Origin of the sequence: Paraburkholderia lycopersici, from assembly GCF_900096975.1 — a bacterium.
GTDB lineage: Bacteria > Pseudomonadota > Gammaproteobacteria > Burkholderiales > Burkholderiaceae > Paraburkholderia > Paraburkholderia lycopersici.
Window position 1 is genome coordinate 169175 of record NZ_FMYQ01000006.1, and the last position, 57257, is coordinate 226431.

Here is a 57257-nt window from a genome sequence, read left to right on the forward strand (position 1 = left end):
CCTGCTTCACGCGCTCGGGGTTCGCATCGGGCTTGTCGATCTTGTTGATCGCCACGACGAGCGGCACGCCCGCCGCCTTCGCGTGCGAGATCGCTTCCTTCGTCTGCGGCATCACGCCGTCGTCGGCCGCGACCACCAGAATGACGATGTCCGTTGCCTTCGCACCGCGCGCACGCATGGCCGTGAAGGCCTCGTGGCCCGGCGTGTCGAGGAACGTGATGACGCCGCGCGGCGTTTCGACGTGGTAGGCGCCGATGTGCTGCGTAATGCCGCCCGCTTCGCCCGCTGCCACCTTGGCGCGGCGGATGTAGTCGAGCAGCGAAGTCTTGCCGTGGTCGACGTGACCCATGACGGTGACGACCGGCGGACGCGGCAGTTGCTCAGCGTCCGTGGCCGTGGCCTGGCCTTCGACCAGCAGCGCCTCCGGATCGTCGAGCTTCGCGGCAACCGCACGGTGGCCGAGTTCCTCGACGATGATCATCGCCGTTTCCTGGTCGAGCATCTGGTTGATGGTGACCATCTGGCCCATCTTCATCATCACCTTGATGACTTCCGAGGCCTTCACGGACATCTTGTGCGCGAGGTCGGCCACGGTGATGGTTTCCGGCACGTGCACTTCACGCACGATCGGTTCGGTCGGCGCCTGGAACGTCGAGGCGTCCTGGTGACGGCCGCGACCCTTCGGGCCGCCCCGCCAGCCGCGGTCCACGCCGCCCGACGAGTCGCCGCGCGTCTTGATGCCGCGACGCTTGGCTGCGTCGTCCTGCCAGCCGCCCTTGCCTGCGCCCGGCTTCTTGTTGCGGTCGCCCGCGCCCGCACCCGGCGCGCTCGTCGACGGCGCTGCGGCCGTGGCGGGCTTCTTCGCCGCGGCGCCGGCACCGGCCGCCGGACGCGCTGCTGCACCTTCCGGACGCGCCGGCTTGTGCAGCGTGCCCTTGGCTTCTGCGGGCTTGGGCGGCTCGACGGGCTTGGGCGGCTCGGGCGCCTTCACCTGTGCCTTGCGCGGCGTGTTCATCATTTCGCGAATCGCGCGCGCTTCGGCCTCGGCGGCCGCGCGGCGGCGAGCGATCTCTTCCTGTTCCTTCTGCGCCTTTTCGGCGGCTTCGCGCGCAGCGGCTTCGGCCTTCTGGGCCGCTTCGCGCTGCGCGGCGCGCTCGGCGGCGGCGCGCTGTTCGTCTTGCTGGTCCTGCTCTTGCTTCACTTCTTTCGCTTCCGCCTCGGCGTTGCGCTGCGCCGCCACAGCCTGGGCGGCGAGCTCGCGAGCAGCGGCCTCGGCCGCTGCCTTCTTCTTTTCTGCTTCTTCCTCGGCGCGGCGACGCTCGGCCTCGGCGGCCTCTTCGCGTGCGCGGCGCTCGGACTCCTCGCGCGCCAGAAGCTCCTGACGCTCCTTGAGTTCCTGGGCCTGAAGCTCGAGCAGCTCGGCCTCGCGGCGCGCTTCTTCCTCGCGACGCTGCAGCTCCGCTTCTTCGGCGGCAGCGGCTGCGTCGGTCGCATGATTCGATGCCTCCGCCTGGTCGGCGGACTCGTCGCGGCGGACGAACGTGCGCTTCTTGCGCACCTCGACCTGAATGGTGCGAGCCTTACCCGTCGCGTCGGACTGCTTGATCTCCGACGTATGCCGGCGCGTCAGCGTGATCTTGCGCTTGTCCGCGTCGGTCGAGCCGTGCGACTTGCGCAAGTGGTCGAGCAGACGCGCCTTGTCGGTTTCCGACAAGGCATCGTCCTCGCTCGCTTTCTGGACGCCCGCCGCCTGCAGCTGCTCCAGCAGCACGCCTGCAGGCATTTTCAGTTCCGCGGCAAATTGGGCTACGTTGTTACTCGCCATTCATTCCTCTTAATGCAAGGACCGATTCCTTGCGGTTGACATCGGTTCATGCGGCCCTGCGTGCCCCGCTCACAGGCGGGGCGGCCGCGATCAGATCAGTGGGTCATGGTCGCTTCCTGCTCGTCGCGCCCTGGTGCCGTTTCCCGTTGCCGGGTTACTGGAACCAGTGCTCACGTGCCTTCATGATCAACGCCTTGGCGGCGTCCTCTTCCATTCCCGTCATTTCGACCAGCTCGTCCACGGCCAGCTCGGCGAGCTCGTCGCGGGTGTGAACTTCGTGCTGCGCGAGTTTCGCAAGCAGATCCGGGTCCATGCCGTCCAGACTCTTCAGGTCCAGCGCGGCGCTTTCCACCTTCTCCTCGTTCGCGATGGCCTGCGTGAGCAGCGCGTCGCGTGCGCGGTTGCGCAGCTCGTGCACGGTGTCCTCGTCGAACGCCTCGATTTCCAGCATTTCGTTGAGCGGCACGTAGGCGATCTCTTCGAGGCTCGTGAAGCCTTCGTCGATCAGGATGTCGGCGACTTCTTCGTCCACGTCGAGGCGCGCCATGAACAGGTCGCGCAGCACCGTGCGCTCCTGATTCTGCTTCTGCGCGGATTCGTCCGGCGTCATGATGTTGATCTGCCAGCCGGTCAGCTCGCTGGCAAGACGCACGTTCTGGCCGCTACGGCCGATCGCGACCGCGAGTTCGCTTTCGTCGACCACGACGTCCATCGAGTGCTTTTCCTCGTCGACGACGATCGACTGCACGGCAGCCGGCGCGAGCGCGCCGATCACGAACTGGGCGGGATCTTCCGACCATAGCACGATGTCGACGTTTTCGCCACCGAGCTCGTTGCGCACGGCCTGCACGCGCGAACCGCGGATGCCGACGCAGGTGCCGATCGGGTCGATCCGCTTGTCGTATGCCACCACGCCGATCTTGGCGCGCACGCCCGGATCGCGCGCCGCCGCCTTGATCTCGAGAAGGCCCTGCTCGATTTCGGGCACTTCCATTTCGAAGAGTTTCATCAGGAACTCGGGCGCCGTGCGCGAGAGTTCGATCTGCGGACCGCGCGCGGTGCGGTCGACCTTGGCAATCCAGGCGCGCACGCGGTCGCCCACGCGCAGGTTTTCCTTCGGAATCAGCTGGTCGCGGCGCAGCAACGCTTCGACGCGGCCCGATTCGACGATGAAGTTGCCCTTGTCCATGCGCTTGACCGTGCCGGTCATGATGCTTTCGCCGCGCTCGAGGAAGTCGTTGAGGATCTGCTCGCGCTCGGCGTCGCGCACCTTCTGCAGGATCACCTGCTTGGCGGCCTGCGCGCCGATGCGGCCGAATTCCACCGAAGGCACCGACTGCTCGATGAAGCCGTCGATCTGCGCTTCCGGATCCTGCTCGCGTGCCTCGAACAGCAGGATTTCCTGGTCCGGTTCCTGCAGGCCCGCCTCGTCCGGCACGACGCGCCAGCGGCGGAACGTTTCGTGCTCGCCGCTTTCGCGGTCGATATGCACGCGGATATCCGCATCCTCGTCGAAGAGTTTCTTGGAGGCCGACGCAAGCGCCGCTTCAAGGGCGGCGAACACCACGTCCTTGTCGACATTCTTCTCGCGTGCCAGCGCATCCACCAGCATCAACACTTCGCGACTCATTGTTTGCGGCTCCTAAAGTCAACTTTGGGGATAAGGCGTGCTTTGTCGATGTCCGCGAGCGTGAAATCGAGCATCGCAGGACCCGCCTTCCCTTCGAATTCCAGACCGATGGTCTCGCCCTCGGGAGCATGCACGATGCCCCGGTACGATTTCCGTCCGTCCAATGGCTTTTTCAGCGTGATTACCGCTTCGCAGCCTGCGAAGCGTTCGAAGTCCGCCAGTTTTTTCAGCGGACGGTCGAGACCCGGCGACGAAACTTCGAGTCGCTCGTAGTCGATGTTCTCGACCGTCAGAACGTGCTGCAGCTGACGCGTGACCTTCTCGCAGTCCTCGATCGCGATACCCGCGGGCTGATCGATATAGATGGTCAGCATGCCGCGCCCGGTGCGCTCGAGGTCGACCAGCTCGTAACCGAGCCCGGTAACCGTGGTTTCAATCAGTTCCGTCAGTTGCACAATGCCCACTCCAGATGTTCGCGCAGCGGGCCGGCAACTTCCTTCGCTCGAATACGTGCTTCGCTCGGGATTCGCGGGCCGCGCGCCAGGTGAGCGCGCGCGCTTCTCACCTACCTGCCCCACGATGACGAACGACCCGGCGCCCCCCAAAATCGACAATGCCGAGCGCGAAGCGTCGGCATTGGTCGGCATCATTCGGGGCAAACCAAAAAAAAATGGGCGAAACGCCCATCTTCTCACTTAGCCAGGTGGTCGCACCTGGGGCGCAAATAATAGCCGCACGCCCAGCGACTTTGTGATTCTAGCCTTTTTTGAACATTAACGCAAATCACCGGTCAAGGCCGGGCGGCCTTTTGCCGTTAATTACGGGCTCCTGACGCATGGGCTTGCCGAGGCTATTTTCGACCGTTTCGCATGTTAATCAGCGTGCATCCGGGACTGCGGAAACAGCGGAGAGCGCACAAGCCCGCGGCTGTAAAACTGACGACGCCCGCCGAAGGAAGCGACAGGGCGTCGAGCCTCGCATATCAATGACCGCGAGTGCGGTTGCGTGGCGCGCCACGTTGGCCGCCACGGCTGTTGCCGCCCGCTCGGTTGCCATTGGCGTTGGCATTGCCGCCATTGCCGGGACCGCCCCGGCGATTGCCGTTGGCGTTGGCGTTGCCGCCCGCGCGCTTGCCCGCACCGGGAGCCCGGTTGCCGTCGACCTCGCGGCCGCCGGCGCGGTTGCTGCCGCGGCCGCCGAAACCGGAGCCCGCGCCGAAATTGCCGTGGCCGACACCCGCGCCGCCGCCAAAGCCGCCCGCCGCGCCGCGCCGCGCCTGGCGCGGCTGGTTCATCGCGCCATGGGAGCTCAGCACGGGTTCGCGGTTGATGAAGCCCATTGACGTCTGCATCGGATCGGGCTGACGGCGATCCTGCTCCTTGCCGCGGCCACCGCCCTTCTCCTCGGTCGGCGCCTTCAGACCCACCGCGGCCATCAGGCTGCGGACCTGGTTGTCCTCGAGTTCTTCCCAACGGCCGCGCTTGAGCCCCTTGGGCAGCGCGATCGGACCGTGGCGCGTGCGAATGAGGCGGCTCACCATCAGGCCGACCGCTTCGAACATGCGGCGCACTTCGCGGTTGCGACCCTCGGCCAGCGCGACGTGATACCAGTGATTCGTGCCCTCGCCGCCGCCGTCGCGCAGGCGCAGGAAGTTCGCCGGGCCGTCCTCGAGCTCGACGCCCTTGAGCAGCTTCTGACGATTCGCCTCGCTGAGCTCGCCCACCACGCGCACCGCATATTCGCGCTCAACGCTGTAGCGAGGGTGCATGAAGCGGTTCGCCAAATCGCCCGAGGTCGTGAGCATCAGGAGACCTTCGGTGTTGAAGTCCAGACGGCCGACGGCCAGCCACTTCGCCGTTTTCATGGGCGGCAGGCGGTCGAACACCGAGGGGCGGCCTTCCGGGTCAGCATGGCTGACGATTTCGCCTGCGGGCTTGTGATAGATCAACACGCGCGGCGGCTTGTTCGGCAGCTTGCGCTTGATCGGTTTGCCGTTGATGCGAACCTGGTCCGTCGGCAGGATGCGCTGACCAATGTGAGCGGGCTCTCCGTTCACCGAAACGCGCCCGGCGATGATCAACTCTTCCATGTCGCGGCGCGAGCCCATGCCCGCGTCCGCCAGCACCTTGTGCAGCTTCGGCGCGTCGTCGTCCGGGCTCAGCACGCGCTTGGGCTGCTGGGTACGGCCGCGGCGCAGCATCGGCGCGCGCACGCCGGAGCCGGCGCCGTTGTCGGCGTCGAAGGCCGGCGAAGTGACGTAGAGGAACAAATCGTCCTGAGCAGCGGAGTCGCCGCCCGCTGCCGGCTGCCCTTCGGGGCGGCTCTGAGCCTTCTGGCGCTTGCCCGCGCCCTGCTGGCGCTCGCCGCGCTTCTCACCGCGCCTCTCACCTTGCCGCTCGCCCGGACCGGCTCCGGCCGCGTTCTGGCGCCGGCCCGCCTTATTCGCGCCCGAATCCTTGCGCGGCGCACGCCCCTGCGGAGCAGCTTCGCCATCCGGCGGCGTTTCCGTGGCGGCGACGACGGTCACCGCCGAAGCATCGGCGCCTTCGACGGCCTTCGCCTTCGCGCCGGCGCGGCGGCGCGCGATCAGGCTGCGCGGTCCCCGGCGCAGGCCGCGGCGCGGCCGCTCTTCGCCCTCGCCGCCGTGAGCTGGCGCGCCCGGGGCATTGCCTTCGACCTGCGCGGCGCGCGTGTCGTCGTCGCGCGCGGAAGTCGCGCGGCGCGCGGATTCGGACGCGTCGGTCGAATCGGTGTCGTGGATATCAGTCAAAACAACCTCAAAATGTCAGGTTGCGCGCCCGCTTGCGGGGCGCGTCAAAAAGGCTTGTTACTTCAGACGCCGCGTCGAGCGGCTTCGTTGTCCGTCGTCGAGACGGCGTCGTCCTGCGCCGCGTCGCGGCGCTCTTCATGTTCTTCGCCCGCCGTATCGGCATCATGCGCGGCTTCCTGCGCGTGAGCGTTCGGGGCAACCCCGTGTTCCGCGAGGCTTGCTTCATCATGTTGCATGGCATCGCCCGCGGAGCCGGCTGCGGCTGCAACGTTTGCGCCTGCCGCCTCTTGCGTTTCGCTCGCGGGCTGAGCAGACGTAACTTCTTCCCCCACCAATGCCGGCGCATCTTCCGCGCCTGCCACCACGGCTGCATTGGCTGCATTGGCCGCGTCGGGCTCGCCGTCCGCGACGTACTGCGCCGCTCCGCTATCGGGAAACTCGATCGCGTGCTGGGCAAGCAGTTGCTCGCCCAGCTGGCTCGACGGATCGTCGAGCGGCGGCAATTCGTCGAGCGACTTCAGGCCGAGATCGTCGAGGAACTCGCGCGTCGTCGCGTAAAGCGCCGGGCGACCCGGCACGTCGCGGTGACCGATCACTTCGATCCAGTTGCGGTCTTCGAGCTGCTTGACGACCTGCGTGTTGACCGTGACGCCGCGAATTTCCTCGATGTCGCCGCGCGTGACCGGCTGCCGGTACGCGATGATCGCGAGCGTTTCGAGGACCGCTCGCGAATAACGCGGCGGCTTTTCAGGGTGCAACCGGTCCAGGTAGGTCCGCATCGCCGGCTTGCTCTGAAAGCGCCAGCCCGACGCGAGCCCCACCAGCTCGACGCCGCGCCCGGACCATTCGTGCCGCAGGTCTTCGAGCAGGGTGCGGACCGTGTCCGCCGAAATGTCGTCGGCAAACAGTTTGCGCAGTTCGCCGATCTTGAGCGGCTCCTGCGTGCAGATCAATGCAGTCTCGAGGACGATTTTCGCCTCTTGGGTATTCATGCAGCCAGGTCAGACCCTAAGTAAGGTAAATCAGGTTCAAGGAACCGGATCAGACAGACGAAAGACGATATGGAACTGGAGACGCGCTCGCCCGATTCTGATCGGTCATATTGATGGGAGCACGCACCGGGGGGCCGCTATACGACACACAAGCAGGCAAAGAGCCAGACCCAGCCGGACGGAGCAGCGAAATTCCCGTAAGGAATCGCTAGACTGAGCGCCATATTACGCAAAAACGCCGGGTGCGTAAAGACGCCTTCCGGCATGCGCGGACGCATTTCTCCCGGGCTGCGCCGCTGCTTTGCGTGCGCCGGCGATGCACCGGCAGCGCACCCTCAACGCACCCTCAACGCGCGCCCACTGCCTCCAGGTAGCGCGCGAGGCGCTCGACACCCGCGTCGAGCCGCGCCGGATCGCACGCATAACACCAGCGAACGAAGCCTTCCCCTTGCGGTCCGAACGCGCTGCCTGGCGCGAGCCCGAGACCCACGTCGCGTACCAGCGCCTTGCATAGTTCGAGGCTCTTCTGCGCGCCCGCCAACCGGAAAAACAGATACATCGCGCCGCGCGGCACCTTCACGTCGACGCCAGGCAGCTTCGCGAGCGCCGCCGCGAGATGGTCGCGCGAAGCACGCAGATCGGCGACGAGCGCACGCGTGAACGGCTCGCCGTGCTCGACGGCGGCAATCCCGGCCTGCTGCACGAACGACGGTGCACATGAGGTGTTGTACTCGATGAGCTTGCCGAGGTCGTCGGCCAAGGTGCGCGGCACGACCATCCAGCCGAGCCGCCAGCCGGTCATCAGCCATGCCTTCGAGAACGAATTGACGCAGATGAGCCGCTCTTCGCGCGAGGCGATGTCGAGAAACGACGGCGCGGCGCGTTCGCCGGCGTCGCCGTAGTAAAGCCGCTCGTACACTTCGTCGGCGACGATCCAGATGCCGAGACGCCGGCAGTGCTCGAGCACCGCGCGCTGCTCGTCGCGCGTCATTACCCAGCCGGTCGGATTGTTCGGCGAGTTGATCGTCAGAAGCCGCGTGCCGGGCGTAAGCGCCGCCAGCAGCCGGTCGAGATCGAGCGTCCAGCCGCGCTCGCCGTAACCGAGCGATACCGTTTCGACCGTCGCGCCGAGAATCTTCGGGATCTCGACGAGGTTCGGCCAAAGCGGCGTCACCGCCACCACGCGATCGCCTGCGCCCACCACGAGTTGCGCCGCCAGCATCAGCGCGTTCACGCCGGCGCTCGTCACCGCGATGTTTTCGACCGGCGTTGCGCCGTGCAGCTGGCTCACGTAGCGCGCGAGCGATTCACGCAGCGGCGCGATGCCGAGGTTGTGCGTGTAGAACGTATCGCCGCGCCCGAGCGCCTCGGCGGCCGCCTCGCGGATGAACGGCGGCGTCGCGCGGTCGGACTCGCCGAACCAGAACGGCAGCACGTCGGGAACGCCAAACCCGGCGTTCGCCACTTCGCGGATCTGCGAAGAGCGCAACGCGCGCACCGCTTCGCGCGGCAAGGAGACGGAGGACGACGGATCGAGATCGCTGCTCATCTGCATTTCCGGTAACACAGAATGTGGGAAAGCGTGAAGTGTAGCGCGCGGCCCGGCGCAATGCCGGCCAGGCCCGCAATCCGCACACCGACGCCTTCAGCGCGGCGCATCGGGCCCGCCGTCGAGTTGACGGATCAGCGACCACACGGCCTCGGCGGCCGGCGAGAGCGAGCGGTCGCGCCGCCGCACGAGTTCGACCGTGCGTTCCGCACGCGGCACGAGCGGGCGCGCGAGCAACGCGGCGCCCGCCGGCACGGGCAACGCGAGCCAGGGCAGCACGCTGATGCCCACACCCGCCTCGACGAGCCCGAAGACCGTGGCCGGATGGCCCAGCTCCTGCACCACGCGGGCACGCACGCCCTGTTCGCTCATCACGGCGTCGATGAGCGGGCGGCTGCCCGAGGCGTAGTCCAGCATCACGAGGCGTTCGCCATCGAGTTCCTTCCACGACACTTCTTCGCTGATCGCGAACGCGTGATCGGCGCGCACGACCACGCAGAACGAGTCCGTGGTCAGACACTGCGTTTCGAGATCCTCAGCGGCGAACGGCCCGATGATCACCCCGAAGTCCACCTCGCCCGAGCGGATCTTGCGCACCACGTCGCTTTGCACGTCGTCGCGCAGGCCAAGCGTGATGTAAGGGAACTGCCGCCCGCAAGCGGCCACGACTTCGGGCATCAGCCGACAGGCGACCGTCGGGCTCGCCGCCACGACGACGCGCCCGCGCCGCTGCTCGCCGATCTCGCGTATCTCGCGCAAGGCGTCGTCGAGATCGTTGAGCAGGCGCGGAATGCTCGCAATGAGGTTCGCGCCGACATCGGTTAGCTGCACCTCACGCGTGGTGCGGTCGACGAGCTTCACGCCGATCTCGGTTTCCAGTTCGCGCACGCAACGGCTCACCGCCGACTGCGTGAGTCCGATTTCGTCCCCTGCCCGGCTGAAGCTCTGCAGCCGGGCGACCTCGATGAACACCCGTAGCTGCCGCAGCGTCACATTCATCTGCTCGCCTCATGAATCGTCTGATTTCATGCAATTTTATCCGGACGCGCTGCGTTCCGGGAATGCGAATGTCGGCGGCGATTATTCGCCGCAATGCAGCAATACGGCGCAAACGCACGTCTGACGGGCCTATTTGCACAAGATTGGTGATTCTCCCGATTTTCTCGTCAGGTGTTTTCGAGTCTTATACGCCCCTGGCAATCTCCCGCGCGGGCTTGGCGCCACGCGGCTTCAAGACGAGAACGCATGTGCTGGCACAGTTTTCGCATTAAGGCACGCACAGGTTCGATGGACGTCCCGGAAGCAGGCAATCCGGAACGAACCAGCCGGGCCCGCCGGTACCCCGGCATCCGGTCGGGAGTACATGAAGAGTGCGCAGCGCGGGGCAGCGCACCGGAGATAGCTTCGCTGAGGTGAAACATGATGCTGTTCGACGATTTGAGAGACAACGAATGGGCGCTGGTCGAGGCGTTGTTCTGTGCCGAACCGGCACGGAGCGAACGGCGTGGGCGGCCTCGCGTCGAAGCGCGTGCTGTGGTCAACGCGGTGCTCTGGGTCCTTTCGACAGGTGAAGGCTGGTCCAAGCTGCCGGGCCGCTATCCCTCGCCGCCGACCTGCCGCCGCCGTTTCGACGAGTGGCAGGCGGACGGCACGCTGGCGGAGATCGTCAAGCGACTGAGCTCGAACGGGCGCGAGATTTCGCTGCGCGGCCGTATCGGCGCAACGGCGACCAAGCCGCCGGCGCCGCCCAGCCGCGATCGCCTGCGCGGCGCCTTCTGGACCAATCCGGAGTCGTGGCGCGCGCCGGTCAAGATGGCCTGAGCACACGCGTCAATCGCTTTGCGCCGGGCGCCGCGCGCGCCCGGCGAGTTTTTCGCCCTCCTTCTGCCTGTTCCCCGCGCACCCGCGCGGCGGGATACTCCGCTTCCGCCCGGCTCCGTCGCCATCGCTTCGCTGCCTCCGCAACGAAGCGAAGCCGCATGCCGCCCGCGATACATCTCTTTACCAATATTTACAGCATGCTTTCGCGCCCGCCGTTAGTTTGGCGATATGTCTATCAACGTCAACAAGCTGGATTGACGGGGAGCCAACATGAAATCCATGGACCTGCCCATCCGGGGCATCATGGTTTCGCTGTCCGCGCTCGCCCTCTTCGCGCCAACGGCGTCGTTCATGTCATTCAGCGCAGCCGCCCAGCCGCCGCATGCGTCCGCGCCGCCCTGGCCGATATCGCGCACCGGCGCCCACGCGTGGCCGCCCCCGGCAGCCGGCGGCAATGGCGCCAATGGCGGCAGCCACCCCGCGCCACGCGGGGACCTGCGCGGCGACATTACCGATAATGCGCGCCGCAGCGCGCCCCAGCGGCAGGAGGCGCCGCCGCATCGCTGATGCGTGCCTGAAGCGGGTTATCGAGACCGGACCGCAGAAACCGATGCCACGTCGATAAGAAGAACCGCTGAGTGCGCCCGATGAGCCCGATGAGCCCGACGAAACAGCGGGTCAGCATATACCCTGCCTTTGGGAACCACCACGCGTCGCGCGCGGTCTATTCTTACGCCATCAAGCACAGCGTGGCAGCAGTAATTCCGGTAAGCCCGTATCTTTCGATGCGGGCTTTTTTTTGGCGGGAGACGATGAAACTACTGGCTGGCTTCGAGACCCGATTGGGGCACGCGTTCGGCCACATAGTCGGCCACGCGATGAGCGCTCCACTGCGCCGTGCGCTCGTCGCGTGCAAGACGGGCGAATTCCGCGCGACCACGATCGGTCAGCACCGCGATGTCGACGGGCGCGTGAAAGCCCGGCGCCGGCGCGACCGTACGCTGGCGGACGATATCCATCATGCCGAGATCGCGCAAATACTGGAACACTTCGGGACGACGCGCCCACGGGACCTGCCGGTACTGCACCCGCCGCAGCGCTTCGAGTACTGCCTCGTTGGAATACGTGGTCATCTCACTTCTTTCTTAAAATGCAGTCCTGCGATCATTGAGCCTGGCGCGAGCCGGCTTCGGCGCGACGTGAGCGGCAAAGCCAGCGCAGTGACGGGCCCACGCGCGCCGTCCCATGCACCGCGCGGCGGCAGGGACTGCAGGTTATCCGGGCCCCCGTAAAAGCGGACTTGCCGCTTGTCGCACGCCCAACGCCGCGCCACGCTCGCGGCGCAAAGGTCGGTTGGATGCGCAATTTCCCGAAAACAATACGTTACCTCATCCAAATTGATTCTAATCGTTTTGTTTGCGCTATTTATTGCGCTGGCGATACTGTGGCACAGCGCGCGCTGGCGCGTCGCGGCTTGCGCCGCCGTCGTTTTCTGGCTGCTGTCGGCCGGCTGGCTCTCCGGGATCCTGCTCGACTTCGCCCAGCCGCAGGTATATCGCACTCCCTATGATCCGGTAAAAGCTGGCGCGGCGAACTTCGGTCCGCGCACCGCGATCGTCATGCTCGGCGGGGGCACCGAATATCGCGACGGCAAGCTGGTCCCCAAGTACGATGTCTACGCGCGCATTGCGCTCGCGGCCGGGTTGCACGCGCAGTGCGTCCGCGCGGGCAGAACCTGTCGCGTGATCGTGAGCGGCGGCAACCCCCAGCACCACGCGAGCGCCGAAGCGGACAACTACGCGCCCTACCTGCTGCGCGCCGGCGTGCCGCGTGCCGATCTCGTCCTCGAAAACCGCAGTCTCACGACCTGGCAAAATGCGCGCAACGTGGCGCCCATCGTCCGCCCGGATGACGGCGAAACGCTCCTGCTCGTGACGTCCGCGTACCACATGCGCCGCGCGATGCTCGATTTCCACCGCTTCGGGATGGACCCGTTGCCCGTGGTCTCGAATGTGCGCCGCGTCCAGCGGGGCGTGCTGCCGCGCCTCGCCAATCTCAAGGTCGCCGAAATCGCGCTCCACGAGTTGATCGGGATCGCGCAGTTCTATGCCTATCGGATGCTCGGCTGGTTTTAGCGTGACGGGGATGCGACAGCAGTTGTAACCAGGTGTAACGACCGCACGAGGGCCTTGCACGATGTCATCTGGAGCGAGTATTTGGTCGTTAGAATGACATGTCCATCCTGCTTGGACAGGTACCGGCTGGGTCCATAAACCGCTCCTTCGGAGGTAGAGATGAAAAAAGTGTCCCTCGCAGTCCTGATTTCACTTTCCGCACTGACGGGTGTTGCATATGCACAGTCGGATAACGGCATCACGATGAGCACCGATCCCGCAAGGGCCGACGACGTCCTCCAACGTGCGCAGGCCCTGCAGCAGCAACAGTCCGCCGCGCCCGCGCAGCCGGCCATGCCCATGCATCACAAGGGGCATGGGCATCACAAGAAGCCCGCGCAGGCGCAATAACGAACGGGCCGGGCCGCGCAGGCCGTGTGTGCGCGGCACGAGTCCCGGAAGAAAGCCGATGCCGGCCGTGCCGTCATCGGCTTTTTTGTCGGCGGCGTTCCGCCCTGCGCCGTCCGGGGCACCGCGCAGGTGCGGGGGCGCGGTATGCTAAAGTCGCGCACCTCGAATTGACCCGGTCGGGACAGATCCGGTCGGGCCAGCCCACCCACTTGTGCGCGCCACGCGCGGAGAAACGCAATGAGCAATATCCAGCTCGACATCGAATGGACCGAAGCGGCTTCACGCAAGATCGAAAAGCTGATGCCACGCGGCGGCAATCAGGACGCGTATCTCGCGCTGCCGCCCATCGAATGCCTGCCGATGGAAGGCGACGTGCTGTTCCTCGGCCCGGCGGGCAAGCAGCAGCCGTTCATCGTCGCAGAGCGCCAATATCATCACGAAGGCGACGCCGACTGGACCATCATCCTGATTCTCGACGTCCCCAACAGCGCACACTGAGCCGCGGTTAGATTCCGCGTCACACCGGGTGCACAGAAGACGAGCGCCCTCTCGCGGCCTCCCGGCGAGCAGCGCCAGCATGCTGCCTGTGCGCAGCATGCGCCGGCAGTCCGGACACTCGACGGCAAGATCCACCGGCCAACGCAGCCGTACTGACGCCTGCGATCGGCAGGCATGCGGGCGCCCCACGGACCGCGCGCCGGCGCGCGTCAGGAGCCATGCCCAACGATACGTCGAACGCGAAGCCCCTCGGCCACGCACCTGCTCGCCCAGCTACAGCCGCGTGACGGCGGCTGGGTCGCGCGGTGGCACGGCTGCGCGCTCGAAAGCGCGTTCCAGCCTGTGCTGTCGATCACGCATCAACGCGTGGTCGGATATGAAGCGCTGCTGTGCGCGACCAACGCAGCGGGCCACGCCGTCGCACCGGCGGATTTGTTCGAGCATGGCGAACGCCGAGACGCAGCAGCCCGACGAACTCGCTCGCTGCCTGCACCTCGCGAACTTCGTCGGACAAGACATCGAGACCGGGTGGATCTTCCTGAACACGCTGCCGCGCAACGCACGCGCTGCGGTGACAGGTCCGCCTCAATGACGGCGAGCCCTGCTACACAGCCGCCATCGCGCGCTCGTTCGGCGGAGCGACGCATGTGCTTTGCGCCGGGCTCGGTCCGCACGAGCGGTCGTGGCGCGAATCCGGTCAGGCGCAAGCAGGTCGACGAGCCGCCGCGGCCCGCTCATTCGGATATGCGCCGCCGCCCCGCTTTCAGCTCGCCGTGACGCCCCTTGGCGTCGAGCCGGCGCAGCTTCGAAGCGCGCGTCGGCCGCGTTGCGAGGCGCGCCTTGCGCGTCACGCTCACGCTGTCGATCAGCGCATCGAGGCGTGCGAGCGCCGCCGCGCGGTTCTGCTCCTGGGTGCGATATTCCTGCGACTTGATGACGACGACGCCTTCGCGCGAAATGCGCCGGTCGGCGAGCGCGAGCAGGCGCATCTTGAGCACCTCGGGCAGCGACGAGGCGCGGATGTCGAAGCGCAGATGGATCGCGCTCGACACCTTGTTCACGTTCTGGCCGCCCGCCCCTTGCGAGCGCACGGCGACGAGTTCGATTTCCTGCAAAGGAATGGGAGCGCGGGCAGTCATAGGCGAAAGAGAAAAAGCAGGCCACGGGCCGGCCACGCGGCAGTGTCGCACAGCGCGGCGAAAGCGGCGAGCGGCCTGCCGCGGGCACGCGAAATGCAGCGGCGTCAGGTGTCGAACGCCCCGCGCGTGTTTGCCGCCGCGCGGGGCGTGAACCATACTTCCGTCATACCCTTGAGGATACCTTCAGGAGCACGCCCCCCATGAAGCTGCGTCCAGCATTCGTCGCCGAACTGGCGGTCAATCTGCTGCTTCCCTGGGTCGCCTATCGCCTCGCCCAGCCGCACTGGGGCGAAGTCGGCGGCCTCATTGCGTCGGCTGCCCCGCCGCTCGCCTGGAGCGCGGTCGAGCTGGTGCGCTTCCGGCGTGTCGACGCGCTCTCGGCCGTCATTCTGCTCGGCATCGTGCTCTCGCTGCTCGCCATGGCTTTCGGCGGCAGCACCCGCGTGCTGCTGATGCGCGAAAGCCTCGCCGCGGGCGCGATCGGCATTGCCTTCCTGTGCTCGCTGCTGGCGAGGCGCCCGCTCGTGTTCTATCTCACGCGAGCCACGGTCGCGCGCGAGACGCGCGAGGGCGTCGCGCGTCTCGAGCAGCTCTGGCGCGAGAACGCGCGCTTCGCCGCAGCCATGCGCCTTCTCACCCTGGTCTGGGGCACGGGGCTCTGCCTCGATTCGGCGCTGCGCACCTGGCTGGCCGCCACCTGGCCGATCGAACGCTTTCTCGTCGTCTCGCCGATCATCGGCTACGGCGCGTTCGGCGGCCTGATGGCGTGGACCCTCTGGTATCGCACGCGCATGCGGCGCATACGCGGCATGCGCGGCCTGCTCGGCGACGCGGCCACGGCGGCCAACGCGAGCACGCTCAGCGTGGACTGAGCCGCCCTGTCCGGACGCGATGCGCGCCTGCGCGAGCACGCGGCGAAGCCCCATGCATCGACGGTCAGATCGTGCCCGAAATCAGTTAGACTCAGCGCCACAGTCCGCGGCATACCGTCCGCTCCCGAACTTGCCGGCAGTCGATGCGCTATTCCGTAGAAATCAGGAAATTCCTTTATAGCCAGTACTTTTACGGCGGTCTGCGCATCGCGATCGGCATTTCCCTTCCTGCCGTCCTGTGCCTGGTCGTCTTTCACAAGAGCGAACTCGGCTTCACCATCTCGACCGGCGCGCTCGGCGCCTGCGTGGTCGACATGCCGGGGCCGCTCAAATACAAGCGCAACGAAATGCTCGCCTGCAGCGTGATCGGTTTTCTCTCCGCTTACGCCACCGGCCTCGCCACGTTCAGTCCCATCGCATTGTGGGCCACCGTCGTGCCGCTCACCTTCGTGCTCTCGCTGATCGTGGTCTACGGCAACCGCTGGCCGCAGATCAGCTTCGCCACCCTCTTCATGATGGTGATGACGCTCGAAGAGCATTTCACGCCGCACCTCGCGCTCGTCAACGCGTTGTGGATCCTGCTGGGCGGCCTGTGGTACACGGCGTGGTCAACCTTGATCAGCCAGTTGATGCTCGATCGCATCGAGCAGCAGGCGCTCGCCGAAAGCGTGTTCGCCTGCGCCGATTACCTGCTCGCGCGCGCCCAGTTCTTCGACCTCGACAACGACCTCGACGAGTGCTACCGGAATCTCGTCGCGAAACAGATCGCGGCCGTCGAGCGCCAGGACGCCGCGCGCGACATCGTCCTGCGCAACCTGCCCAAGCTGCGGGCCGGCAAGATCGACGCGCGGCGCGCGATGCACTTCAACCTGTTCATCAACACGGTCGATCTGCACGAACTGTTCGTAGGCGCGCACACCGACTACCCGCTCGTGCGCAACACGTTCGGCGGCTCGGATCTGCTCGTGTTCTATCGCGACCTGATCCGCAAAGCCGCCGCCGATCTCGAAGACATCGGCCTCGCCGTGCTGCAGAACGAGGCGCCGCGCGCGAGCGTGAACGTGAAAGCCGAGCTGCGCGCCATCGAATACGAACTCGAGCTGCTGAGAAAGCGCGACCTGCCCGCCAGCGACCCGGAGGCCTATGCGGCGATCTCGGCCTCGTTCCGGCGCATCTGGAGCGCCACGCGCCTGATCGACCGCATGCGCCGCAACCTCGCGAGCGAAGTGCCGACGACCGAAACCGAGCTGCGCATCGACGAGGCCCTCACGCGCTTCGTGACGAGCCGCCGCGTGCCCTACCTGCAGATCTTCTCGAATCTCACGATGGCCTCGCCGAGCTTTCGCCATGCGCTGCGCGTGACGATCGCCGTGGCGGTGGGCTTCTGGCTCGGGCGCCTGCTGCCGCTCACGAACGCCTACTGGATCGTGATGACGAGCATCATCATCCTGAAGCCCGGCTACTCGCTCACGCGCCAGCGCAATGCGCAGCGTATCGTCGGCACGCTGATCGGCTGCGTGGCCAGCATCGCGCTGATCCTGCTCGTGAAGGACCCGCTCGTGCTGCTCGTCTCGATGTTCGCGGCGATGGTGATGAGCTACAGCCTGCTGCTCTTCAACTACACGGCGAGCGTGGTGTTCACCTCGGCTTACGTGCTGCTGATGTTCCATTTGCTCGCGCCGGGCAGCATGCGCATCATCGGCGAGCGCGCCATCGACACGGTGGTGGGCTGCATGATCGCCATTGCCGCGAGCCACCTGTTCCCGTACTGGGAATACCGGCTGATGGGCAAGCTCGTGCACGACATGATCGCCGCGACGCGCAGCTATCTCGAGGCGAGCTGGTGGTGGAGCGGCCGCACCGGTGCGCCGCAGCCGGCGTTCGCGGGCGCGGCGGCGAGCGAGGCCGCGCCGGGACATGCCTCGACCATGACGGCGTTGGCCGCAAGCGCGGAACGCGGCTCGGCGAGCGATATGAGAAGCGGAACGGCAAGCGCGGCAAGCGTCGTCGACGAAACGGCGACCGCTGCGGCCGCGACGCTCGTCGATTCGCCGACAAGCAGCGCCCCCGGCTCCCCCGTCGCCGCGGTGGGCGCAAAGGCCGCCTCACCTGCCGGCCCGAACGCCGCCGCTACCGCGCCTTCGCTCGCGCGCGATTTTCGCTACAGGCTCGCGCGCAAGAACGTGCACGTGGCGTTCGCGAATCTCGGCCAGGCCTTCCAGCGCATGATGCTCGAACCCAAAGCCGCGCAGAAGTTCGTGCCCGAGCTCAACGACCTGCTCGTGCGCAGCCATGTGCTCGCCTCCCAGATCACGGCCGCCGCCCCGCTCCTGCGCAGCGCGGCGCGGCCCGACCAGCCGGAGATCACGCTCGACGCACTCGAACGCGCCCTCTCGTGCGTGCGCGAAAACCTCGTCGCCGCCGAAGCGGGCACACCGGCGCCGGCCGATCAGGCCGACGTCACGAAGCGGCTCACGCGCGAGCTCGATACGATGGTGGTGGAAGCCGAGCGCGCGCTCGGCGCCTCCGCGGAGTTCACGCAGGAGTTCAAGCTGCTCGCGCACCAGTGCAAGCAGATGATCACGGCGTCCTGGCTGATCCGCAAGGACGCGAGCGTCATCCGGCTACCGGACGAGTAAGCGGGGAGGCAGGCGCCAAACGAAGGAAGCGCACCGCGCGGGGCGTCACTGCGTCGAGTTGCCGGCCTGCGAGGCAGCCATGCTCGCAGTGGCGGTCGCGCTCGCAGCGCCGGCGCCGACGGTCTCGTCGTACTCGCGCTTGCTGCGCAGCGCGTTGAAGAGCACGGTGCCGATCACGAACAGCACCACCACGACGATCAGCACGGCAACGCCGAAGGTGGGATTCTTCTTGCGCGGTTCGTTCATCGATCGTGCCCAGCCTCGAAGAAAGGAAGAGGAACGGGCATTCTACGCCGCCGCGCCTTGCAGACGGCTTGCGAAACGAAGCGCCCCCCCTCGCTACCGCTACGTGCCGCTGCGCACCGGCAAGGCCGTCGAATACTTGAGCTGCTCCATGGCGAAACTCGAACTCACGTCGAACAGCGGCACGGCGCGAATCAGCTGCTTGTACACGCGGTCGTAGTCGTCGATGTCGGAAACCACGATGCGCAGCAGGTAGTCGGTCTCGCCGCTCATGCGGTACGCCTCGACGATCTCGGGAATGTCCTGCACCGCGCGCGTGAAGGTCTGTGCCCACGCCTCCGTGTGCTGATTCGTGCGCACGCCGACGAACACCGTCGTCCCCACGCCTAGCTTGCGCGGGTCGCACAGCGCCACCTGAGCGCGGATCACGCCCGTCTCCTTCAGGCGCTGCACGCGCTTCCAGCACGGCGTTTGCGAGAGATTAACGCGCTGCGCCAGTTCGGCGACTGGCATGGTCGCGTCCTGCTGCAGCAGCTCCACCAGCTTTCTGTCGATGAGATCCATTTCCGCAATTCCCAAAGCGTAGAAATTTATTCTACATGACTGGGGAACGGCAAAAAATAAGGAAAACGCTTTCTCGGCGCAAGCGGCTATAAATGTACCTGTCCGAACCCGAAGAACAGTACGCCATGAACGCCCCCGCCGAACTCGCCCACCCAAGCGCCGTCCACACGGCGGAGCAACACGCGGCCGCCGTCGCGCGCCTCACCGCCGCGCTCGACACCGCCTTCGAAACCTGCGCGACGCCCGCCGACCCATCGCAATGCGCGCGCTTCGCGCGCGGCATGCGCGCGGCGCTCACGCGCGCCCTCGCCGACCCGGCGCTCGTCACGTCCGCGCAACGCGAAGGTAGCGCCCGGACGTACCGGCGTCATGTCATCGCGAGCGACCGCAGCGGCCGCTACACGGTCGCGGCGCTCGTCTGGCAGCCGGGGCACGCGAGCCCGGTCCACGCGCACCATACCTGGTGCGGTTACGCCGTCCTCGAGGGCGCACTGACAGAAACGCTCTATGCGTGGAACGATGCGCACCAGGGCGCCCACGCCGTTCGCTCGCATCCGCGCGCGAGCGGAGCCGTGTCCTTCGGCGGACGCGGGCGCGCCAACATCCATCGGCTATACAACGGCAGCGCCGCGCAAGCCGTCTCGCTGCACGTCTACGGCGTGCCCGCCGAAGACATCGCCGCCCAGGTGAACGACATGCTCCCGCTAGCGCGCGAAACGGCACAGGCCGCGCGCTGAGGCTCATTTACGCATCGGGACTGAAACGAAGGCGCGCGTTCAGCCGCGGCTGCCCGCCGTGGGAATCTGCGGGGGCGCCCCTTCGGGGCCTGCGGTCGGCGGCGGCGCGGGCCGCGGCTCGTGCGACGCATCGCGCGAAACGGCGCCGCCCGCGCGCTCGCCCGGCACGTGCATGTGCGCGGACTCGCGCGCCGCATTTGCAGCGGCCGCATGCGCCTCCCCGGCGTCGCCGCTGCGCGACGACATGTGCACCTGCATCTGCGGCACCGGCATGTCGATGCCCGCTTCGTCCATGTGGCGCTTCAGCCGCGCATTGAACGCGCGCGCCACGCTCCACTGCTGCAGCGGGCGCGTCTTGATCTGCCCTTTCACCACCATCCAGTTCGGGTCGAACCGGTCCAGCCCCCACACTTCCACCGGGCCGAGTATCTCGCGGCGATACCGAAAGTCGGCGACGAGTTCCGCGCCCGTCTCGCGAATCATGCGCGTGACCGTATCGAGATCGACCGAGAACGGCACGCGCACCTCGAACACCGCAAACGCGAAATCGCGCGAGAGGTTCTTCACGATCTTGATCTGCGAAAAGGGGATGGAGTGGATCGCGCCCTGACCGTCGCGCAGCCGCACGGTGCGGATAGACAGATGCTCGACGGTCCCCGCATGGCCGTTGTCGATGTCGATCCAGTCGCCCACCGAAATGGTCTCCTCGATGATGATGAAAAGGCCCGTGATGAGGTCGGCCACGAGCGACTGCGCGCCGAACCCGATAGCGAGGCCGATCACGCCCGCACCAGCGAGCAGCGGCGTGACGTTGATGCCGAGATTCGCGGCCGTGACGATGCCCGTGATCGTGAGGATCGTGACGAGCACGGCGTTGCGGACGAGCGGCAGCATGGTGCGCGCGCGCGTGCTGGGCGCGCGGCCCTTGGCGCGCGGGCCGCTCGGATTGAGCGCTTCGAGAATCGCGGTGTCGAGCACGATCCAGACGAGCCACGCGAGAAACACCGTGGCGACGATCGCGAAGATGGCGTGGGCGATGCCGCGCGCGGCCACGCTCGCCTCGATGATGGCCGCGAGCGAAATATCCCAAAGGCGCGCGCACGATTCGAAATATGCGAGCCAGATGAACACCACGAGCAGCGTGCCGGCGAAGCGAAGCAAGCGCCGCAGGTACGGGGAGCGCCGCCGCACGCGCGCCGGGGCCGGGCGCGTGATGCGCAGCACGACCGCCGAGAGGAAAAATGCGAGCACGAGCAGGAGCGCCGAGACCACGGAGATCTGCAGCACGTCGTCGCGGCTGCCTATGCCGCCGAACGTGGCGACGACCGACGCGCCGGCGAGCAGCAGCATCGGCAGTTGCCAGAGCGAGGCGAGCACGTCGAAGACTTCGGTGAGCGCCTTGTGGCCGTGACGCAGCGTATAGCTGCGGTTGCGTATGAGGTGCGCGACGGGCCGCCGGAACGCGATGGCGAACACGGCGGTGAGGACGGCCGCCGCCATGTTCGCCGCGGTGCTCACGAGCGCGGCCAGGTTCACGCCCAGTTGCTGCGCGACCTGGAAGTTGGTGGCGGCGTCGCCGAGCGCGGCCAGCACCCCGATCGCGAAGAGAAGCCGGCGCGAGCGCGCGATCAGCAGTCGCACGGCCGCGCGCCGGTGCCCCGAGCCGAACAGCGAAAACATGATGAGGCAGATCGACGAAAACACCGCGCCCGCGACGATCGCATAGGCGATCACGAGGGCGAGCGTGCGCCCGAGCGCCTCCGGCAGCGCGCGCTCGACCACGAGCGCGCCGACGAACGCCACGATCCACGGCGCTGCCCGATGCACGACGAAAATAAGGAGATCGATGGTGCGCGGATCGGGCCGCAGGCCGGTCTCGACATCGAAACGCCTGAGCAACCGGCGTTCAAGCCAGCGCAGCGTCGCCGCGCACGCGCCCCAGCCGGCCAGCATCGCGAACAGATCGAACACGACGCGGCCGAAGCTTTCCCCTTCGCGGCCCGATGCGATGTCGTAGAGTTCGTTGGCAGCCGCGCTGAAGCGCCTCGCCCAGTAATGAAGCGGGCTGCGGCCGCGGCGCGCGTCCTCCTCGACCGAGGCGAGGCCCGAGGCGATCGCGCCGAGCAGCCCCGAGGTCCCCGCCACACCCGAAGCGGGCGCGGGCGCCACGTTCTGCGAGGCGCTGCGCAGTTTCTTGAGCTGATTGAGAAGCGCGGTGCGCTGGCGCTCGTTGTCGAGCGTGGCGATCACGCTGTCGAGCGAGCGCGTGAACTCGGCCTGGCTTGCGGGTGACGGCGCCGAGGCGGCCTCTGGCGCCGACGCCCCCGAGGCCGCAGCCGGCGCTCCGGTGATGATGCTCTTGAGCACGGGCAAAACGGGCGCCGGCGCGGCTTGCGCGGCGGCCGGCGACGGCGCGGCAAACCACGCCGCGAACCAGGCGAAGAGCATGAGCGCGCGCATGTAGCGGTGCGCTCGCGCGACGCGCGAGGGCGATGCGCGATCCGCCGCGCCGAAGCGCACGCGCGACGGTCCGGCGCCCGCGCCATCGCGTCCGATGCTGGAATTCATGGCGGAGAGGCAAAAACAGGACATTCCAGTTTAGCCGCACTCCGCCTGCTCGCGCCTCGCGCGTACGTAACAGTTTGTCAGCGCGGGTTTGCCGGCGCGTCAGTAGGCCACCGTCGCGATCTGACGAACGAAGCGGCCCTGCTCCAGTTCGTCGACGAAGGCGATCGCGTAGTCCTCGGCCGAAATGCGGCTCTCGCCCTTCGCGTCGGCGATCAACGTATTGGCGCCCGTACGGAACACGCCGGTGCGCTCGCCGGGGGCGATGACGGCGGCCGGCGCGAAGAACGTCCAGTCGATGTCGCCGACCGTGCGGTAGTAATCGAACGCCTCGCGATGCGCGAGCGCGATCGCCTTGTAGGCGTCGGGGAAACCATCGGCATCGACGAGCTGCTTGCCCGGCGCGACTTCCAGCGAGCCCGCGCCGCCTACCACCACGAGACGCTTGAGCCCCGCCGCGCGCACGCCTTCCACGAGCGCGCGGCTCGCGAGCAGCAGGTCGGCTAGCTGGCCCGACTGGCTATCGGGCGGCGCGTAGGCGCTCGCGACCACGTCGTGACCGCGCACCGCGGCGCCGACGCTCGCCGCGTCGAGCAGATCGGCCTGCACCGCGTGGACATTCGACGTCGTCGCCACACGCGCCGGCTGGCGCACCAGCGCGCTCACCTGATGGCCGCGACGCGCCGCTTCGGCGGCAATGCGCGAACCGATCATGCCCGTGGCACCAAAAAGGGCGATTTTCAGCATCTTGCTCATGAACGACTCCTGTTTTCCGTATATATGTAACCAATAACGTTACATTTAAGGGATGAAAAAACGGGGCAACGCCCCGCTAACGACCTGGGCGGCATGCTTGCCGCTCATGCGCGCCGCGCCCGCGCACGTTCGCGCTTGCGCTCGCTGCGCGCCACGTCGTCCACGACGTCCGCGAGCGTGCGCGCGGCGAGCGACGCCTGCATCGCGCGCTGCGCATCGTCGATCACGCCGCGCAGCGTCTGCTGGATATGCCGCCCGACCATGCATGCCGGGTTGGGCTCCTCGCGATGCATCGCGAACAGTTGCGTGTCGTCCACGGCGCGGTAGATGTCGAGCAGCGTGATCGCCTGCGGCTCACGTGCCAGCAGCGCCCCGCCGCCCGCCCCGAGTTGCGCCGTGGTGAGCCCGGCGTTGGCAAGCATCGACAGCAAACGGCGGATGAGCGCGGCGTTCGTGTTCACGCTGCCCGCAATGACCTCCGACGAAAGCGGCACGCCCTCCTGCTGCGCGAGCAGCGCGAGCACATGAACGGCGAAGGCGAAACGGCTACTCGTATTCACGGCGATCCAGCCACATCCAGGTGGCGCGCCCGCGCGCCAAAAATTGTAACGATGATAATTACATTAATTCGAAGCGTCAACGCACACGGCCGGCGTGCGCCGGAGGCGTCCTTACTGCGACGCATCCGAGGCCTGTCCCGGCGCCGATGCGGCCTCTGCGGCGCTGCTTGCCCAGCGCTGCAGGGAATGGCCCGCGATCGTCAGGCCTGTGCCGGTGGCTGCGGCGGCGTGCCCGAGAAGCGTCTGCGCCGCGCTCGCCGCGCCGAGCAACTGCCCCTGCGCCGACGAAGCCAGCTCCGCCGTCGAAGCGCTCGCCTGCTGGCCCTGCGACGCTGCCGAGTCGAGCTTCTGCTGCGCCGCACCGAGTTGCTGGTTTACGTAGCTCGCCGCCTTGTCGAGCGTTTGCGCCGCCTGCTGCGCGGCCTGCTTCGTGGCGTCCTGCGTAGCCTGCTTCATGGCGTCGGCGGACTGTTTGCCGAAGTCGGGAGCCGCAGCATCCTGCTTGTTGCAGCCGGCGGCGAGCGCCACGCACACGATGAGCGGCGCGAGGCCCAGCGTTTTCGTCGAAACCTTCAAATACATGGTCATCCTGAGAGATTCGCCGCATGAAGCGGCTTGCATAGATGAAAACGCGGCAATGATACGCCGTCGCGTAAAACCGATTCCGCTGAAATGAGCGAAAAACCCGCGCGCTCGAAAACGGGCCGCGACAACACGCTCGCGTCGACGGTCAGCACGGCCGAGCGCGATTCGCGCGCGAGCGCTTCCATCCGCGCGATCAGCGCCGTCGCGAGGCCGCGGCGCGACCACGCCGGCGCGACATAGAGCATCTCCACGTGATCGAACGGAAAGAGCTGCCCGAACGCGACGGCCGCACCTTCGCATTGCGCGACGAGCGTCACGCCGCGCGAGAGCCGCGCATCGAAGGCCGAGAGATCGTCGAAGGCCGCGGCCCAGGCGGCGCGCTGCGACGCGTCATAGTGCGAGGCCGCGAGCGTGTCGACGGACGCGCGGAACAGCGCGGCGAGCGCAGACGCATCGCGACCCGGCGCATAGCGGCGCCAGTCGACCGATTCCGGCGCGCGGGGCGCCGTGGAATGCTTTGCAAAATCGTCAAACATGATGGAGTAGACTGCGTGGGCGCTTGATCTGTTCCACCGTCCACGCCCGGAGACAAACGATGGCCGTCAAAAAGATTCTGTTCCTCACCGGCGACTTCGCCGAAGACTATGAAACGATGGTGCCTTTCCAGGCGCTGCAGGCCGTCGGCCACCGCGTCGACGCCGTATGCCCCGGCAAGAAGGCCGGCGAGCGCGTGAAAACCGCCATCCACGACTTCGAAGGCGACCAGACCTATACCGAAAAGCCGGGTCATCAGTTCGCGCTCAACGCGACCTTCGATGAAATCGACGCCGCCAGCTACGACGCCCTCGCCATCGCGGGCGGCCGCGCGCCGGAATACCTGCGCCTGAATCCGAAGGTCATCGAGCTGGTTCGCCACTTCGCGAAAGCGAACAAGCCCATCGCGGCCATTTGCCATGCGGCGCAACTGCTGGCCGCCGCGGAGGTGATTCGCGGCAAGCGCATCTCCGCTTATCCGGCCTGCGCGCCCGAAGTACGGCTCGCGGGCGGCGAATACGCCGACATCGCGATCGACGGCGCCGTCACCGACGCGCCCTTCGTCACCGCGCCGGCATGGCCCGCGCATCCCGAATGGCTGCGACAGTTCCTCGCTCTGCTCGGTACGCGCATCGAACCCTGATCGACGGGCTCACCGCCGGGCGCGTCAGTCTCCCAAGCGGGACGACGCGCGCCGGGCGTCGATTCGGATTGATCTGATTTCGCCGCACTCCGCCGCTGGCCAGAATAGCCGCCAAATATTCGGAGTGCGTTTCATGAATCTGACCAGTTGGCTAGTCATTCTCGCGATCGCCTTGGCGGCGATCGCCCTTTTCTGTTCGCGCGGCAGCCGCAAACGAAGCTTGACCGACCGCGCGCGCCATGCGCGCGGCACGCGTCTGCTCGTGCAGGCGGCGATTGCGTTATGGGCGGCGCTGCTCACGCTGGACCGCAGCTTCGTTTCGCCGGGCGGCGCGCCGTTCGGGCACGCCCTGAACCCCCGCACCGCGCTGGCCGCTGCGCTGGCGCTCGCCGCCATAGGCTGCATCTGCTCGTTTCGCGCAAGCCGCCTGCTCAAGGCACGCCGCATCTTCGGCGCTTGCTGAGCGTTTTCGCGCCGTTTGCGGCCATGCGGCGCTTCGCCATCCGCAAGGTCCGGGGTGGCCCTGTCTATGTGCTGGCGGGCGGTCTCAAGGCCGTTGCCGGCGCCGCTTCGATCTCGCTTCGGACACCCTCTTTCGCGTTCGTGCCACCGGCTCCGTCGCTTGCGCTTGCGCCATTTCCCCCCACGCCGCCGGATGCCCCTTCCGTTCGCTCCGCCCGTTCGAGCGCGTTGATGATCTGCTCCGCGTCGCCGGGCAAAGGCGGCGCGGCCGCGAGCGCGTCCGGCAACGAAAGATAGAACGTCGTACCCTCGCCTTCCACCGACTCCACCCAGACGCGCCCGCCATGCCGCTCCACCATGCGGCGCACGAGCGCGAGCCCGATGCCCTCGCCCGGCGCGACATTGCCGTGCAGACGCTGGAACGCCTGAAAGAGCCGCGGCAAGCCCACCGCGGGAATGCCGAGCCCGTTGTCGCGCACATAGAAGATCTGCAGCGACTCGACGCCCGGCGGCGGGCTCGCCGTGCCGATCTCGATGCGCCCGTCGCGCGCCGGATCGAGATAATTGAGCGCGTTGCCGATCAGGTTGGCAAACACCTGCTCGAGCGCCGTCGCGTCGCCCCACACGTCGGGCAGCGAGTGCACGCTGACCTGCGCGCCGCGCGCGCGAATCGAGGCATGCATCGCGTCGACCACGCGCTGCACCAGCTCCTGCACGCCCACGCGCTGTCGCCGGTACTCCACGCGCCCCACGCGGGCGAGGCGCAGCAACGCGTCGATGATGTGCGACGCGCGCAGCACGGCCGTCTGCAGATAGCGCAGCGCCTCGCCGATGTCCTCGTTGATGGTCCGCAAGATGCGCTCGCGCGCCTCGGGTGCGAGCGAAGACTTCGCAATGCGTTCGCGCAGTTCGTTGCAGGCGTGATTGAGCTCGCGAGAAAAGCCCTGCAGGTTCACGAGCGGCGCGCGCAGATCGTGTGATACGCCGTGGATGAACATCTCGTTCTCCTGCGTCTGCTGGCGCAGGTTTTCGTTGATGCGCGCGAGCTGGTCGGCGCGGCGCGCGAGGTCGGCCTGGAAGCCGAGGCGCAGCCGCTCCGCCTCGATCAGACGCTGGCTGATCTGGTGCAGCATGAAGTCGAGCTCGGCGATCTCGTCGGCGCCAGCCGTGAGCGGCGCGAGCGGCTCGTTCGCGGCGAGCCGGTTCGCATTGTCGGAAAGCGCGTCGAGCCGCCCGCGCACGCCGCGCGTGAAAAGCCACACGGCAAGCGCGACCAGCACGATCGAGCCGATCACGGCCGTCATCACGAGCGACTGCTGCTGGGCGCGCGCCGCTTCGGCGGCGCTCACCCGCATGACGTCGAGGCGGCGCTCCTCCGTCTGGAACGAGACGATCTGCGCGCGCACGTGGTCGAGCACGTCGGCGGCCACGAGCGCGCGAAAATGCTCCGCGAGGTCGGCGCGGCGCCCCGAGTGCAGCAGGTCCTGCACGCGATCCGACCACTGGCGATAGTTCTGCACGGCGTGGCGGATCTCCACGGCGCGCTCGACCTGCGAGGGGTTGTCGGAGACGAGCTCGACGAGGCGGTCGATGCGTTGATCGACGTCCATCCACATCGATACGGGCGTCGAATACCCGGTGTCGTTGGCCGCCACCGCGCCGCGCAATTGCACCGACTCGACCAGCACCGGTTCGAGCACGCGCGAAGCCTGCGCGAGCACCGCCTGGCTGTGCTGGCCCCAACGCTCGGCAGCGGCGGCGTCGGCCTCGGCCTTCACGATGGCCGACAGCAAGCTCAGTTCGAAGACGGCGGGAATCGCGATCAGCAGAAGCCCTTTGGTCGTGAGACGCATTACGGCATGACGTGGCGCGTGCGGAGCGGCCGGACGCGCGCGAGGTGGCGATCCGGCCATTATGTCGGCGTTTGCGCTCCGCGTGCGGCCGGACTGCGAATGCGGGGACTAGCGTGGAATCCATGCCACGCCCGCCGTTCGCGCGCATGACGGCCAAAATATTTCGTTTAGCCGACAACCCCTCGACACGGAAAGGAAAATCGAATTTGCCGCCCCATTGTGGCGCGCAATTTCCCCACGTTTGCGCGCACGCCCCGGAATTGTGCCGCGACGCAGTGCACGCGTTCCGGGCGTCCGCACCATCTTCGCAGGTCCCGGGGTGCGGCCGCTTCCCGCTTCGGTGCACGTGCGCACCGGCTTAAGCCCTCCCGAACCGGCGGATCACCAGTTTGGCGCCAAAGCTGGCCCGCATCTTGCTCGTTATGCGCCCATTTTGGGCAAACCGACTAAGCCAGATGGACAATCTCAAGACCGGCACCGACACGCTGTTTTTGCTGCTGGGCGCAGCCATGGTGCTCGCCATGCACGCGGGGTTCGCGTTTCTCGAACTCGGCACCGTGCGCAAGAAGAACCAGGTCAACGCCCTGGTGAAGATCCTCGTCGATTTTTCCATTTCGACGATCGCCTATTTCTTCATCGGCTATACGCTCGCCTACGGCGTGCAGTTCTTCTCGCACGCCGACGTGCTCGCCGGGCACAACGGCTACGCGCTCGTGCGCTTCTTCTTCCTGCTCACCTTCGCGGCGGCGATTCCGGCCATCGTGTCGGGCGGCATTGCGGAGCGCTCGAAGTTCAATCCGCAGCTTTTCGCGACGTTCGTGATCGTCGGGTTCGTCTACCCGTTCTTCGAAGGGATGGTGTGGAACAACCGCCTCGGTTTCGAAGATGCGATCACGCACGTGTTCGGCGTGCCGTTCCATGACTTCGCGGGCTCGGTGGTCGTGCACGCATTCGGCGGCTGGGTGGCGCTGCCCGCCGTGCTGCTGCTCGGACCGCGCCATGGCCGCTATACGCGCGACGGGCGCATTGCCGCGCATCCGCCCTCGAACATTCCGTTTCTCGCGCTCGGCGCATGGGTGCTCGCGGTCGGCTGGTTCGGCTTCAACGTAATGAGCGCGCAAACCATCGACAAGATCAGCGGCCTCGTCGCCGTCAACTCGCTGATGGCCATGGTGGGCGGCACGCTCGCCGCCTGGCTCGCGGGCCGCAACGACCCCGGCTTCACCTACAACGGGCCGCTGGCGGGCCTCGTGGCCGTATGCGCGGGCTCGGACGTGATGCACCCGCTGGGCGCGCTCGCGACGGGCGCGGTGGCGGGCGTGCTGTTCGTCTACATGTTCACCTGCGTGCAGAACCGCTGGCGCATCGACGACGTGCTCGGCGTGTGGCCGCTGCACGGCCTGTGCGGCGCGTGGGGCGGCATCGCCGCGGGCATCTTCGGCGCGCGCTGGCTCGGCGGCATCGGCGGCGTGTCGCTCGGCGCGCAGGTCGTGGGGACGATTGCGGGCATCGTGATCGCCTTCGTCGGCGGACTCGTGGTGTATGGCCTGCTGCGCAAGTTCGTGGGGCTGCGCATCGATCGCGAAGAAGAATTCAACGGCACCGATCTTTCGATCCACAAGATCACCGCCACGCCGGAACGCGAAACGGTGTCGTGACTGACCGGGACCGCGGGCGGCGCCCTGCCGCCCGCCTGTCCGGCCCGACCCGCGCGCGGCACGCTCAAAGCTGGCCCATCCCGCCGTCGACGATCACCTCGGTGCCGATCATGAACGCCGACTCCGCCGCGCTCAGATGGAGCACCGTCGACGCAACTTCCTCTGCGCTGGCGAAGCGCTTGAGCGGCACCAGCGCGCGGATCGACTCGGCCGCCGCCTCGAGCGCGGCGGCGTCCATGCCAAACTTGTCGTAGAGCGGCGTCTTGACCGGCCCCGGGCTCACCACGTTCACGCGAATGCCGCGCGGCAGCAGTTCGGCGGAGAGCGTCTTCGCGAACGAGATCAGCGCGGCCTTGCTCGCCGCGTAGACCGACGAAGTCGGCATGCCGATATGCGCATTGATCGAGCCGTTGAGCACGATGGCCGCGCCGTCGCTGAGCACCGGCAAAAGCGCCTGAAGCTGGAAGTACGCGCCCTTCACGTTGGTGTCGAACGTGAGGTCCCAGAGCGCTTCGTTCACTTGCTCGAACGGGGCGAGCTTCGCCACCCCGGCGTTGACGAACACGACATCGAGTCGCAGGCCGGCTTCGCGCACCGCCGCGGCCAGTTCGCGAGCGGCGGCGAGCGAAGCGGCGTCGTTGCGCCATGCGAGCGAATTGGGCCCGAGCGCGAGGCGCGCGGCTTCGAGCCCGGCTTCGTCGCGGCCCGTAACGATCACGCGCGCGCCTTCGGCGGCATAGGCCTGCGCGGCGGCGAGGCCAATGCCGCTGGTGCCGCCGGTTACGAGGACAGTTTTGTTTGCAAAGCGGTTCATGACGTTCTCCTGTAAGAGGATGGTCTCGCTGCGAGACCGTGACGCCATGTTGCCGCGCGCCGCGGCGCCTGCCGTACGACGCGCCTGGCGCAAACGTTCGAAGCCGTCGAACGTCGTGTCGTGACACCGGCTGGCCGCCTCAGCCAGCTACCGCCACGCCCTCGACGAGGCGCTTCGCGAGACGCGGCTCGCGCAACGTGTCGATCCACCATTGCAGGGCGCGTCCCACCGGCTCGCCGCGCCACGCCACGTAGAGCACGTTCGGCTCGCGCGGGCTCGCCGTGGCCTTCTCGACCAGTTCGCCGCGCTCGATCAGTTTCGCCGCGCGCCGGCGCGGCACCCAGCCCACGCCGAAGCCCTCGCGCTGCGCGAGGATCTTCGCGCGCATCGAGGGCACCGCCAGCACGTCCTGGCCACCGAGCAGTCCGTAGGCGCGCCCGGGCGTGAGCCGCGCCGAATCGCCGACCGCCACGCCACGCTCGGCCAGAATGCGCTCCCGCGAGAGCGGCTCCTTTTCGCGCGCAAGCGGATGCCTCGGCGCAACCGCGAACGTCCACTCCATCACGCCGAGCTCGAACCAGTGGAGCCCGTCGATGGCGGGCGGCTCGTTGGTTGCGCCGATGATGAGATCGGCCCGCCCGTCGCGCAACGCCTCCCAGGTTCCCGAGAGCACTTCGTGCGTGAAGCGCAGCCTGACGCCGGACCGCAGCGCGTCGAAATCGCGGATGAGCGGCATCAGCAGCTCGAATTCGATAATTTCGTCGCTGACGATCCGCAGGCGGTCTTCCCAGCCGTTCGCGACCTGCCGGACGCGCTGCGTCATGCGCGCCACGTCCCGCATCAGGCGCCCCGCCTCCTCGGCGAGCAGATGGCCGGCCGGCGTGAGCTGCAGACGATAGCGCCGGCGGTCGAAGAGCAGCGCGTCGAAGCGCGCTTCGAGCTGGCGCGCGGCATGCGAAACCGTGGAGGGCGCCTTGTTCAGGCGCGCGGCGGCGCGCGTGAGGCTGCCAGTTTCGCGGATGGCGTCGAGCAAAGCCAGTTCCTCTTCGGAAAGCATGTGCCACTCCATCGAACGGGTGATCCGGCGATGGTACGGCAGGTTGCCGATACGAGAAACGCGCGAGGCGGCCCGGAAAACGGCCGCAACACTGGCACGATCGGGCGCGTGATTTGCGCGCCGTCTCGGGGCATTCAAGATGCCCGACGCCGTGAAACCCTTCGGCGTAAAAGCCGGACAAAAAAAAGCGCCACGTTCGCACGTGGCGCTTTGAAAAGTTCTAGCCATTCCGAGGGCCGTGCTAGAACCTGAGAGACGGTTTTCGGCCTTTTCGCGCTCCCACACCGGAAACTATGCGTAATGCATAGCACGGGATACATAAAAACCCGCAAGTTTTGCGGGGTTGCAGCGATTTACCGAAATCGGGTTCCATTTTTTACCTACGTGATGACTAAGTCAAGCAAAATCTCGCCAAAATACGCGATTCATCAACCATCCCGCGTCGGCTACAATCGCCTGGTGCTATGCGCCCTAATTTGGGGCGCACGGTCCTGACCGGGCACAAAAAAACGCGGCGCCCAAGGCGTCTACATCGGCCCAAGGCCATGCCGCGCAAATCCTGAATGTGAAATTCTGTTTCGGAAAATTGCCCGCCGATGAACTCCGCATCCGATCCGCGCACTCGCGACGAAACGCTCCGCGACAAGGACGGCGCCACCGACGAAGTCACCGCGCTCGCCCGCGGCCTCGCCGTGCTGCGCTGCGTAGCGGCTGCCGACGCGCCGCTCAGCAACCGTGAGCTGACCGAACTGACGGGCATCCCGAAGCCCACCCTCTCGCGGCTCACCGGTACGCTCGTGAGCACGGGCTTTCTCGCGCGGCTTCCCGACAGCGAGCGCTTCGTGCTCACGTCGTCGGTGCTGGAGCTCTCCAACGGCTTCCTGCGCAATTCCGACATTCGCAGCCGGGCGCGGCCCTTTCTCATGCGCCTTGCCGAGCGCACCGCCCTCTCGGTGCACCTCGCCGTGCGCGACCGTCTCGACATGGTGGTGATCGACGCGATCCGGCCGCGCACGGCGGTCCTCGTCACGCGCCTCGAAGTCGGCTCGCGCATCGACATGGTCCGCACCTCAGTCGGACGCGCTTACCTCGCTGCGCTCGACCCGCACGCGCGCGCGGAACTCACGGCCGCGCTGCAGGCCTCGACGGGCAGCGACTGGGGAGTCGTCGGCAGCCGGCTCGACGCCGCGGTCGCCGAAACCGGGGCGCACGGCTACGGTCTCGCGATCGGCGAGTGGTACGAAGGGCTCAACGCGATTGCCACGGCGTTTGCCGGCCCCAATGACGAAATCTACGCCGTCAACTGCGGCGGGGCCTCGCAGCTATGCCCGCGCGAGTGGCTCGTGGCCCATGTCGTGCCGCTGTTGCGCGAATGCGTCGCGCGCATCGCCGGGGAAATCGGCGGGACCTTGCGCCTGCCCCATGCGACCTGATCGCCAGCGCCCTCGTCTTACGGAAAACCGACAGCAGGTGTAACGCTGGTAACGTCTCGAAAGAATCGGCGCTGGACTGTAACGAAGGGCGCACCGTAGCATCATGCTTTTCGGCGACAAGGGCCGCCAGCGAGCGCCTGCGCCGCGCCCGCCGCCCTTCGCGCGGTTCGCCAGCCAGCCGCGCGCCGACCCGATCCCACGGCGCGGGCATTCGGGCCAGGCCGCCGCGCCACCCGACATCAAGCTTGCGCGCGATATGCATAGCATCGGCGCTCGCGCGGCACGTCCGCGGCGCCGTCCGCCTCGTCGCCGGCAAAACCGTAATCCGCTCACACGAGAGCCCTCGAGAACCCGTTACCGACCTGACCGATGGATCAACAAGAAAAGCGCCCGGATTCCCCCCGTCGAGAAACGCCGCCGCAGTCTCCTGCACCGGCCGCGCCCGCCGCCGCCTCGCGCGGCCGCAGGGGCAAGTTCATCGCGCTCGGCGTCGTGATCGTGGTCGCCGGCATCGTCCTCGCGCGCTGGCAGCCGTGGAACAAGGCGCTTTCGGGCGGCAACGCACCCCCCGCGAGCGGCGCGCGCATGCGTCACGGCGGCCCGGGCGCAATGGCCAACATGGCGCAGCCCGTGAGCGTGGCCACGGCCAGGGCCGGCGACATGCCCATCGTCATCACCGCGCTCGGCACGGTCACCCCGCTCGCGGACGTCACGGTGCGCACGCAACTTTCCGGCACGCTGCAGGACGTCTCCTTCCAGGAAGGCCAGATGGTGAAAAAGGGCGACGTGCTCGCGCAAATCGACCCGCGCCCCTATCAGATCTCGCTCGCCAACGCCGAAGGCCAGCTCGCGCGCGACGAGGCGCTGCTCGCGACGGCGCGCCTCGACCTCAAGCGCTACCAGACGCTGCTCTCGCAAGACTCGATCGCGAGCCAGCAGGTCGACACCCAGGCGTCGCTCGTCAAGCAGTACGAGGGCACCGTCAAGTCCGATCGGGCCAACATCGATACCTACAAGCTCGACCTCGCCTACGCGCGCATCACCGCGCCGGTGTCGGGCCGCGTCGGCCTGCGCCAGGTCGATCCGGGCAACTACGTCACGCCCGGCGACACCAACGGCATCGTCGTGCTCACGCAGCTCGAGCCGATCAGCGTGATCTTCACGACGTCGGAGGACAACCTGCCTTCCATCATGAAGCAGCTGCGCGCGGGCACGAAGCTGTCGGTCACCGCCTATGACCGCAGCAACACCACGATGCTCGAAGCCGGGTCGCTGCAGACCATCGACAACCAGATCGACACCACGACCGGCACCGTGAAGCTGCGCGCGAGCTTCGCGAACCACGAGCAGGCGCTCTTCCCGAACCAGTTCGTGAACGCACGCCTGCTCGTCGACACGATCCACAACGCCGTGATCGTGCCCACGTCGGCCGTGCTCAACGGTTCGCAGGGGCAGTACGTCTACGTCGTGAAGCCCGACAACACCGTCACCGTGCGGCTCGTGAAAGTGGGCCCCGTCGATGCCGAGCGCACCAGCATCGCCTCGGGTCTCGCCGTCGGCGAGCGTGTCGTGACCGACGGTTCCGACCGTCTGCGCGAAGGCGCGAAGATCACGATTCCCGCCGAGCGGCCGCAGCACGCATCCGGGGCGTCGGGCGCGAAGGGCGCCTCGCGGGCCGGCGCGGCCTCGGGCGCTTCGGGTGCTCACCACGGCCGTCGCCGTCACGCCTCTGAGGCTTCGGGCCAGTAAGCCGCATGAATCCATCCCGCGTCTTTATCCTGCGGCCGGTCGGCACGGCGCTGCTCATGGCGGCGATCATGCTGGTCGGCCTCGTCGCGCTGCGCTTTCTGCCGCTTTCCGCGCTGCCCGAAGTCGATTACCCCACGATCCAGGTGCAGACCTTCTATCCGGGTGCGAGCCCGGACGTGATGACGTCCTCGGTCACGGCGCCGCTCGAGCGCCAGTTCGGGCAGATGCCGTCGCTCAACCAGATGTCGTCGCAAAGCTCGGCGGGCTCCTCGGTCATCACGCTGCAGTTCAGCCTCGACTTGCCGCTCGACGTGGCCGAGCAGGAAGTCCAGGCCGCCATCAACGCGGCCGGCAACCTGCTGCCCTCGGACCTGCCCGCGCCGCCGATCTACGCCAAGGTCAATCCCGCCGACGCGCCGATCCTCACGCTCGCGATCACCTCGAAAACGCTGCCGCTCACGCAGATCCAGGATCTCGCCGACACGCGCCTCGCGCAAAAGATCTCGCAGGTGGCCGGCGTGGGCCTCGTGAGCCTCTCGGGCGGCCAGCGCCCCGCCGTGCGCATCCAGGCGAACCCGCGCGCGCTCGCGGCCTACGGCCTGAATCTCGACGACCTGCGCACGAGCATCTCGAACCTGAACGTGAACACGCCGAAGGGCAACTTCGACGGCCCCACACGCGCCTACACGATCAACGCGAACGACCAGTTGACGGACGCCAACGCGTATAAGGACGCCGTGATCGCGTACCGCAACGGCCGCCCCGTCATGCTCACGGACGTCGCGAACATCGTGCAGGGCGCGGAGAACACGAAGCTCGGCGCCTGGGCGGACGGCACGCCCGCGATCATCCTGAACGTGCAGCGCCAGCCCGGCGCGAACGTGATCCAGGTGGTGGACAACATCAAGACGCTGCTGCCGCAACTGCAGCAGGCGCTGCCCTCGTCGCTCGACGTGCAGATCGTCACCGACCGCACCACGACGATCCGCGCCTCGGTGCGCGACGTGCAGTTCGAACTGCTGATGTCGGTCGTGCTCGTCGTGCTGGTGATGTATCTGTTCCTCGCGAACATCTACGCCACCATCATCCCGAGCCTTTCGGTGCCGCTTTCGCTCATCGGCACGCTCGCGGTCATGTACCTGTGCGGCTTCTCGCTCGACAACCTGTCGCTGATGGCGCTCACCATCGCGACAGGCTTCGTGGTGGACGACGCCATCGTCATGATCGAGAACATCGCGCGCTACGTGGAGGACGGCGATACGCCGCTCGAAGCCGCGCTGAAGGGTTCGAAGCAGATCGGCTTCACCATCATCTCGCTCACGGTGTCGCTCATCGCCGTGCTCATTCCGCTGCTCTTCATGGGCGACGTGGTGGGCCGCCTCTTCCACGAGTTCGCCATCACGCTCGCCGTGACCATCGTGATTTCGGCCGTGGTCTCGCTCACGCTCGTACCGATGCTGTGCGCGAAGATGCTGCGCCATACGCCGCCGCCCGAAAGCCATCGCTTCGAGGCGCGCGTGCACGCGTTCTTCGACTACGTGATCGGCCGCTACGGCGTGGCGCTCGAATGGGTGCTCGCGCGCCAGCGCCTCACGATGACCGTGTTCCTCGCCACGCTGGTTCTCACCGGCTTTCTCTACGTGGTCGTGCCCAAGGGCTTCTTCCCCGTGCAGGACACGGGCGTGATCCAGGCCATCACGCAAATGCCGCAGTCGGTGTCGTATGCGTCGATGGCCGAACGGCAGCAGGCGCTCGCCGCCGCGATCCTCGAGAACGGGAACGTGGAGAGCCTCACGTCGTTCATCGGCGTGGACGGCACGAACATCACGCTCAATAGCGGGCGCATGCTCATCAACCTGAAGCCGCGCGACGACCGCAGCGAAACGGCCAGCGAAATCATCCGCGACCTGCAAAGGAGCGTGGCGCACGTACCGGGCGCGATGCTCTACATGCAGCCGGTGCAGGATCTGACGATCGACTCGACGGTGAGCCCGACGCAGTACCAGTTCATGCTCACCACCCCCAACATCCAGGACTTCACGACCTGGGTGCCGAAGCTCGTGCAGCGCCTGCAGCAATTGCCCGAACTCGCTGACGTGGCGACCGACCTGCAGGACCGGGGCAGCTCCGTGTACATCGAGATCGACCGCGCGAGCGCCGCGCGCTACGGCATCACGCCCGCGACGGTTGACAACGCGCTCTACGACGCTTACGGCCAGCGCATCATCTCGACGATCTTCACGCAATCGAACCAGTACCGCGTGATTCTCGAAGCCGACCCGGTCCTCCAGCACTACACCGACGCGCTGAACTCGATCTACCTGCCCTCCTCGACCTCGACCACGGGCCAGGTGCCGCTCTCGGCCATCGCGAAGTTCCACGAACGCCCCGCGCCGCTGCTCGTCTCGCATCTCTCGCAATTCCCGGCCACGACGGTGTCGTTCAATCTCGCGCCGGGCTCGTCGCTGGGGGCGGCGGTGAAGGCGATCCAGCAGGCGGAGAAAGACATCGGCCTGCCCGCCTCGTTCCAGACGCGTTTCCAGGGCGCGGCGCTCGCGTTCCAGGCGTCGCTTTCCAACGAGCTGTTCCTGATTCTCGCGGCCATCGTCACGATGTACATCGTGCTCGGCGTGCTCTACGAGAGTTTCGTGCATCCCGTCACGATCCTCTCGACGCTGCCTTCGGCGGGTATCGGCGCGCTGCTCGCGCTCATCATGACCGGGCACGATCTCGACATCATCGGCATCATCGGCATCGTGCTGCTGATCGGCATCGTGAAGAAAAACGCCATCATGATGATCGACTTCGCGCTCGAAGCCGAGCGCCAGGAAGGCAAGCCGCCGCGCGAAGCGATCTATCAGGCGTGCCTGCTGCGCTTCCGGCCGATCATGATGACGACGATGGCGGCGCTGCTCGGCGCCTTGCCGCTCATTCTCGGCAGCGGCGCCGGCAGCGAATTGCGGCGGCCGCTCGGCATCGCGATCGCGGGCGGCCTGATCGTGAGCCAGGCGCTCACGCTTTTCACGACGCCCGTGATCTACCTCGCGTTCGACCGGATCGCGCAGCGCCTGCGCAGGCGCTTCGGCGGCCATTCGAGCGGCGGGCAGAACGCCTCGTCCACGCAGGGCTGACGCGATGAATCTCTCGCGCCCGTTCATTTCGCGCCCCGTTGCGACCACGCTGCTCGCGATCGGCATTGCGCTGGCCGGCCTTTTCGCGTTCACGAAGCTGCCGGTCGCGCCCTTGCCGCAAGTGGACTTCCCGACCATCTCGGTGCAGGCCACCTTGCCGGGGGCAAGCCCGGAAACGGTGGCGACCAGCGTGGCGAGCCCGCTGGAGCGCCACCTCGGCTCCATCGCCGACGTCTCGGAGATGACGTCGCAAAGCTCGGTGGGCAGCACGCGCATCACGCTGCAATTCGGCCTGAACCGCGACATCGACGGCGCCGCGCGCGACGTGCAGGCCGCGATCAACGCTGCGCGCGCCGACCTGCCCACGAGCCTTCGCCAGAACCCGACCTACCACAAGGTCAACCCCGCCGACGCGCCCATCCTCATTCTCGCGCTCACCTCGCCCACGCTTTCCGCGGGCCAGCTCTACGACTCCGCGGCCACGGTGCTGCAGCAGTCGCTCTCGCAGGTGGACGGCGTGGGCGAAGTCGACGTGAGCGGCTCGGCGAATCCGGCCGTGCGCGTCGAGCTCGAGCCGCACGCGCTTTTCCACTACGGTATCGGCCTGGAGGACGTGCGGGCGGCGCTCGCCTCCGCCAACGCCAACAGTCCCAAGGGCGACATCGAGTTCGGGCCGCAGCGCTTCCAGCTCTACACCAACGACCAGGCGAGCAAGGCGAGCCAGTACAAGGACCTCGTGATCGCCTACCGCAACGGCGCGGGCGTGAAACTCTCGGACGTGAGCAACGTGGTCGATTCGGTGGAAGACCTGCGCAACATCGGCCTTGCCAACGGCAAGCGCTCGGTGCTCGTGATCCTCTACCGCCAACCGGGCGCGAACATCATCGAGACCGTGGACCGCGTGATCGCGATGCTGCCGCAGCTCAAGGCGTCGCTGCCCGCCGACGTCGCGGTGACCCCCACCTCGGACCGCTCGGTCACGATCCGCTCGTCGCTCAAGGACACCGAGCACACGCTCGTGATCGCCGTGGCGCTCGTCGTGATGGTGGTGTTCCTGTTCCTGCGCAACTGGCGCGCGACGCTCATCCCGAGCGTGGCCGTGCCCATTTCGATCATCGGCACGTTCGCGGCCATGTACCTGATGGGCTTCTCGCTCGACAACCTCTCGCTGATGGCGCTCACCATCGCGACGGGCTTCGTCGTGGACGACGCCATCGTCGTGCTCGAAAACATCTCGCGTCATATCGAAAACGGCGTGCCGCGCACGAAGGCGGCGCTGCTCGGCGCGCGCGAAGTGGGCTTCACGGTTCTCTCGATCAGCGTCTCGCTCGTCGCCGTGTTCCTGCCGATCCTGCTGATGGGCGGCATTGTCGGGCGGCTGTTCCGCGAGTTCGCGCTCACGCTCTCGCTCGCGATCGCGGTGTCGCTCGTCGTCTCGCTCACGCTCACGCCGATGATGTGCTCGCGCCTGCTCGAAGAGGCGCACGAGAAGCAGGAGGAAGGCCGTTTCGCGCAGTGGCTCGAACGCGGCTTCCTGCGCATGCAGCGCGGCTACGAGCGCACGCTAGGCTGGGCGCTCGCGCACCCGTTCGTGATCCTGCTCACGCTCATCGCGACCATCGCGCTGAACGTCGCGCTCTATGTGATCGTGCCGAAGGGCTTTTTCCCGCAGCAGGACACAGGGCGGCTCGTCGGCGGCATCCAGGCCGACCAGTCCACCTCGTTCCAGGCAATGAAAGTGAAGTTCGCCGAGATGATGCGCATCGTGCAGGCGAACCCCGCCGTCGAATCGGTGGCGGGGTTCTCCGGCGGGCGCGCGACCAATTCCGGCTTCATGTTCGTCTCGCTCAAGCCCAAGAGCGAGCGCAAGATTTCCGCCGACCAGGTGATCGCACAACTGCGCGGCCCGCTTTCGAACGTGGCGGGCGCGCGCACCTTCCTGCAATCGGTGCAGGACATCCGCGTGGGCGGGCGCCAGTCGAATGCGCAATACCAGTTCACGCTGCTCGCCGACAACACCGCCGACCTCTACAAGTGGGGGCCGAAGCTCACCGAGGCGCTGCAGGCGCGCCCCGAACTCGCCGACGTGAATTCGGACCAGCAGCAAGGCGGCCTCGAGTCGATGATCAACATCGACCGCGCGAGCGCCGCGCGTCTCTCCATCACGCCCTCGCAGATCGACAACACGCTTTACGACGCGTTCGGCCAGCGCCAGGTCTCGACCATCTACAACCCGCTCAACCAGTACCACGTGGTGATGGAAGTCGCGCCGCAGTATTGGCAGAGCCCGACCATGCTCGACGAGATCTGGGTGAGCACTTCGGGCGGCACGGCGAGCGGCGCACAGAGCACCAACGCGACGGCGGGCACCGTGAGCGGCCCGACCACGGCGTCGGCGGGCGGAACCGCGGCGACCACGGCGTCGAGCGCCGCGGCCATCGCCGCCGACTCCGCGCGCAACCTCGCGACCAACTCGCTCGCGGCGAGCGGCAAGTCGAGCGCGTCGTCGGGCGCGGCCGTCTCCACCTCGAAGGAGACCATGGTGCCGCTTTCGTCGATCGCCTCGTTCGGTCCCGGCACGACGCCGCTTTCGGTGAATCACCAGAGTCAGTTCGTGGCCTCGACGATCTCGTTCAATCTGCCGCCGGGCAAGTCGCTCTCCGACGCCACCGAGGCGATCTACGACACGATGAGCCAGATCGGCATGCCGGCGACGATCCACGGCAGCTTCCAGGGCACGGCGCAGGCGTTCCAGCAGTCGCTCGACAACCAGCCGCTGCTGATTCTCGCGGCGCTCGCTGCCGTGTATATCGTGCTGGGCATTCTCTACGAAAGCTATATCCACCCGCTCACGATTCTCTCGACGCTGCCCTCGGCAGGCGTGGGCGCCCTGCTCGCGCTTCTGCTCTTCAAGACGGAGTTCAGCATCATCGCGTTGATCGGCGTGATCCTGCTGATCGGCATCGTGAAAAAGAACGCGATCATGATGGTGGATTTCGCGATCGAAGCCTCGCGCCAGGGCCTGGGTTCGCGCGATGCGATCCATCAGGCCTGCCTGCTGCGCTTCCGCCCGATCATGATGACGACCTGCGCGGCGCTGCTCGGCGCGTTGCCGCTCGCGTTCGGGCGCGGCGAAGGCGCCGAATTGCGCGCGCCGCTAGGCATTTCGATCGTGGGCGGGCTGATTGTGAGCCAGATGCTCACCCTCTATACGACGCCGGTGGTGTACCTGTATATGGACCGGCTGCGCGTGTGGTGGGATGGGAAGCGCGGGCGCGCGGCGCCGGCGCCCGGGACGCAGTGATGGGCGCCGCAGCAGGCCGAACAGCCGGCGGCGCGCGAGCGGTCAGCGGCGGCCGGGGCCGGCTCCCGCCGCTTTTTTCATGCGAGAACCTTGCGCGCTTCGCGCAAATGCGCCGGCAGACAACGCACCATCAGATGCAGCACCAGTGGCACGATGATCCCGTCGTCCACGATGCCGGCAAGCGGCATCGCGACATTGAACGGATCGAGCGCATAGAGCGCGACCAGCGCCGTGGCGGGGACCAGCCATACCGGGCGCTGCGGCTGGCGCAGCGCATGCCATAGCACGCGCGCATCGCCCTTCACCACGTTCCACAGCAGCGCGATACGTTTCATCCTCTTGTGCTCCTCGCGGCCGACGCGCCGGCCGCCTCAATGCCGCTCATGCCCCGGCGCGTCCGAGCGCGACGTCCGGATCACGAGTCCGTCGGGCGAAAAATGGGCGTCGAACATGCCGTCGCCCGCCACGCCGCCTTCGGCCCAGTGCCAGCTCCAGACCTCCTCGTGGCTCAGCGCATAGTTTGCGCGTTGACGGCGTCGGCGGCCTTTTGCTGATCGCACCCCGCGAGCAACGTCGCACAACGCGCGGCGACGGCCGCGGCGGTCCGGGCTTTTCGTGACACAGGAATCGGGCTGACCGGGAAATGCGGCTATGGCTGCCGATGCTGCGCAGCCCATTCCTTCACGGCGCGCAACGTATTCGCGACGTGCTGATCAGGCGAAAGGCTCGTGTATTCGTAGATGATCTTGCCGTCCGGCGCAATGACGTAGGAAACCCGATTGGCCATCGATTCGTGCATCGGCATCGACGCGTCGTACGACTTGATGATTTTCGCGTCTTCGTCGGCGGCCACCGGGAACTTGCTGCGGCACTCGCTGACCGAAAACTTCGTGAGCGTGCCGATGTCGTCGTGCGAAACGCCTATCACGGTCGCGCCATACTGCTTGTATTGATCGACCGCATCGGCAAATTCGTGCGCCTCGATCGTGCACCCCTTCGTGAACGCCGCCGGATAGAAGTACACCACCACCGGCCCCTTCTTCAGTTCGGAAGCAAGCGAGTACGTATAAGTCTTGCCGCCGAGCGATGCCTGAGTGGTGAAGTCCGGGGCGGGATCGCCCGGTTTGAGCGTCGCCTGCGCAGACAGGGTGAAAAGCGCGAGTCCGGCGCACACGAGCGCCGCGGCTCCCGCCGCAAAGAACCTCGGTTTCATGTCGGATGCCCTCGAGTTGAATCGCCACGCCGGCGCACGTGTTGCGCGCATGTGTCCGCGCGTCTTGCCTGTCACGGCCGCGCACCCGGCGATGGCGTTATTGGACCACACAATCCCGGCGCCCGCTGCGCGCTCCCGAGTCCGCCTTACAGATTGCCTTCAGCCTTCGGCGTACGCCGTAAACCACGCGCCCGCCCACAGGTTGAGTTCGCCGAGCAGCGGCGGCGTCAGCGCAAGGAACATACCGCCCGCCTCGCTCGCAATGCGCTGGGCGCCGTCGTAATCGCCGCGCTCGGCGTCCATCGTGATGCGCAGCAGCGTACCGAGCTTGCCGCGGTTGCCGTCCACTGCCTCGACGATCTCGCGCGCAAGGCCGAGACGATCGAGTGTATGCGCGGGCGTCGAGCCCACCAGCACGTGCACGAGCGAGAAGATGCCGGTCATGAAGGCGGCATCGGCGAAATCCTGGTCCTGTGGGCTCAGGCTGCGCGCGGCAAGCTCCATGAAGTGCGAACGCGTGCCCGCGAGCTGCACCAGCGGGTCGGAGCCCCACGGGAGGTCGCGTCCGCTCGCGTAGAGGAGCAGTTGCGCCCAGCGCGCGATCTGGCGCGTGCCCGCTGCGAGCACCGCCTCGCGCAGCGACGAGATCGGCCGCCCCGGCGCATAAGCGCTCGAATTGACGAGACGCAATAGTTGCACCACTACGCCCGGATGGCTGCGCAGTTCGCGCTCGAGTTCGGCCGTGCCGACGTCGTTCGCCACGAGCGCGAGCAAGCGCACGAGCGCAAGACGCGATGCTCGCACGTGCGGCGCGCGCAGCACCTGCGGACGCGCGAAGAAGTAGCCCTGGAAGAGTTCGAAGCCGAGCGACGACGCAAGCTCGAAGTCCTCGCTTGTCTCGACCTTTTCGGCGATCAGCGTCTTGCCGTGCGCGGCGAGGCGCGCAACCAGTGCGGGCAGCGCCGAGCGCTCGGTCTGCATCAGGTCGACCTTGACGATGTCCGCGTAGGGCAGCGCGCGCAGCAGGTTCTCCGTGAGCTCGCACACATCGTCGAAGGCAATGCGGTAGCCGGCGCGCCGCAACTGCGCGAGGCGCTCCAGCACCGCGGCATCGAAGCTCACGTGTTCGAGCACTTCCAGCACGAAGCGGCCGGGCGGCAGCAGATGCACGATGTCGTCGAATAGCAGCTCGCGGCTGATATTGACGTAGCCGTAGTGACGGCCGAGCACGGCGGGCACGCCGAGCTGGCCGATCGTGCGCGTCATCACCTGGGCGGTGGCGCGCACATCGTCGTCGACGTCCGCGCGGTTCTGCGCGCCGCCGCGAAAAAGCAGCTCATAGGCGTTGAGCGCACCGTTGCGGTCGAGAATAGGCTGCCGGCCGAGATAGACGAACGGCTGCGCCAGCCCCGGGTTCGCGCGAAGCGCGCCCTGCGAAGCCGAAAGCGGGCATGGCTGCGAATCTGGCTGCAAAGCGTGCTGCGAACCGGATGATGCCCCGGGTGCAAGCCCAGGCTGTGAAGCTGACGACATAGATGGCGCGGTACCAGGAGTGCCCTCGCCCGCTTCGCCTCGCGCACCCTCGCTTGCCGGCGCGGCGAACGCTGACGATGAATCGGACATGGCGGATGATTCGTACGGATGAAATAGCCGACGACGCGGCGCCCCGACCCTGCGGCCGGCACGACGGGCGCTTCGCCCGCGCCGGCCCGTTGCGCATGGCGAACGGCGTCTCGACCGGCGCCACTTTAACCGAATCTGGACGCTGCCGCACCGCCTCCGGTCATGTTTACACGTCCGGTGTTTTTTCTGACACCGCCGCTAAAGATTTCCGGCCCGAGGTCGATAACTTGCTCTGATGGGCGGCTTCAGCCGGACGTGGAAACCGGCACGCCGCGCCAGCGGCGTGCGCGCGAGCGACGCGGCAGGCGCGGTCAGGATGCCGGAGACAAACAAAGGATTGCCAGCGACAGACATGGAAGCGAACAGGATCACCGCGCCCCGCCAGGGCTGGTTGCGCACGGTCGCTGGCCGGCTATGCGCGCTTGGCCGGCTCAGGGGCGTTGCCTGCGACCCGTCCATGTCCGCCGGACCACAGGCGCCGCTCGTGCCCGCTTCGCACTCCGCCGCCGAGCCCGACTACGCGGACGCCGTCTCTCTCTCGTTCGAAAGCACGGCCGCCGCGGTGGACTTCCTCGCGCACGTGGACGCCAACCTCCACTTTCTCTACGTCTCCGACACCAGCCTGCGCTTTGCCGGCTATCATCGCGAATTCCTGCTCGGCGCGACGCTCACCGACATCGTCGCGCCCGAGCACCACGAGCGCCTCGAAGCGCTCTTCGCACGCGCCGCGCACAGCGGCGCCGCGGAAAAGGAAACGGTCGATCTCGTCAAGGCGCTCACCTACCCGCTGCCGGTCGAATTGCGCGTCCAGCCCGCCCTGTACGGCGAGACTCCCGGCTTCGCCGTTGCCGGCTTCGACGTCTCGGGCTGGCAAGGCACCGAGGCCGCGCTCACTCACGCGCTTCATCACGACCCGCTCACCGGCTTGCCCAATCAGACCGCGCTCGCGCCCGCGCTCCAGCGCGCCCAGGCCGACGCGGACCACTACGGCGTGCCGGTGGCGCTTCTGCTGCTCGATCTCGACGACTACCAGCGCGTGAACCGCGCCCTCGGCTACGACGCCGGCGACGAGCTGCTGCGCGAAACCGCGCGGCGCCTCACGCATCTCGCCTTGCAGGGCGAGACGATCGCGCGCGTCGGCAGCGACGAGTTCGCGATCCTCATCACGCCGCAACTGCACGCCGGCGCCGACGACGTGCGCGCCGCCGCCGAAGCGCTCGGCCGGCGCCTGCTCACCTCGATCCTGCAGCCGTACTCGTTTCGCAATCAGCCCGTGCATCTTTCGGCGAGCATCGGCATCGCGTTTCATCCGGACCAGCGCCACGGCGCGGGCAGCGCGGACGCCGAAAGCGGCAACCCCACCAGCGCCGACTCCACGCCGCTCATCCGCCGCGCGGACCAGGCGCTTCAGCAGGCCAAGGCCATCGGCGGCAACACGCTGACGCTGCACGTCCCCGACGACGATCCGACCGACGCCATGCGCCTGAAGCTCGAATCGGATCTCTACGACGGCGTGCGCAACGGCGAGTTCTCGCTGCACTTCCAGCCCATCACCAGCAGCGCCTCGCGCGGCGTGGTCGGCGTGGAAGCGTTGATCCGCTGGCAACATCCATTGCACGGGCTCGTACCGCCATCAACATTTATTCCGCTTGCGGAATCCGTCGGCCTGATTAATTATCTCGGCAACTGGGTATTGAAGGCTGCCTGCATGCAACTGTCCCAATGGGATGAGCAAGGCATCGAACTGCAGTACATCGCGGTCAATGTCTCGCCCCAGCAGTTTCGCAATCCGCGCTTCAGGGAAAGTGTCGAGGAGGCCATTGAGCTCACCGGAATCGATCCGCGCCGGCTCGTGTTCGAGATCACCGAAAGCCTGCTCATGCACGATCCGCAGCACGCGAAAACACTGCTCGAAGAGCTCACCTCGCTCGGCATCCGCTTCGCGGTGGACGACTTCGGCACGGGCTATTCGAGCCTCGCGTATCTGCAGCGCTTCCCGCTCTCGAAGCTGAAGATCGACCGCAGCTTCGTCGAGAACCTCATCACGTCGCGCAACGACCAGGCGATCGTCAACGCGGTGGTCGGGCTCGCGCGCACGCTCGACCTGGAACTCGTGGCCGAGGGCGTGGAGACCGAAGCGCAGCGCGAGCTGCTCACGAACATGGGGTGCGAGCATATCCAGGGATGGCTCGTCTGCAAGGCGCTGCCTTCAGAAGAATTGCAGCAGCGCTTCGTTTCGGGTGCGTTGCACTTGCACGAGGTGCAATGATGCAGGCATCGCAAACAGCAGGGCTTTCGCGAAATTGACATGGTTCAGACGGTAAAGGCCGCCCTGCTCGACCGCTTGTGGGCCCGCATGAATGAACGCGGGGACTTTCCCATGCTGTCGCAATCGCTGCGCACCACGATCGCGGCGATGACGAACGACGACTACGATTTCAGCGCGCTCGTGAAGGTCGTGCTGTCGGATTTCGCGCTCACGCAGAAAGTGCTGCGGCTCGCGAATTCGGCCATGTACCTGGCCTTCGGCGGCAACATCACGACCGTCACGCGCGCACTGATGGTGCTCGGCATGGACGCGGTCGGGCATCTCGTCGTCGGCCTGAAGATCGTCGATCACTTCCACCACAGCGCGCCGCGCCGCATCGACGCCAAGCTCGAACTGAACCGCACGATGCTGTCGGGCTGCGTGGCGCGCAAGCTCACCGAGAACGGCGACCTGCGCGCGGGCGAAGAGGCCGTGGTGTGCACGCTCATGCGCCAGATGGGCAAGCTACTCGTCGTGTTCTATCTCGAGCCCGAGTGGGACCAGATCCGCCGCGAGATCGAGGAAGGCGCGAGCGACGACGAGGCCTGCCTCGAAGTGCTCGGCGTGACATTCGAAGAACTCGGCCTCGAAGCCGCCGCACGCTGGCGCCTGCCCGATACGATCCGCACGGGCATGTGCCAGTACGACCCCGCCGACAACGAACCGCGCCAGGTGCAGTGGCTGCGCGCGACCACCAACTATTCGACCGAAGTGGCGCGCGTGCTGACCACGGCGGGCCTTTCCGACGAAATGCGCGAAATGCATATCGCCGAGCTTGCGCAGCACTACGGCCGCGCGCTGTCGACCGACCCGGACGTGCTCGTGCAGATGAGCCTCGCGCTCGCGCGCGAGGAAGCCGAAGACGGCGTGATGCGCGAGATCGTCGAGCTGCGCGCGAATGCGGACGCCATCGCGCGCGAGGCGCTCGATCCCGAGGCGCGCATCGCGGCGGGCGTCGAGGACCTGCGCGCCCTGCCGCCCGAAAGCACGCTCAACGCGGCGCTCACGCTTGCGACGGAAACCGTGCTCGCGGGCCTCGGCTTCGCGCGCACCGTGGTATTCGTGCGGCGCGGGGCGAACATGTTCGAGGCGCAGCACGGTTTCGGCCCCGACATGAGCGACGTGCTGCCGAAGCTCTCGTTCAGTGCCGCGTTCCAGCCCGACGTGTTCCATCTCGCCATCGCGAACAAGGTGGGCATCTTCATCGAGAATGCGCGCGACGGGAAGATCCTCTCGCGCTTGCCGGGCTGGCATCGATCGAGCTTCGAAGACGCGCGCGCGTTCGTGCTGCTGCCCGTGGGCGCGCCCGGCGATTCGCCCGTTGCGTTGATGTACGGCGACTGGCTCGTGAGCCAGGAGCCGCGCCGCATTTCGCAAAAAGAGATGAGCGCGTTGAACGACCTCGCGCAGCAACTGGCGCGGTTCTTCACGCACGTGCCGCAGACCGCCTGAGCGGCGCCGCTCCCCAGCGCCGCGCCGCTCTTCAGTCCTCGATGCGCTCGAGCCCCTCGTCTTCCGCGTTGCGGCCGGACGTGCCCGCCCATTCCGCGGCGCATAGCGCAATCGATGCGACCGTAGCCGCATCGAGCGGCGCGAGCTCCCCGCACAGTGCGTCCACGCGGGTCCAGTCCGCGCGCTCCAGCGCTTCGGACAGATCGAGCAGGCGCCCGAGCGCACCCTCGCGCTTCACGATTGCCGTGCGGATCGGCTTGGCGAACGTCAGCACGTCGAGCGTGCTTTCCACCGAGCCGCCGAACACCGCGTCGACGAACGAGAACACGCCCACGAGAAACGCCGCGTCCTCCTCCTCGAGATGCGCCTTGGCAAGCCGCGTCACGGCGATTTCCATGAAGCGCGCGCGCGTGGCCACGAGTTGCAGCAGCGGGTCGTCTTCGGCGGCGATCCTGCGGCCATCCGCGTAGAGCAGCAGTTGCGTCCAGCGTGCGATGGCATTGGTGCCCGTCGCGTTGATCGCCTCGCGCAGCGTCGTCACCTTGCGTCCGATGTTCATGCTGCCCGAATTGGCAAGCCGCATCAGATGCATCACGAGCACGGGATTGAGCTTCAGTTCCGCCTCGAGCTGCGCGACGGTGGGCTCGGCAGCCAGCAGATGCAGCAGGTTCAGCAGCGCCTGGCGCGGCGCGCTCGAGCGGCGCGCGCCGCCTTGCGGTTTCGCGAAGAAATAGCCCTGGAAGCGGTCGAAGCCCAGGTCGTGCGCGCGCTGATAGTCCGCCTGGGTCTCGACGCCCATGGCGACGAGAATCTTGCCCGCCGCCTTCATCACGCTCGTGAACTTCGGCAGCAGCGCGGGCGCGATTTCGCGGATGTCGATCTTGATGGCGTCCACGTAGGGCAGCAGCTTCGCGAGCGACTCGTCCGCCTTCGACACATGATCGAGCGCGAAGCGATAACGGCGCCGGTGCAGCGCGACGAGCCGCGCGATGAGCTCCGCGTCCGCGCCGATGTTCACGGGCAGCTCGAGCATCACGCGCTCGGAGCTCACGCGCTGCAGGCCGTCGTGAAAGAGCGCGTCGCGCGTCATGTCGAGCCAGGCCGGATGGCCCGCGAGCGAAGCGCGCACGGCTGGCGCGGCGAATGACGCGAGCAGCGCGGCTGCCGTGGCGGAGGGCCTGGGCGCGAGGCCCGCGGCCTTGTCTTTGGCGGCGGCTTCGACCTCGCCTTCGATTTCGGCGCTCTCGCGCCGGTCCACGACGCGCGGCAGCGTCTCGAAAGCGCACAAAAGGCCCTCCCGATCGAGCACCGGCTGGCGCGCGAAATACACGTCGATGGGTGGGCTGACCTGCTCCGGCGACTGCGTGTCGTCCGCGACGCCTGACGTCTGCGGCCGGTCTGCGGCGTTCAAGCTCATGGGATCCCCCGCGCGGCGCCACGCTCACGGCGACGCCCTGGTCTTGTCTCTTGGCATGTCGCAACCGTTTGCGTGCGCACCGGCGGCGGCTCGTTCTTATCCTGATTTTATCCTGGTAAGTCAGGCGCGCAAACGAAGTTCGCATCGCCCGGCCGGATTTTTAACGAGCCGGGCCAATTTGATCTGCAATCCGAAACAACAGGCAAAAAAAACCGGCCGGCCAGACAATGTCCAGCCGGCCGTTTTTTGGCCCGATGCGCCCGCTTGCCGCGCGGCGATTACTTGAGCACGACCTTCACGTCGAAGTATTTCGCGGCGATACGGTCGATCGTGCCGTCCGCCTTCAGGTCCTTGAGCGCGCCGTTCAGCGCGGCCTTGAGCGCCGCGTCGTTCTTGCGCACGCCATAGCCCACGCCTTCGCCAAGCAGCTTCGTGTCCACGACCTGCGGGCCCGCGAACGCGAAGCCCGCGCCCTGCGGCTTGTTCAGGAAGCCCTTGGAGGCCGCTTCGGCGTCCTGGAAGGCGGCGTCGAGGCGACCCGAGACGAGGTCCGCGTAGATCTGGTCCTGAGTCGGGTACGGCACGACGTCGACGCCCGCGGGCGCCCACTTCGCCTTGGCATAGGTTTCCTGGATCGTGCCCTGCAACACGCCCACGTGCTTGCCCTTGAGCGATTCGGGCGTGGGCTGCAGCGTGCTGCCCTTCTTCGCGATCATCTGGTTCGGAATCGCGTAGATCGGATCGGTGAAGTCGATGGCCTGGCGGCGCTGGTCCGTGATCGTCATGTCCGAGTTGATCGCGCCGAACTTGCGCGCCTGCAGCGCCGGAATCAGGCCGTCGAACGAATTTTCCACCCACACGCACTTCGCCTTGAGCTTCGCGCAGACGGCATTGCCCACGTCGATATCGAAGCCCTGCAGTTCGCCCGCCGGCGACTTCGATTCGAACGGCGCATACGAGGCCTCCACGCCGAAGCGGATTTCCTTGATATCGGCGGCATGGGCCGCGCCCGCCGTCATGGCGGCCGCGCAGCATGCGAGCGTTGCCAGCTTGTTCCAGTTCTTCTTCATCAGTGTCTCTTTCCAGTCAGATCAGGCGCGCCGGCAAGGGCTGCTCAGGTCAGCAAAGCAGGCCAGAGCGAAGCCCCCCGGCGCCGGCGCAGGATCGCTGCGCCAAAAATACGGCTCAATCGCGCGCACCCGGTGTGGTGCGACGCAGCAGCCGCGAGGGCGCGATTGTACCGCCCTCAAGCACCCGGTCCGCCCGCAGGCCGAAGCGGCGTAAGTGGCGTAAGCGGCGGCAATCGCGCCCGCGCGCCGCGTTCGAACTTGCAAATGGGTGTCGTGGATGCGCAAGCATGCGAGCGACAGACGCTCACTCGAGCGCGCCAAGCGTCTCGCGGGTGGTATCGACGACGAGCAGGCCCGCGCGCAAACCCGGCTTCACGCCCGGATTCGGAAAGACGATGCGCTCCTCGTCATGCTGCACCACGTAGCGATACGCACCGTCGACGGCCAGCACCTCGCCGCGCGCGAACGGCGTGAAATTGGGCACGTCGGCGGCAACGTTGAGCTTGAGCGCGTCGCTCTGCTTCGTGATCTGGCCGATCACCGTGAAGATGCGCGGCATCGGCGCGACCTGCGGCGACGCCCCCTCGCACGCCACGAGGCGGCGCACGGCGGCGTCGGCATCGGCGAAGCGCGCGAGGTCGTTCTCGCCGAACGGGCGCACCTTGCCGAGTTCGAGCGTACAGGCGAGCGCTCCGCACGCTTCGGCCGTGAACGACGACAAGGTCGCGCCCCGTTCCGTATGGATCAGCACGGCCGCGATGCGCGCGTCGGCGAGCCATTCGAGCATGGCGCGCGCGGGCGGCTCGCCCGTATGCGGCAGCAGCGCGAACCGCTCGAACGCCGAGGCGCGGATCGCCGTGTGCATGTCGAGATGCCAGCGCGCCAGCGGCCCCTCGGCGGCGCCCTCCGCTTTCGCGAAGAAGCGCTGCGCCGCCGCTTCGAGCGCCGCGGCGCGCGCGGCCTCGCGGCTGTGCGGCACGCGGGCATGGCGGCCGCCGAACAGGCGGTTGAGGTCGTCGTCGAGATAGCGCTCGCCGGCGCGCATCGCGCCCGCGTTGCCCAGCACCGCGAGCACCCGGCAGGCGAGTGGCGCACGGCCCGCGGCGATATCGGCCACGAGTTGCGAGAGCAGTTCGATCGGCGCGGTCTCGTCGCCGTGCACGCCCGCCGAGAGAAGCACGCTGCGCGTCGTTTCGTTCACGCGCGCCGGCTCCAGTTCCAGGACGCCCTCGTCGAGCCAATGCCAACGCACGCCGCCCGCGCACGCGCCCCGCGCCGCCTCCGGCGTGGCCGGGCGCGCGCCGGCCAGCGTGTACGCGAGAAAGTCCTCGAGCAGCGCGGCGGCGGAATCAGCGCTGGAAGTCATAAAGCGATCCGAGGCCGAGAATCTGCGTGAGTTCGTCGAGCGCCGTGCGCGACTCGGCGAGCAGCGCCGGATCGGTGAGATCCTGGGGCGCGAGCCGGTCGCGATAGTGCCGCTCGATCCAGCCGTCGAGGCGCGTGAAGAGCGCGTCGTTCATCCACACGCCCGGCGCGGTCGCCGCGCGCTCTTCCTCGGTCAGCGCGACGCGCAGGCGCAGGCACGCCGGGCCGCCGCCGTTCTTCATGCTCTCGCGCAGGTCGAACACGAGCACTTCGCCGATCGGCCCGCTGCTCGCGGCCAGTTCGTCGAGGTAGATCGCCACGTGCGGATTCTCGCGGCATTCCTGCGGCACGACGAGAATCTGCGAGCCGTCCGGGCGGCTCAACAACTGGCTGTTGAAGAGATACGACGAGACCGCGTCGGCCACGCTCACGCGCGCCTCGGGCACTTCGATCACGTGGAACGGCGCGCCGTGGGCCGCGAGCTTCGCGCGCAATTCGTCGTACACGGCCTTCTGGTCGACGAACGCGCGCTCGTGGCAAAACAGCGTACTGCGGTTGCCGACCGCGATGACGTCGTTGTGGAATACGCCCGCGTCGATCACGTCGGGACTCTGCTGGGCGAACACCGTGTCCGCTTCGGCGAGACCGTGACGCTGCGCGACCGCGCGGCTTGCCTCGAAAGTCTGCCGCGCCGGGTAGCGCGCAGGCTCCGGCCCGCGGCGATATTCGCTGCGCCCGTAGACGAAGAACTCCACGCCACGCTCTCCGTACCGCGCGCAAAAACGCGTGTGGTTCGCCGCGCCTTCATCGCCGAGCGCGGGCGTGCCGGGCAGCGCGTCGTGCACGGCGAAGTGCGCGGCGTCCGCGAAAACCGTGGCGAGCGTGCGGCGCGTGGCCTCGTGCTCGATCGCCCGGTGCAGCTTGCTGCACAGGTTGGCTGGCGTGAAATGCACGCGCCGGTCCGGCGTGTCGGCCGAGGGGCTCACGGTCGCCGCATTCGCGGTCCACATGGCCGAGGCGGAGCTTGCGGCGGCCAGCAGTTCGGGCGCGTCCTTCGCGGCGCGCGCAATCGCTTCGGCATCCTTACCGCCGAAACCGAGTTCGCGCAGCAGGCGGATCGAGGGCCGCTCCTGCGGCGGCAGCACGCCCTGCGCGAAGCCGAGGTCGGCGAGCCGCTTCATCTTGCGCAGGCCCTGCTGCGCGGCCGCACGCGGGTTCGCGACGGACTTCTCGTTGCTTTGCGACGCGACGTTGCCGAACGACAGTCCGGCGTAGTTATGCGTGGGACCGACGAGTCCGTCGAAGTTGGCTTCAAGGGTTTGCATCGTCGTTCCTTAGAAGTGAAGACCCGGCGAAACGCTCGCGGGCATTTGCAGCTGCGCGCTTTCCACCGAGGCCATCGGCCAGGCGCAGTAATCCGCTGCGTAGTACGCGCTCGGCCGGTGATTGCCCGAGCGGCCCGTGCCGCCGAACGGCGCGCCGCTCGACGCGCCGTTGGTCGGCCGGTTCCAGTTCACCACGCCCGCGCGGATCTCGCGCGCGAAGCGCTGCCACAGCGCCTCGTCGTCGGCGAGCAGCCCCGCCGAAAGGCCGAAAGCCGTGTTGTTGGCCTGCGCAATGGCGTCGTCGAAACCCGCGTAGCGGACGATCTGCGCGAGCGGCCCGAAATGCTCTTCGTCGGGCAGATCGGCCACGCCCGTCACGTCGAGGATCGCGGGGCTCACGAAGCCAAGCGCCGGGTCGCGCTGATTCATCGGCAGCAAGGCGCGCGCGCCGCGTTCGAGCAACCGGGCCTGCGCGCTCATGAGCCGCGCTGCCGCGCGCGCCGAAATCACCGCGCCCATGAAAGGCTGCGGCTCGGCGTCGTATTCGCCCACCGCGATGCGCGAGCTGACTTCGACGAAACGCGCGAGGAAGCGCTCGCCGAACGCGTCGGCGGGCACGAGAATGCGGCGCGCGCAGGTGCAGCGCTGCCCCGCCGAGAGGAACGCCGACTGGATCGCGTGATGCACGGCAGCGTCGATGTCCTCGACCGGCGCGACGACGAGCGGATTGTTTCCGCCCATCTCCAGCGCAAGCACGATCTCGGGCCGCCCGCCGAACTGCCGGTGCAGCAGCGTTCCCGTATCGGAGCTGCCCGTGAAGAACAGCCCGTCGATCTGCCGGTGATTCGCAAGCGCGATACCCGTGTCGCGCTCGCCCTGCACGAGATTCAGCACGCCCGCGGGCAAGCCCGCTTCGCGCCACAGCTCGACCGTTGCGCGCGCAACCTCGGGGGCGAGCTCGGACGGCTTGAAGACGACCGCGTTGCCGGCGATCAGTGCGGGCACGATATGCCCGTTGGGCAAGTGGCCGGGGAAGTTGTACGGACCGAACACGGCGACGACGCCATGCGGACGATGGCGCAGCACCGCGACGCCGTCGGCCATGGGCGTGCGCTTTTCGCCGGTGCGCTCGCCGTAGGCGGTAATCGAGATCGCGACCTTCGCGGCCATCGAAGCCGCTTCGGTGCGCGCTTCCCAGAGCGGCTTGCCGGTTTCGCGGCCGATCGCGCGGGCGAGGTCTTCCTTCTTTTCGGTGACGAGCGCGGCAAAACGCTTCACGATTTCGCAGCGCGCTTCGAGCGGCGTCCGCGACCACACGACGAACGCGCGGCGCGCGGCCGTGACGGCGCGATCGACGTCTTCGGCGCTCGCGGCATTGCCGCTCCACACGGTCTCGCCGGTGCCGGGGTTGCGCGAGGCGAACGCGGGGCCCGAGGCCGCGCACCATTGCCCATCGATGTAAAGCTCGTTCATGGTCATCCCTGTATCGGCCCGGCGTCAGCGCAAAGCATTGACGCCGGCCCATGCTGGTTCATCGTTGCTTCTGCGCCGGTCCGAGCACGCGTACCGGCTCGCCCGCCGCGACGCCGAGCGCCGCCGCTTCCCGGGCGCTCAGCGTGAACACGCCGTCGTGCACGACGCCCGGCGCGAAACCCACGCGAAAATCGCCAAGCGACGTATTCGACACCAGCGAGCGCACGCCCTCTCCCGCATGCGCCTCGCCGATTTCGACCGGCACCACCACGCTGTCGCGCACCGTGCGCAAGTCGCCGATGTGGCATTCGAGCACCGGGCCGGCGTCGAAGATATCGACGTGATTCTCGTAGCGCAGCCCCTCGGCTTCGAGCATGCGGCGCGCCGGAATCGTATCGGCGTGTGTGAGACCGACGCATGCCTGCGCCTCCTCGGGCAGCAGTTCCACGTATACGGGGTAGCGCGGCATGAGTTCCGCGAGGAACGACTTGCGGCCGTGCGAACTCAGGTAGTCGGCGGCATTGAAATCGATTTGATAGAAGTGCGAACCGACCGCACGCCAGAACGGCGACGTGCCTTCGGCATCGAAATGGCCGCGCAACTCCGCGCACAGCCGCTCGGGAAAGCGCTCGCGAAACTGCGCGATGAACATGAAGCGCGAACGCGAAAGCAGGCTGCCCATGCCGCCCGTGCGATAGCGCGGCGAGAGAAAGAGCGAGCAAACCTCCGCATAGCCCGTGAGGTCGTGCGAGATATTGAGCGCGCGCATGCGCGTCCAGATGCCGAGCTCCTGGCTCGCGTGCACCACCGTGCTCACGCGGTAGTTGTAGAACGGCTGCTCCAGCCCCACCGCCGTCTCGATGCCGCACACGCCGGCCACGTCGCCCGAGGCCGCGTCTTCCATCACGAAGAAGTAGCCGGCCTCGCGCGGCGCGGCCTCGTCCGCAAGCGTGCGCCGCGCGCGCGCGATGCGCGCCTTCAGCGCCTCGCGGTCGGGCTTGAAGGTCGTGAGGCCGGGGCCCGTTTCCTGGGCGAGCGCGACGAGCGCGTCCACGTCGCCCGTTTGCACGGCGCGTACCACGATCATTGTGCGTCTCCCATGCAGGCGTCTACTGTTTGCGGCGCGGCGCGATAAAGCGGTGCGCAGCGCACCGGCTCGCCGTCCTGTACGCCAAGCGCCGCACGCGCGGCGGCCTCGAGCGGCGCGACTCTCGCGCCTTTTTCGCCTTCGGGCAGCGTCGCGAGCACGCAGCGGAATTCGCCCGCCTGCTGGCTCGCGACGAGATACGCCGCGCCTTGCGCGTTGGCATTTACGTTCGCGCTTGCGGCTTCTCTCACCGTGCGCGTCTCGTTGCCGGCGACCGAAGCCGTGCGGTCCACCTGGGCGGTCAGCACCGGACCTGCGTCGAAAATATCGACGTAGCGGTCCGGCTCGAAGCCTTCCTCCAGATGAATCTCGTAGGCAAGCAGCGCACTTGGGTCGGGTTCGCCGAGCACGCGCTGCGCCAGCTCGGGCAGCAGCGGCACATAGAGCGGATAAGCCGGCATCACTTCGGCGATGAACGTACGGCTGCGGCCGCCCGAGGCCATTTCGATGTCCTTGAAATCGCGCCCGAAGAACTTGCGGCCCACCGCCTCCCAGAACGGCGAAACGCCGGCGTCGTCGGTCACGCCGAGCAGCAGCGAGAACACCTCGGGCGTGAAGCGCCGGCGGTTCATCGCGACGTACATCATGCGCGCGCGCGACATCAGATGCGCGGCGGCGTCGCCGCGCAACGAAGGTTCGATATAGAAGCCCGCGAGGCGGCTCTTGCCCGTGAGCTCGTGCGACATCGTGAGCGCATGGATCTTGCGGTTCACGTGCAGTTCGCGCGACGCGTGGATGAGCGCGTCGTTGCGAAACGCGTAGAACGGCTCGGCGTAGCCGGCCGCCGCCACGATGCTCGACGTGCCGACGAGCCGCCCCGTAGCGGCGTCTTCGAGCACGAACAGATAGAACTCCTCACCGGGAAAGTCCACGTCTGCGCGAAACGAGTCCTCGGAAAGCGCGACACGCGCCTCGAGCGCCGCGCGGTCGTGCGGCAGCGAATGCAGCACGGGCTGCGCCGTGCGCGCCATGTGGGCAATCGCGTCGAGATCGGAGAGCCTGGCCGGGCGAACGAATAGCATCGTCGATCCTGTATGTGCTGTTGCGCGCGCCGGGATCAGCGCGCGCCGATGACGTCTGCGCAGGCCTGCTCGAAGCGCGCGAAGCCTTCGTCGAGGTCCGTTTCGGGGATGATGAGCGACGGCGCGAAACGCAGCACGTCCGGCCCGGCGATCAGCATCATCACGCCGCGGTTCGCGGCCGCCGCGTTGAAGTCCTTCGCGCGGCCCGCAAAACGCGCGTTCAGTTCGGCGCCGATCAGGAGGCCCTTGCCGCGCACCTCCCTGAACATGTCGAAGCGCTCGTTGAGCTTCGCGAGCTTGCCGCGAATCGCAACGCCCCGTGCGCGCACGCCCGCCAGCAGCGCCGGATCGCTCACGAGCTCGACCACCTTGCCCGCAATCGCCGCGCCGAGCGGGTTGCCGCCGTAGGTCGTGCCGTGCACGCCCACCTTGAAGTGCGCGGCGATGGCTTCGGTCGTGAGCATCGCGCCGATCGGAAAGCCGTTGCCGAGCGCCTTCGCCGTCGTGAGGATGTCGGGCGTGACGCCCGTGTCCTCGTAGGCGTAGAAATGGCCCGTGCGGCCCACGCCCGTTTGCACCTCGTCGAAAATCAGCAGCGCGCCGTGCGCGTCGCAGGCTTCGCGCAGCGCGCGCAGGAACGCGGGATCGGCGGGAATCACGCCGCCCTCGCCCTGCACCGGCTCGACGATCACGGCGCAGGTTTGCGCGCCGATCGCGCGCTTCGCCGCTTCGATGTCGTTATACGGCACATGCCTGATGCCCTCGGGCACCGGGCCGAAACCTTCCGAGTACCTGGGCTGGCCGCCCACGCTCACGGTGAAGAGCGTGCGGCCATGGAACGACTGCGTAAACGAAACGATTTCGGCCTTGTCCGCGCCGTGCCGGTCGAACGCCACGCGCCGCGCGAGCTTGAGCGCCGCCTCATTGGCTTCCG

At 67.3% G+C, this 57257-nt stretch carries 49 protein-coding genes and 1 pseudogene (2 of these 50 running past the window's edge); 19 read left to right on the plus strand and 31 right to left on the minus strand.

Features of this window, described 5'->3' with window-relative positions; all coding sequences use genetic code 11:
* From infB to BLU17_RS09520, 7 genes are all read right to left on the minus strand, one after another.
* On the minus strand, positions 1-1825 hold the 5' portion of the coding sequence (gene infB, locus BLU17_RS09490; protein WP_091996466.1) for a translation initiation factor IF-2. It extends 1133 nt beyond the left edge of the window; 1825 of the gene's 2958 nt are visible here — the first part of the coding sequence; the start codon lies at positions 1823-1825; its stop codon lies beyond the left edge, outside the window.
* 154 nt (positions 1826-1979) lie between these two features.
* Positions 1980-3455 (minus strand): transcription termination factor NusA, encoded by a 1476-nt coding sequence (gene nusA, locus BLU17_RS09495; protein WP_091996467.1) that lies wholly within the window; start codon positions 3453-3455, stop codon positions 1980-1982.
* Positions 3452-3910 (minus strand): ribosome maturation factor RimP, encoded by a 459-nt coding sequence (rimP, locus tag BLU17_RS09500; protein ID WP_028216619.1) that lies wholly within the window; start codon positions 3908-3910, stop codon positions 3452-3454. The genes nusA and rimP overlap by 4 nt, the downstream gene beginning before the upstream one ends.
* A 527-nt stretch (positions 3911-4437) precedes the next feature.
* Positions 4438-6225 carry a 23S rRNA pseudouridine(2605) synthase RluB gene (gene rluB, locus BLU17_RS09505; protein ID WP_091996468.1) on the minus strand — a complete coding sequence of 596 codons (1788 nt, stop codon included), beginning with the start codon at positions 6223-6225 and terminating at the stop codon, positions 4438-4440.
* Between the two features lie 62 nt (positions 6226-6287).
* A complete protein-coding gene (scpB, locus tag BLU17_RS09510; RefSeq protein WP_091996469.1) occupies positions 6288-7217 on the minus strand; it encodes an SMC-Scp complex subunit ScpB in 930 nt (309 codons plus the stop codon).
* 346 nt (positions 7218-7563) lie between these two features.
* On the minus strand, positions 7564-8766 hold the full coding sequence (locus BLU17_RS09515) for a pyridoxal phosphate-dependent aminotransferase (RefSeq protein WP_091996470.1): 1203 nt from the start codon (positions 8764-8766) through the stop codon (positions 7564-7566).
* A 96-nt stretch (positions 8767-8862) separates the two neighbouring features.
* Complete coding sequence (locus BLU17_RS09520; protein WP_091996471.1) at positions 8863-9765, minus strand: LysR family transcriptional regulator; 903 nt, start codon at positions 9763-9765, stop codon at positions 8863-8865.
* Between the two features lie 423 nt (positions 9766-10188).
* On the opposite strand from BLU17_RS09520, the pseudogene BLU17_RS09525 reads away from it, so the two are divergent.
* A pseudogene (locus BLU17_RS09525) lies at positions 10189-10584 on the plus strand (transposase); the annotation flags it as partial.
* 273 nt (positions 10585-10857) lie between these two features.
* On the plus strand, positions 10858-11154 hold the full coding sequence (locus BLU17_RS09530) for a hypothetical protein (protein ID WP_143189203.1): 297 nt from the start codon (positions 10858-10860) through the stop codon (positions 11152-11154).
* 251 nt (positions 11155-11405) lie between these two features.
* On the opposite strand, the gene BLU17_RS09535 is transcribed toward BLU17_RS09530, so the two are convergent.
* On the minus strand, positions 11406-11720 hold the full coding sequence (locus tag BLU17_RS09535) for a hypothetical protein (protein WP_091996473.1): 315 nt from the start codon (positions 11718-11720) through the stop codon (positions 11406-11408).
* A gap of 279 nt (positions 11721-11999) precedes the next feature.
* Here BLU17_RS09535 and BLU17_RS09540 point away from each other — a divergent pair, with 279 nt between their 5' ends.
* From BLU17_RS09540 to BLU17_RS33070, 4 genes are all read left to right on the plus strand, one after another.
* Positions 12000-12722 (plus strand): YdcF family protein, encoded by a 723-nt coding sequence (locus tag BLU17_RS09540; RefSeq protein WP_245746780.1) that lies wholly within the window; start codon positions 12000-12002, stop codon positions 12720-12722.
* 159 nt (positions 12723-12881) lie between these two features.
* On the plus strand, positions 12882-13112 hold the full coding sequence (locus BLU17_RS09545; RefSeq protein ID WP_091996475.1) for a hypothetical protein: 231 nt from the start codon (positions 12882-12884) through the stop codon (positions 13110-13112).
* A gap of 237 nt (positions 13113-13349) precedes the next feature.
* Entirely contained in the window at positions 13350-13610 is a 261-nt protein-coding gene (locus BLU17_RS09550; protein WP_091996476.1) for a DNA-binding protein, read from the plus strand.
* 442 nt (positions 13611-14052) lie between these two features.
* Positions 14053-14202 (plus strand): hypothetical protein, encoded by a 150-nt coding sequence (locus tag BLU17_RS33070; protein WP_176928988.1) that lies wholly within the window; start codon positions 14053-14055, stop codon positions 14200-14202.
* Between the two features lie 142 nt (positions 14203-14344).
* On the opposite strand, the gene arfB is transcribed toward BLU17_RS33070, so the two are convergent.
* A complete protein-coding gene (arfB, locus tag BLU17_RS09555; RefSeq protein WP_091996477.1) occupies positions 14345-14749 on the minus strand; it encodes an alternative ribosome rescue aminoacyl-tRNA hydrolase ArfB in 405 nt (134 codons plus the stop codon).
* 200 nt (positions 14750-14949) lie between these two features.
* Between arfB and BLU17_RS09560 the strand changes: the two genes are divergently transcribed.
* The gene (locus BLU17_RS09560; protein WP_245746781.1) at positions 14950-15621 is read left to right on the plus strand and encodes a VC0807 family protein; all 672 of its coding nucleotides are present in this window, start codon (positions 14950-14952) and stop codon (positions 15619-15621) included.
* 143 nt (positions 15622-15764) lie between these two features.
* Entirely contained in the window at positions 15765-18260 is a 2496-nt protein-coding gene (locus tag BLU17_RS09565; RefSeq protein WP_091996478.1) for an FUSC family membrane protein, read from the plus strand.
* A 45-nt stretch (positions 18261-18305) separates the two neighbouring features.
* Here BLU17_RS09565 and BLU17_RS09570 read toward each other — a convergent pair whose 3' ends face one another.
* Both BLU17_RS09570 and BLU17_RS09575 read right to left on the minus strand, forming a co-directional pair.
* Positions 18306-18506, minus strand: a complete 201-nt coding sequence (locus BLU17_RS09570) for a hypothetical protein (protein WP_091996479.1) — start codon at positions 18504-18506, stop codon at positions 18306-18308.
* A 99-nt stretch (positions 18507-18605) separates the two neighbouring features.
* Positions 18606-19067: an Lrp/AsnC family transcriptional regulator gene (locus BLU17_RS09575; protein WP_091996480.1), complete on the minus strand. Its 462-nt coding sequence runs from the start codon at positions 19065-19067 to the stop codon at positions 18606-18608.
* Between the two features lie 92 nt (positions 19068-19159).
* Between BLU17_RS09575 and BLU17_RS09580 the strand changes: the two genes are divergently transcribed.
* Positions 19160-19804: a cysteine dioxygenase family protein gene (locus BLU17_RS09580; RefSeq protein WP_143189204.1), complete on the plus strand. Its 645-nt coding sequence runs from the start codon at positions 19160-19162 to the stop codon at positions 19802-19804.
* Positions 19805-19843: 39 nt separating this feature from the next.
* On the opposite strand, the gene BLU17_RS09585 is transcribed toward BLU17_RS09580, so the two are convergent.
* From BLU17_RS09585 to BLU17_RS09605, 5 genes are all read right to left on the minus strand, one after another.
* Positions 19844-22372 carry a mechanosensitive ion channel family protein gene (locus BLU17_RS09585; protein ID WP_176928990.1) on the minus strand — a complete coding sequence of 843 codons (2529 nt, stop codon included), beginning with the start codon at positions 22370-22372 and terminating at the stop codon, positions 19844-19846.
* Between the two features lie 99 nt (positions 22373-22471).
* Entirely contained in the window at positions 22472-23125 is a 654-nt protein-coding gene (locus BLU17_RS09590; protein WP_091996482.1) for an NAD(P)-dependent oxidoreductase, read from the minus strand.
* A gap of 104 nt (positions 23126-23229) precedes the next feature.
* Positions 23230-23685: an Rrf2 family transcriptional regulator gene (locus tag BLU17_RS09595; protein WP_091996483.1), complete on the minus strand. Its 456-nt coding sequence runs from the start codon at positions 23683-23685 to the stop codon at positions 23230-23232.
* Between the two features lie 111 nt (positions 23686-23796).
* On the minus strand, positions 23797-24267 hold the full coding sequence (locus BLU17_RS09600; protein WP_091996484.1) for a BCAL1086 family glycoprotein: 471 nt from the start codon (positions 24265-24267) through the stop codon (positions 23797-23799).
* Positions 24268-24269: 2 nt separating this feature from the next.
* On the minus strand, positions 24270-24806 hold the full coding sequence (locus BLU17_RS09605) for a GNAT family N-acetyltransferase (protein WP_091996485.1): 537 nt from the start codon (positions 24804-24806) through the stop codon (positions 24270-24272).
* Between the two features lie 59 nt (positions 24807-24865).
* On the opposite strand from BLU17_RS09605, the gene BLU17_RS09610 reads away from it, so the two are divergent.
* The gene (locus tag BLU17_RS09610) at positions 24866-25447 is read left to right on the plus strand and encodes a DJ-1/PfpI family protein (RefSeq protein WP_091996486.1); all 582 of its coding nucleotides are present in this window, start codon (positions 24866-24868) and stop codon (positions 25445-25447) included.
* A 133-nt stretch (positions 25448-25580) separates the two neighbouring features.
* Positions 25581-25910, plus strand: coding sequence for a hypothetical protein (locus tag BLU17_RS09615; protein ID WP_091996487.1), 330 nt, complete (start codon positions 25581-25583; stop codon positions 25908-25910).
* A 64-nt stretch (positions 25911-25974) separates the two neighbouring features.
* Here the strand turns inward: BLU17_RS09615 and BLU17_RS09620 are convergent, their stop codons facing one another.
* On the minus strand, positions 25975-27762 hold the full coding sequence (locus BLU17_RS09620; RefSeq protein ID WP_091996488.1) for a sensor histidine kinase: 1788 nt from the start codon (positions 27760-27762) through the stop codon (positions 25975-25977).
* Between the two features lie 455 nt (positions 27763-28217).
* Here BLU17_RS09620 and BLU17_RS09625 point away from each other — a divergent pair, with 455 nt between their 5' ends.
* Positions 28218-29420 carry an ammonium transporter gene (locus BLU17_RS09625; protein WP_091996489.1) on the plus strand — a complete coding sequence of 401 codons (1203 nt, stop codon included), beginning with the start codon at positions 28218-28220 and terminating at the stop codon, positions 29418-29420.
* A 64-nt stretch (positions 29421-29484) separates the two neighbouring features.
* Here the strand turns inward: BLU17_RS09625 and BLU17_RS09630 are convergent, their stop codons facing one another.
* Positions 29485-30234, minus strand: a complete 750-nt coding sequence (locus BLU17_RS09630; protein WP_091996490.1) for an SDR family oxidoreductase — start codon at positions 30232-30234, stop codon at positions 29485-29487.
* A 139-nt stretch (positions 30235-30373) separates the two neighbouring features.
* On the minus strand, positions 30374-31291 hold the full coding sequence (locus BLU17_RS09635) for a LysR family transcriptional regulator (protein ID WP_091996491.1): 918 nt from the start codon (positions 31289-31291) through the stop codon (positions 30374-30376).
* Positions 31292-31887: 596 nt separating this feature from the next.
* On the opposite strand from BLU17_RS09635, the gene BLU17_RS09640 reads away from it, so the two are divergent.
* The 4 genes from BLU17_RS09640 (at position 31888) to BLU17_RS09655 (ending at position 40908) form a co-directional block, all read left to right on the plus strand.
* Positions 31888-32724 (plus strand): IclR family transcriptional regulator, encoded by an 837-nt coding sequence (locus tag BLU17_RS09640; RefSeq protein ID WP_091996492.1) that lies wholly within the window; start codon positions 31888-31890, stop codon positions 32722-32724.
* 369 nt (positions 32725-33093) lie between these two features.
* Complete coding sequence (locus BLU17_RS09645) at positions 33094-34473, plus strand: MdtA/MuxA family multidrug efflux RND transporter periplasmic adaptor subunit (protein WP_091996493.1); 1380 nt, start codon at positions 33094-33096, stop codon at positions 34471-34473.
* 5 nt (positions 34474-34478) lie between these two features.
* A complete protein-coding gene (locus tag BLU17_RS09650) occupies positions 34479-37604 on the plus strand; it encodes an MdtB/MuxB family multidrug efflux RND transporter permease subunit (protein ID WP_091996494.1) in 3126 nt (1041 codons plus the stop codon).
* A 4-nt stretch (positions 37605-37608) separates the two neighbouring features.
* Entirely contained in the window at positions 37609-40908 is a 3300-nt protein-coding gene (locus BLU17_RS09655) for an efflux RND transporter permease subunit (RefSeq protein ID WP_091996495.1), read from the plus strand.
* 77 nt (positions 40909-40985) lie between these two features.
* On the opposite strand, the gene BLU17_RS09660 is transcribed toward BLU17_RS09655, so the two are convergent.
* The 4 genes from BLU17_RS09660 to BLU17_RS09675 all read right to left on the minus strand — a co-directional run bounded on the left by BLU17_RS09660 (position 40986) and on the right by BLU17_RS09675 (position 43594).
* Entirely contained in the window at positions 40986-41243 is a 258-nt protein-coding gene (locus BLU17_RS09660) for a hypothetical protein (RefSeq protein WP_091996496.1), read from the minus strand.
* 36 nt (positions 41244-41279) lie between these two features.
* Positions 41280-41468 carry a hypothetical protein gene (locus BLU17_RS09665; RefSeq protein ID WP_143189205.1) on the minus strand — a complete coding sequence of 63 codons (189 nt, stop codon included), beginning with the start codon at positions 41466-41468 and terminating at the stop codon, positions 41280-41282.
* 89 nt (positions 41469-41557) lie between these two features.
* Positions 41558-42121, minus strand: a complete 564-nt coding sequence (locus BLU17_RS09670) for a peroxiredoxin (RefSeq protein ID WP_091996497.1) — start codon at positions 42119-42121, stop codon at positions 41558-41560.
* Positions 42122-42280: 159 nt separating this feature from the next.
* Entirely contained in the window at positions 42281-43594 is a 1314-nt protein-coding gene (locus BLU17_RS09675; RefSeq protein WP_425434078.1) for an EAL and HDOD domain-containing protein, read from the minus strand.
* A 155-nt stretch (positions 43595-43749) separates the two neighbouring features.
* On the opposite strand from BLU17_RS09675, the gene BLU17_RS32265 reads away from it, so the two are divergent.
* The 3 genes from BLU17_RS32265 (at position 43750) to BLU17_RS09685 (ending at position 47504) form a co-directional block, all read left to right on the plus strand.
* The gene (locus BLU17_RS32265; RefSeq protein ID WP_143189206.1) at positions 43750-43980 is read left to right on the plus strand and encodes a hypothetical protein; all 231 of its coding nucleotides are present in this window, start codon (positions 43750-43752) and stop codon (positions 43978-43980) included.
* Between the two features lie 116 nt (positions 43981-44096).
* The gene (locus tag BLU17_RS09680; protein ID WP_091996499.1) at positions 44097-46013 is read left to right on the plus strand and encodes a putative bifunctional diguanylate cyclase/phosphodiesterase; all 1917 of its coding nucleotides are present in this window, start codon (positions 44097-44099) and stop codon (positions 46011-46013) included.
* 39 nt (positions 46014-46052) lie between these two features.
* Positions 46053-47504: an HDOD domain-containing protein gene (locus tag BLU17_RS09685; protein ID WP_091996500.1), complete on the plus strand. Its 1452-nt coding sequence runs from the start codon at positions 46053-46055 to the stop codon at positions 47502-47504.
* Between the two features lie 31 nt (positions 47505-47535).
* Here BLU17_RS09685 and BLU17_RS09690 read toward each other — a convergent pair whose 3' ends face one another.
* From BLU17_RS09690 to BLU17_RS09725, 8 genes are all read right to left on the minus strand, one after another.
* Entirely contained in the window at positions 47536-48921 is a 1386-nt protein-coding gene (locus tag BLU17_RS09690) for an EAL and HDOD domain-containing protein (protein ID WP_091996501.1), read from the minus strand.
* Positions 48922-49199: 278 nt separating this feature from the next.
* Positions 49200-49991, minus strand: a complete 792-nt coding sequence (locus tag BLU17_RS09695; RefSeq protein WP_091996502.1) for an ABC transporter substrate-binding protein — start codon at positions 49989-49991, stop codon at positions 49200-49202.
* Positions 49992-50295: 304 nt separating this feature from the next.
* Positions 50296-51357, minus strand: coding sequence for a succinylglutamate desuccinylase (astE, locus tag BLU17_RS09700; RefSeq protein ID WP_091996503.1), 1062 nt, complete (start codon positions 51355-51357; stop codon positions 50296-50298).
* The gene (gene astB / locus BLU17_RS09705) at positions 51341-52681 is read right to left on the minus strand and encodes an N-succinylarginine dihydrolase (RefSeq protein ID WP_091996504.1); all 1341 of its coding nucleotides are present in this window, start codon (positions 52679-52681) and stop codon (positions 51341-51343) included. Before astB ends, astE begins: the two co-directional genes overlap by 17 nt.
* A gap of 9 nt (positions 52682-52690) precedes the next feature.
* Positions 52691-54154: a succinylglutamate-semialdehyde dehydrogenase gene (gene astD / locus BLU17_RS09710; protein ID WP_091996532.1), complete on the minus strand. Its 1464-nt coding sequence runs from the start codon at positions 54152-54154 to the stop codon at positions 52691-52693.
* Positions 54155-54212: 58 nt separating this feature from the next.
* Positions 54213-55241: an arginine N-succinyltransferase gene (astA, locus tag BLU17_RS09715; RefSeq protein WP_091996505.1), complete on the minus strand. Its 1029-nt coding sequence runs from the start codon at positions 55239-55241 to the stop codon at positions 54213-54215.
* Entirely contained in the window at positions 55238-56323 is a 1086-nt protein-coding gene (aruF, locus tag BLU17_RS09720) for an arginine/ornithine succinyltransferase subunit alpha (RefSeq protein ID WP_091996506.1), read from the minus strand. The genes astA and aruF overlap by 4 nt, the downstream gene beginning before the upstream one ends.
* 35 nt (positions 56324-56358) lie before the next feature.
* On the minus strand, positions 56359-57257 hold the 3' portion of the coding sequence (locus BLU17_RS09725) for an aspartate aminotransferase family protein (protein WP_091996507.1). It continues 319 nt past the right edge of the window; the window shows 899 of its 1218 coding nt (coding positions 320-1218); its start codon lies beyond the right edge, outside the window; the stop codon is at positions 56359-56361.

Coding starts and splice junctions, on each gene's coding strand:
- BLU17_RS09560 (WP_245746781.1), top strand. CDS start 14,950: ATGAAGCTGCGTCCAGCATTCGTCGCCGAACTGGCGGTCAATCTGCTG.
- BLU17_RS09620 (WP_091996488.1), bottom strand. CDS start 27,762: ATGCGTCTCACGACCAAAGGGCTTCTGCTGATCGCGATTCCCGCCGTC.
- BLU17_RS32265 (WP_143189206.1), top strand. CDS start 43,750: ATGATTCGTACGGATGAAATAGCCGACGACGCGGCGCCCCGACCCTGC.
- BLU17_RS09630 (WP_091996490.1), bottom strand. CDS start 30,234: ATGAACCGCTTTGCAAACAAAACTGTCCTCGTAACCGGCGGCACCAGC.
- BLU17_RS09570 (WP_091996479.1), bottom strand. CDS start 18,506: ATGAACGAACCGCGCAAGAAGAATCCCACCTTCGGCGTTGCCGTGCTG.
- BLU17_RS09550 (WP_091996476.1), top strand. CDS start 13,350: ATGAGCAATATCCAGCTCGACATCGAATGGACCGAAGCGGCTTCACGC.
- BLU17_RS09600 (WP_091996484.1), bottom strand. CDS start 24,267: ATGTATTTGAAGGTTTCGACGAAAACGCTGGGCCTCGCGCCGCTCATC.
- BLU17_RS09685 (WP_091996500.1), top strand. CDS start 46,053: ATGGTTCAGACGGTAAAGGCCGCCCTGCTCGACCGCTTGTGGGCCCGC.
- BLU17_RS09695 (WP_091996502.1), bottom strand. CDS start 49,991: ATGAAGAAGAACTGGAACAAGCTGGCAACGCTCGCATGCTGCGCGGCC.
- BLU17_RS09670 (WP_091996497.1), bottom strand. CDS start 42,121: ATGAAACCGAGGTTCTTTGCGGCGGGAGCCGCGGCGCTCGTGTGCGCC.
- BLU17_RS09515 (WP_091996470.1), bottom strand. CDS start 8,766: ATGAGCAGCGATCTCGATCCGTCGTCCTCCGTCTCCTTGCCGCGCGAA.
- BLU17_RS09615 (WP_091996487.1), top strand. CDS start 25,581: ATGAATCTGACCAGTTGGCTAGTCATTCTCGCGATCGCCTTGGCGGCG.
- astE (WP_091996503.1), bottom strand. CDS start 51,357: ATGACTTCCAGCGCTGATTCCGCCGCCGCGCTGCTCGAGGACTTTCTC.
- BLU17_RS09580 (WP_143189204.1), top strand. CDS start 19,160: ATGTACCTGTCCGAACCCGAAGAACAGTACGCCATGAACGCCCCCGCC.
- BLU17_RS09590 (WP_091996482.1), bottom strand. CDS start 23,125: ATGAGCAAGATGCTGAAAATCGCCCTTTTTGGTGCCACGGGCATGATC.
- BLU17_RS09690 (WP_091996501.1), bottom strand. CDS start 48,921: ATGAGCTTGAACGCCGCAGACCGGCCGCAGACGTCAGGCGTCGCGGAC.
- BLU17_RS09530 (WP_143189203.1), top strand. CDS start 10,858: ATGAAATCCATGGACCTGCCCATCCGGGGCATCATGGTTTCGCTGTCC.
- BLU17_RS09585 (WP_176928990.1), bottom strand. CDS start 22,372: ATGAATTCCAGCATCGGACGCGATGGCGCGGGCGCCGGACCGTCGCGC.
- BLU17_RS09565 (WP_091996478.1), top strand. CDS start 15,765: ATGCGCTATTCCGTAGAAATCAGGAAATTCCTTTATAGCCAGTACTTT.
- BLU17_RS09655 (WP_091996495.1), top strand. CDS start 37,609: ATGAATCTCTCGCGCCCGTTCATTTCGCGCCCCGTTGCGACCACGCTG.
- BLU17_RS09635 (WP_091996491.1), bottom strand. CDS start 31,291: ATGCTTTCCGAAGAGGAACTGGCTTTGCTCGACGCCATCCGCGAAACT.
- astB (WP_091996504.1), bottom strand. CDS start 52,681: ATGCAAACCCTTGAAGCCAACTTCGACGGACTCGTCGGTCCCACGCAT.
- BLU17_RS09660 (WP_091996496.1), bottom strand. CDS start 41,243: ATGAAACGTATCGCGCTGCTGTGGAACGTGGTGAAGGGCGATGCGCGC.
- BLU17_RS09545 (WP_091996475.1), top strand. CDS start 12,882: ATGAAAAAAGTGTCCCTCGCAGTCCTGATTTCACTTTCCGCACTGACG.
- scpB (WP_091996469.1), bottom strand. CDS start 7,217: ATGAATACCCAAGAGGCGAAAATCGTCCTCGAGACTGCATTGATCTGC.
- BLU17_RS09575 (WP_091996480.1), bottom strand. CDS start 19,067: ATGGATCTCATCGACAGAAAGCTGGTGGAGCTGCTGCAGCAGGACGCG.
- BLU17_RS09605 (WP_091996485.1), bottom strand. CDS start 24,806: ATGTTTGACGATTTTGCAAAGCATTCCACGGCGCCCCGCGCGCCGGAA.
- astA (WP_091996505.1), bottom strand. CDS start 55,241: ATGATCGTGGTACGCGCCGTGCAAACGGGCGACGTGGACGCGCTCGTC.
- BLU17_RS33070 (WP_176928988.1), top strand. CDS start 14,053: ATGGCGAACGCCGAGACGCAGCAGCCCGACGAACTCGCTCGCTGCCTG.
- BLU17_RS09535 (WP_091996473.1), bottom strand. CDS start 11,720: ATGACCACGTATTCCAACGAGGCAGTACTCGAAGCGCTGCGGCGGGTG.
- astD (WP_091996532.1), bottom strand. CDS start 54,154: ATGAACGAGCTTTACATCGATGGGCAATGGTGCGCGGCCTCGGGCCCC.
- BLU17_RS09520 (WP_091996471.1), bottom strand. CDS start 9,765: ATGAATGTGACGCTGCGGCAGCTACGGGTGTTCATCGAGGTCGCCCGG.
- BLU17_RS09680 (WP_091996499.1), top strand. CDS start 44,097: ATGGAAGCGAACAGGATCACCGCGCCCCGCCAGGGCTGGTTGCGCACG.
- nusA (WP_091996467.1), bottom strand. CDS start 3,455: ATGAGTCGCGAAGTGTTGATGCTGGTGGATGCGCTGGCACGCGAGAAG.
- arfB (WP_091996477.1), bottom strand. CDS start 14,749: ATGACTGCCCGCGCTCCCATTCCTTTGCAGGAAATCGAACTCGTCGCC.
- BLU17_RS09645 (WP_091996493.1), top strand. CDS start 33,094: ATGGATCAACAAGAAAAGCGCCCGGATTCCCCCCGTCGAGAAACGCCG.
- BLU17_RS09610 (WP_091996486.1), top strand. CDS start 24,866: ATGGCCGTCAAAAAGATTCTGTTCCTCACCGGCGACTTCGCCGAAGAC.
- BLU17_RS09625 (WP_091996489.1), top strand. CDS start 28,218: ATGGACAATCTCAAGACCGGCACCGACACGCTGTTTTTGCTGCTGGGC.
- BLU17_RS09640 (WP_091996492.1), top strand. CDS start 31,888: ATGAACTCCGCATCCGATCCGCGCACTCGCGACGAAACGCTCCGCGAC.
- BLU17_RS09650 (WP_091996494.1), top strand. CDS start 34,479: ATGAATCCATCCCGCGTCTTTATCCTGCGGCCGGTCGGCACGGCGCTG.
- aruF (WP_091996506.1), bottom strand. CDS start 56,323: ATGCTATTCGTTCGCCCGGCCAGGCTCTCCGATCTCGACGCGATTGCC.